General features: G+C 55.5%; 60 protein-coding genes, 1 tRNA gene and 1 pseudogene (2 of these 62 running past the window's edge). 30 read left to right on the top strand and 32 right to left on the bottom strand.

Going from position 1 to position 54216, the window contains the following annotated elements; translation table 11 throughout:
• The 5 genes from Q0O07_RS00300 to Q0O07_RS00320 form a co-directional block, all read right to left on the bottom strand.
• Nucleotides 1–56, bottom strand: partial view of an acyl-CoA dehydrogenase family protein gene (locus Q0O07_RS00300; RefSeq protein ID WP_295489069.1) — the 5' end (the start) only. Its footprint begins 1156 nt before the window's first position; the window shows 56 of its 1212 coding nt (coding positions 1–56); it begins with the start codon at nt 54–56; the stop codon falls past the left edge of the window.
• 197 nt (nt 57–253) lie between these two features.
• Complete coding sequence (locus tag Q0O07_RS00305; RefSeq protein ID WP_295489070.1) at nt 254–1387, bottom strand: GNAT family N-acetyltransferase; 1134 nt, start codon at nt 1385–1387, stop codon at nt 254–256.
• Nucleotides 1387–1851, bottom strand: a complete 465-nt coding sequence (locus tag Q0O07_RS00310; RefSeq protein WP_295489072.1) for a RidA family protein — start codon at nt 1849–1851, stop codon at nt 1387–1389. The genes Q0O07_RS00305 and Q0O07_RS00310 overlap by 1 nt, the downstream gene beginning before the upstream one ends.
• The gene (locus Q0O07_RS00315; RefSeq protein WP_295489074.1) at nt 1848–2504 is read right to left on the bottom strand and encodes an HAD family hydrolase; all 657 of its coding nucleotides are present in this window, start codon (nt 2502–2504) and stop codon (nt 1848–1850) included. Before Q0O07_RS00315 ends, Q0O07_RS00310 begins: the two co-directional genes overlap by 4 nt.
• Nucleotides 2501–2770, bottom strand: a complete 270-nt coding sequence (locus tag Q0O07_RS00320) for a DUF3572 family protein (RefSeq protein WP_295489076.1) — start codon at nt 2768–2770, stop codon at nt 2501–2503. Before Q0O07_RS00320 ends, Q0O07_RS00315 begins: the two co-directional genes overlap by 4 nt.
• A 52-nt stretch (nt 2771–2822) precedes the next feature.
• On the opposite strand from Q0O07_RS00320, the pseudogene Q0O07_RS00325 reads away from it, so the two are divergent.
• Both Q0O07_RS00325 and Q0O07_RS00330 read left to right on the top strand, forming a co-directional pair.
• Nucleotides 2823–3188, top strand: a pseudogene (locus Q0O07_RS00325) (response regulator).
• A gap of 16 nt (nt 3189–3204) precedes the next feature.
• Nucleotides 3205–3678 carry a hypothetical protein gene (locus Q0O07_RS00330; protein ID WP_295489078.1) on the top strand — a complete coding sequence of 158 codons (474 nt, stop codon included), beginning with the start codon at nt 3205–3207 and terminating at the stop codon, nt 3676–3678.
• 30 nt (nt 3679–3708) lie between these two features.
• Here the strand turns inward: Q0O07_RS00330 and rpmG are convergent, their stop codons facing one another.
• On the bottom strand, nt 3709–3876 hold the full coding sequence (gene rpmG / locus Q0O07_RS00335) for a 50S ribosomal protein L33 (RefSeq protein WP_125229418.1): 168 nt from the start codon (nt 3874–3876) through the stop codon (nt 3709–3711).
• Nucleotides 3877–4148: 272 nt separating this feature from the next.
• Here rpmG and Q0O07_RS00340 point away from each other — a divergent pair, with 272 nt between their 5' ends.
• Nucleotides 4149–4613: a DNA starvation/stationary phase protection protein gene (locus tag Q0O07_RS00340; RefSeq protein WP_295489080.1), complete on the top strand. Its 465-nt coding sequence runs from the start codon at nt 4149–4151 to the stop codon at nt 4611–4613.
• A 63-nt stretch (nt 4614–4676) separates the two neighbouring features.
• Here Q0O07_RS00340 and Q0O07_RS00345 read toward each other — a convergent pair whose 3' ends face one another.
• Nucleotides 4677–5483, bottom strand: a complete 807-nt coding sequence (locus Q0O07_RS00345) for a cold-shock protein (RefSeq protein WP_295489081.1) — start codon at nt 5481–5483, stop codon at nt 4677–4679.
• 215 nt (nt 5484–5698) lie between these two features.
• Here Q0O07_RS00345 and Q0O07_RS00350 point away from each other — a divergent pair, with 215 nt between their 5' ends.
• From Q0O07_RS00350 to rpoN, 5 genes are all read left to right on the top strand, one after another.
• Nucleotides 5699–6316 (top strand): ribonuclease D, encoded by a 618-nt coding sequence (locus Q0O07_RS00350; protein ID WP_295489083.1) that lies wholly within the window; start codon nt 5699–5701, stop codon nt 6314–6316.
• A 25-nt stretch (nt 6317–6341) separates the two neighbouring features.
• Nucleotides 6342–6977 (top strand): LPS export ABC transporter periplasmic protein LptC, encoded by a 636-nt coding sequence (gene lptC / locus Q0O07_RS00355; protein ID WP_295489085.1) that lies wholly within the window; start codon nt 6342–6344, stop codon nt 6975–6977.
• A 55-nt stretch (nt 6978–7032) separates the two neighbouring features.
• Nucleotides 7033–7512 (top strand): LptA/OstA family protein, encoded by a 480-nt coding sequence (locus tag Q0O07_RS00360; RefSeq protein ID WP_295489295.1) that lies wholly within the window; start codon nt 7033–7035, stop codon nt 7510–7512.
• A gap of 124 nt (nt 7513–7636) precedes the next feature.
• Complete coding sequence (lptB, locus tag Q0O07_RS00365) at nt 7637–8407, top strand: LPS export ABC transporter ATP-binding protein (RefSeq protein WP_295489086.1); 771 nt, start codon at nt 7637–7639, stop codon at nt 8405–8407.
• A gap of 29 nt (nt 8408–8436) precedes the next feature.
• The gene (gene rpoN, locus Q0O07_RS00370; RefSeq protein WP_295489087.1) at nt 8437–9930 is read left to right on the top strand and encodes an RNA polymerase factor sigma-54; all 1494 of its coding nucleotides are present in this window, start codon (nt 8437–8439) and stop codon (nt 9928–9930) included.
• Here rpoN and Q0O07_RS00375 read toward each other — a convergent pair whose 3' ends face one another.
• Nucleotides 9931–10725 (bottom strand): nucleotidyltransferase family protein, encoded by a 795-nt coding sequence (locus Q0O07_RS00375; protein WP_295489088.1) that lies wholly within the window; start codon nt 10723–10725, stop codon nt 9931–9933.
• Nucleotides 10726–10808: 83 nt separating this feature from the next.
• On the opposite strand from Q0O07_RS00375, the gene Q0O07_RS00380 reads away from it, so the two are divergent.
• From Q0O07_RS00380 to Q0O07_RS00395, 4 genes are read left to right on the top strand one after another with little or no spacing between them, the layout of a single operon-like run.
• Nucleotides 10809–11492: an HAD family phosphatase gene (locus Q0O07_RS00380; RefSeq protein WP_295489090.1), complete on the top strand. Its 684-nt coding sequence runs from the start codon at nt 10809–10811 to the stop codon at nt 11490–11492.
• A 5-nt stretch (nt 11493–11497) separates the two neighbouring features.
• Nucleotides 11498–12658, top strand: a complete 1161-nt coding sequence (locus tag Q0O07_RS00385; protein WP_295489091.1) for a hypothetical protein — start codon at nt 11498–11500, stop codon at nt 12656–12658.
• Nucleotides 12651–13985, top strand: a complete 1335-nt coding sequence (locus Q0O07_RS00390) for a lipopolysaccharide biosynthesis protein (RefSeq protein WP_295489093.1) — start codon at nt 12651–12653, stop codon at nt 13983–13985. The genes Q0O07_RS00385 and Q0O07_RS00390 overlap by 8 nt, the downstream gene beginning before the upstream one ends.
• Before the next feature lie 33 nt (nt 13986–14018).
• A complete protein-coding gene (locus Q0O07_RS00395) occupies nt 14019–14780 on the top strand; it encodes an FkbM family methyltransferase (protein WP_295489095.1) in 762 nt (253 codons plus the stop codon).
• A 17-nt stretch (nt 14781–14797) separates the two neighbouring features.
• Here Q0O07_RS00395 and Q0O07_RS00400 read toward each other — a convergent pair whose 3' ends face one another.
• Entirely contained in the window at nt 14798–15679 is an 882-nt protein-coding gene (locus Q0O07_RS00400) for an alpha/beta hydrolase (protein WP_295489096.1), read from the bottom strand.
• Between the two features lie 287 nt (nt 15680–15966).
• On the opposite strand from Q0O07_RS00400, the gene Q0O07_RS00405 reads away from it, so the two are divergent.
• Nucleotides 15967–16404, top strand: coding sequence for a hypothetical protein (locus tag Q0O07_RS00405; protein ID WP_295489097.1), 438 nt, complete (start codon nt 15967–15969; stop codon nt 16402–16404).
• 122 nt (nt 16405–16526) lie between these two features.
• On the top strand, nt 16527–16922 hold the full coding sequence (locus tag Q0O07_RS00410; protein ID WP_295489099.1) for a helix-turn-helix transcriptional regulator: 396 nt from the start codon (nt 16527–16529) through the stop codon (nt 16920–16922).
• A 129-nt stretch (nt 16923–17051) separates the two neighbouring features.
• On the opposite strand, the gene rpsI is transcribed toward Q0O07_RS00410, so the two are convergent.
• The 3 genes from rpsI to Q0O07_RS00425 all read right to left on the bottom strand — a co-directional run bounded on the left by rpsI (nt 17052) and on the right by Q0O07_RS00425 (nt 19224).
• Complete coding sequence (gene rpsI / locus Q0O07_RS00415; protein ID WP_295489100.1) at nt 17052–17543, bottom strand: 30S ribosomal protein S9; 492 nt, start codon at nt 17541–17543, stop codon at nt 17052–17054.
• Nucleotides 17543–18022 carry a 50S ribosomal protein L13 gene (gene rplM, locus Q0O07_RS00420; protein ID WP_295489102.1) on the bottom strand — a complete coding sequence of 160 codons (480 nt, stop codon included), beginning with the start codon at nt 18020–18022 and terminating at the stop codon, nt 17543–17545. The genes rpsI and rplM overlap by 1 nt, the downstream gene beginning before the upstream one ends.
• 143 nt (nt 18023–18165) lie before the next feature.
• A complete protein-coding gene (locus Q0O07_RS00425) occupies nt 18166–19224 on the bottom strand; it encodes a COX15/CtaA family protein (protein WP_295489104.1) in 1059 nt (352 codons plus the stop codon).
• Between the two features lie 124 nt (nt 19225–19348).
• On the opposite strand from Q0O07_RS00425, the gene Q0O07_RS00430 reads away from it, so the two are divergent.
• Genes Q0O07_RS00430 through dxs form a run of 3 tightly spaced genes read left to right on the top strand, consistent with a single transcriptional unit; the run spans nt 19349 to nt 22212 of the window.
• Nucleotides 19349–19714, top strand: a complete 366-nt coding sequence (locus Q0O07_RS00430; protein WP_295489106.1) for a MerC domain-containing protein — start codon at nt 19349–19351, stop codon at nt 19712–19714.
• A 53-nt stretch (nt 19715–19767) separates the two neighbouring features.
• The gene (locus Q0O07_RS00435; RefSeq protein WP_295489297.1) at nt 19768–20226 is read left to right on the top strand and encodes a Fur family transcriptional regulator; all 459 of its coding nucleotides are present in this window, start codon (nt 19768–19770) and stop codon (nt 20224–20226) included.
• Nucleotides 20227–20280: 54 nt separating this feature from the next.
• Nucleotides 20281–22212 carry a 1-deoxy-D-xylulose-5-phosphate synthase gene (dxs, locus tag Q0O07_RS00440; RefSeq protein WP_295489108.1) on the top strand — a complete coding sequence of 644 codons (1932 nt, stop codon included), beginning with the start codon at nt 20281–20283 and terminating at the stop codon, nt 22210–22212.
• Between the two features lie 21 nt (nt 22213–22233).
• Here dxs and Q0O07_RS00445 read toward each other — a convergent pair whose 3' ends face one another.
• The 12 genes from Q0O07_RS00445 to Q0O07_RS00500 form a co-directional block, all read right to left on the bottom strand.
• A complete protein-coding gene (locus tag Q0O07_RS00445; protein ID WP_295489110.1) occupies nt 22234–22647 on the bottom strand; it encodes a DUF3035 domain-containing protein in 414 nt (137 codons plus the stop codon).
• Between the two features lie 24 nt (nt 22648–22671).
• Nucleotides 22672–22929: a DUF3035 domain-containing protein gene (locus Q0O07_RS00450; protein ID WP_295489111.1), complete on the bottom strand. Its 258-nt coding sequence runs from the start codon at nt 22927–22929 to the stop codon at nt 22672–22674.
• Nucleotides 22926–23474, bottom strand: a complete 549-nt coding sequence (gene lspA / locus Q0O07_RS00455; RefSeq protein WP_295489113.1) for a signal peptidase II — start codon at nt 23472–23474, stop codon at nt 22926–22928. Before lspA ends, Q0O07_RS00450 begins: the two co-directional genes overlap by 4 nt.
• Before the next feature lie 196 nt (nt 23475–23670).
• Nucleotides 23671–26511 (bottom strand): isoleucine--tRNA ligase, encoded by a 2841-nt coding sequence (ileS, locus tag Q0O07_RS00460; protein WP_295489114.1) that lies wholly within the window; start codon nt 26509–26511, stop codon nt 23671–23673.
• A 244-nt stretch (nt 26512–26755) separates the two neighbouring features.
• Entirely contained in the window at nt 26756–27688 is a 933-nt protein-coding gene (locus Q0O07_RS00465; RefSeq protein WP_295489116.1) for a bifunctional riboflavin kinase/FAD synthetase, read from the bottom strand.
• Between the two features lie 138 nt (nt 27689–27826).
• Nucleotides 27827–29005, bottom strand: a complete 1179-nt coding sequence (locus Q0O07_RS00470) for a dipeptidase (RefSeq protein WP_295489117.1) — start codon at nt 29003–29005, stop codon at nt 27827–27829.
• Nucleotides 29006–29028: 23 nt separating this feature from the next.
• Complete coding sequence (locus Q0O07_RS00475) at nt 29029–29526, bottom strand: dihydrofolate reductase (protein WP_295489118.1); 498 nt, start codon at nt 29524–29526, stop codon at nt 29029–29031.
• A gap of 23 nt (nt 29527–29549) precedes the next feature.
• On the bottom strand, nt 29550–30620 hold the full coding sequence (locus tag Q0O07_RS00480) for a 5-(carboxyamino)imidazole ribonucleotide synthase (protein WP_295489119.1): 1071 nt from the start codon (nt 30618–30620) through the stop codon (nt 29550–29552).
• Nucleotides 30621–30629: 9 nt separating this feature from the next.
• A complete protein-coding gene (gene purE / locus Q0O07_RS00485; protein ID WP_295489120.1) occupies nt 30630–31118 on the bottom strand; it encodes a 5-(carboxyamino)imidazole ribonucleotide mutase in 489 nt (162 codons plus the stop codon).
• A 111-nt stretch (nt 31119–31229) separates the two neighbouring features.
• The gene (gpmA, locus tag Q0O07_RS00490; RefSeq protein ID WP_295489122.1) at nt 31230–31916 is read right to left on the bottom strand and encodes a 2,3-diphosphoglycerate-dependent phosphoglycerate mutase; all 687 of its coding nucleotides are present in this window, start codon (nt 31914–31916) and stop codon (nt 31230–31232) included.
• A gap of 109 nt (nt 31917–32025) precedes the next feature.
• Nucleotides 32026–33162, bottom strand: a complete 1137-nt coding sequence (locus Q0O07_RS00495) for a M14-type cytosolic carboxypeptidase (protein ID WP_295489123.1) — start codon at nt 33160–33162, stop codon at nt 32026–32028.
• Between the two features lie 140 nt (nt 33163–33302).
• Nucleotides 33303–33902 (bottom strand): DUF4136 domain-containing protein, encoded by a 600-nt coding sequence (locus tag Q0O07_RS00500; protein WP_295489125.1) that lies wholly within the window; start codon nt 33900–33902, stop codon nt 33303–33305.
• A gap of 152 nt (nt 33903–34054) precedes the next feature.
• Between Q0O07_RS00500 and ykgO the strand changes: the two genes are divergently transcribed.
• The 7 genes from ykgO (at nt 34055) to Q0O07_RS00535 (ending at nt 39769) form a co-directional block, all read left to right on the top strand.
• Complete coding sequence (gene ykgO, locus Q0O07_RS00505; protein ID WP_125229386.1) at nt 34055–34180, top strand: type B 50S ribosomal protein L36; 126 nt, start codon at nt 34055–34057, stop codon at nt 34178–34180.
• Nucleotides 34181–34303: 123 nt separating this feature from the next.
• On the top strand, nt 34304–34915 hold the full coding sequence (locus Q0O07_RS00510) for an HAD family phosphatase (protein WP_295489127.1): 612 nt from the start codon (nt 34304–34306) through the stop codon (nt 34913–34915).
• 164 nt (nt 34916–35079) lie between these two features.
• Nucleotides 35080–36288 carry an ADP-forming succinate--CoA ligase subunit beta gene (gene sucC, locus Q0O07_RS00515; RefSeq protein ID WP_295489128.1) on the top strand — a complete coding sequence of 403 codons (1209 nt, stop codon included), beginning with the start codon at nt 35080–35082 and terminating at the stop codon, nt 36286–36288.
• Nucleotides 36289–36292: 4 nt separating this feature from the next.
• On the top strand, nt 36293–37021 hold the full coding sequence (locus tag Q0O07_RS00520) for a bifunctional 2-polyprenyl-6-hydroxyphenol methylase/3-demethylubiquinol 3-O-methyltransferase UbiG (RefSeq protein ID WP_295489130.1): 729 nt from the start codon (nt 36293–36295) through the stop codon (nt 37019–37021).
• 84 nt (nt 37022–37105) lie between these two features.
• Nucleotides 37106–37852 carry an electron transfer flavoprotein subunit beta/FixA family protein gene (locus Q0O07_RS00525; protein WP_295489131.1) on the top strand — a complete coding sequence of 249 codons (747 nt, stop codon included), beginning with the start codon at nt 37106–37108 and terminating at the stop codon, nt 37850–37852.
• The gene (locus Q0O07_RS00530; protein ID WP_295489133.1) at nt 37849–38778 is read left to right on the top strand and encodes an electron transfer flavoprotein subunit alpha/FixB family protein; all 930 of its coding nucleotides are present in this window, start codon (nt 37849–37851) and stop codon (nt 38776–38778) included. Before Q0O07_RS00525 ends, Q0O07_RS00530 begins: the two co-directional genes overlap by 4 nt.
• A gap of 40 nt (nt 38779–38818) precedes the next feature.
• Nucleotides 38819–39769 carry an energy transducer TonB gene (locus tag Q0O07_RS00535; protein ID WP_295489135.1) on the top strand — a complete coding sequence of 317 codons (951 nt, stop codon included), beginning with the start codon at nt 38819–38821 and terminating at the stop codon, nt 39767–39769.
• A gap of 149 nt (nt 39770–39918) precedes the next feature.
• On the opposite strand, the gene Q0O07_RS00540 is transcribed toward Q0O07_RS00535, so the two are convergent.
• Entirely contained in the window at nt 39919–41238 is a 1320-nt protein-coding gene (locus Q0O07_RS00540; RefSeq protein ID WP_295489137.1) for a hypothetical protein, read from the bottom strand.
• Entirely contained in the window at nt 41235–42455 is a 1221-nt protein-coding gene (gene nhaA, locus Q0O07_RS00545; RefSeq protein WP_295489139.1) for a Na+/H+ antiporter NhaA, read from the bottom strand. Before nhaA ends, Q0O07_RS00540 begins: the two co-directional genes overlap by 4 nt.
• Before the next feature lie 116 nt (nt 42456–42571).
• On the opposite strand from nhaA, the gene Q0O07_RS00550 reads away from it, so the two are divergent.
• On the top strand, nt 42572–43090 hold the full coding sequence (locus Q0O07_RS00550) for a response regulator transcription factor (protein WP_295489140.1): 519 nt from the start codon (nt 42572–42574) through the stop codon (nt 43088–43090).
• 49 nt (nt 43091–43139) lie between these two features.
• Entirely contained in the window at nt 43140–43403 is a 264-nt protein-coding gene (locus Q0O07_RS00555) for a hypothetical protein (RefSeq protein WP_295489142.1), read from the top strand.
• 24 nt (nt 43404–43427) lie between these two features.
• Here the strand turns inward: Q0O07_RS00555 and Q0O07_RS00560 are convergent, their stop codons facing one another.
• Nucleotides 43428–45503, bottom strand: a complete 2076-nt coding sequence (locus Q0O07_RS00560; protein WP_295489298.1) for a S9 family peptidase — start codon at nt 45501–45503, stop codon at nt 43428–43430.
• A gap of 126 nt (nt 45504–45629) precedes the next feature.
• Here Q0O07_RS00560 and Q0O07_RS00565 point away from each other — a divergent pair, with 126 nt between their 5' ends.
• Together Q0O07_RS00565 and yghU are read left to right on the top strand one after the other, a co-directional pair.
• Nucleotides 45630–47438, top strand: coding sequence for an aminopeptidase P family protein (locus tag Q0O07_RS00565; protein WP_295489144.1), 1809 nt, complete (start codon nt 45630–45632; stop codon nt 47436–47438).
• Between the two features lie 76 nt (nt 47439–47514).
• Entirely contained in the window at nt 47515–48393 is an 879-nt protein-coding gene (gene yghU / locus Q0O07_RS00570) for a glutathione-dependent disulfide-bond oxidoreductase (RefSeq protein WP_295489146.1), read from the top strand.
• An 84-nt stretch (nt 48394–48477) separates the two neighbouring features.
• On the opposite strand, the gene Q0O07_RS00575 is transcribed toward yghU, so the two are convergent.
• Nucleotides 48478–48569, bottom strand: a tRNA-Ser gene (locus Q0O07_RS00575).
• Nucleotides 48570–48814: 245 nt separating this feature from the next.
• Here Q0O07_RS00575 and Q0O07_RS00580 point away from each other — a divergent pair.
• Nucleotides 48815–49546, top strand: a complete 732-nt coding sequence (locus Q0O07_RS00580) for a DUF1134 domain-containing protein (RefSeq protein WP_295489300.1) — start codon at nt 48815–48817, stop codon at nt 49544–49546.
• Here Q0O07_RS00580 and Q0O07_RS00585 read toward each other — a convergent pair.
• The 4 genes from Q0O07_RS00585 to Q0O07_RS00600 are packed head-to-tail and all read right to left on the bottom strand — an operon-like array spanning nt 49543 to nt 53263.
• Nucleotides 49543–50151, bottom strand: a complete 609-nt coding sequence (locus tag Q0O07_RS00585) for a riboflavin synthase (protein ID WP_295489147.1) — start codon at nt 50149–50151, stop codon at nt 49543–49545. The two genes, Q0O07_RS00580 and Q0O07_RS00585, sit on opposite strands and share 4 nt — an antisense overlap.
• A gap of 18 nt (nt 50152–50169) precedes the next feature.
• Nucleotides 50170–51114, bottom strand: a complete 945-nt coding sequence (gene ribD / locus Q0O07_RS00590) for a bifunctional diaminohydroxyphosphoribosylaminopyrimidine deaminase/5-amino-6-(5-phosphoribosylamino)uracil reductase RibD (protein ID WP_295489149.1) — start codon at nt 51112–51114, stop codon at nt 50170–50172.
• Nucleotides 51115–51137: 23 nt separating this feature from the next.
• Nucleotides 51138–51545 (bottom strand): hypothetical protein, encoded by a 408-nt coding sequence (locus Q0O07_RS00595; protein ID WP_295489150.1) that lies wholly within the window; start codon nt 51543–51545, stop codon nt 51138–51140.
• Nucleotides 51546–51604: 59 nt separating this feature from the next.
• The gene (locus tag Q0O07_RS00600) at nt 51605–53263 is read right to left on the bottom strand and encodes an NAD+ synthase (protein ID WP_295489151.1); all 1659 of its coding nucleotides are present in this window, start codon (nt 53261–53263) and stop codon (nt 51605–51607) included.
• Between the two features lie 97 nt (nt 53264–53360).
• On the opposite strand from Q0O07_RS00600, the gene Q0O07_RS00605 reads away from it, so the two are divergent.
• Nucleotides 53361–54216: the 5' portion of a ribose-phosphate pyrophosphokinase gene (locus Q0O07_RS00605; RefSeq protein WP_295489152.1), read on the top strand. The gene runs 80 nt beyond the window's last position; only the first 856 of its 936 coding nucleotides appear in the window; the start codon lies at nt 53361–53363; the stop codon falls past the right edge of the window.

The raw sequence follows: 54216 nt of genomic DNA on the forward strand, positions 1-54216 counted from the left end.
CACGCGTCGCAGTGCTTTTCAAAACGGTCAAGTTCCTGCGGGCTTGGTGTGCTCATGGGCTGATTCCTCTCTCTGCATTTAAGTGCGCGATTAAAAAGCGGATTGCAAGACCTGTGCGCATGCGCAGTAAAATGTTTTGGTGCGCCGCCTTTCAGATGTGGCAAGACGCAAAGGCACAAAGAGGCGTGAAGGCAAAAGCTTTGCGGCTTGTCTCCTTAAGGTCTTACAAGCCGGAAGGGCTTGCCCTGAATCTTCAGCCTTTTTTGAACGGTGCCATTTCGCCCAAAAATTCAATCTCGCGCTCCATCGCCCGTGTTTCGCGCTCCAGAAAATCGGCGACAGCATTTCGGAACCCTTCATTGGCGATATAATGCGCCGAATAGGTCGGCACCGCTTCATAACCGCGCGCCAATTTATGTTCGCCTTGTGCGCCAGCCTCAACGCGGGCGAGGCCGTTGGCGATGGCATAATCAATCGCCTGATAATAACACAGCTCAAAGTGCAGAAATGGCACGTCGCGGGTGCAGCCCCAATAGCGGCCATAGAGGCAATCGGGCCCGACAAAATTGAGTGCGCCAGCAATCGGACGCTCGTCGTCAAAAGCCAAAAACAACACGATGCTGTCACGCATGCTTGTTCCGATGATGTCGAAAAAGGCGCGGGTCAGATAGGGCGTGCCCCATTTGCGCGCACCCGTATCCTGATAGAATATCCAGAACGCATCCCAATGTTCCGGCGTAATATCCGCACCTGAAATTTGCTCTATCCGCACCGCATCTTGCGCGCCTGCACGTTCCTTGCGGATTGCCTTACGCTTGCGTGAAGACAGCGCACCCAGAAAGTCTTCAAAATTCGCATAATCGCGGTTCTGCCAATGAAATTGCGTGCCGACCCGCGTCAGCCATCCCGCCGCGCGAAATTGCGCCAGCTCGGCTTCCTCCAAAAAAGTCGCATGCGCGGACGATAGGCCATTCTGGTCCACAATTGCTTCCGCCGCCCGCAAAATGGGCAGCGCCATCGCTGGGTCGCGTAATAACAATCGCGGCCCCGGCACGGGCGAGAATGGCGCGGCTATTTGTAGCTTGGGATAATATTGCCCGCCCGCCCGATAAAACGCGTCCGACCAATGATGGTCGAACACATATTCGCCCTGACTGTGGGTTTTAAGATAGGCAGGAAGCGCCGCCGCAGGAATGCCATTTGCATCGCGAATCAGCACCGGCGCCGGCGCCCATCCGGTGCCCGGACCAACGCTCCCCGATTGCTCCAACGCGGACAAAAACGCGTGGCCCACAAATGGGTTGCCGCGCGGATTCAACGCATCCCATTGGTCCGCGGGAATGTCGCTGACCTTGCTTAAGAGTTCGGCGGTGACGCCGTCGGCCATTAGGCCGCGCGGACCTTTACCACGCAGTCAATCTCCACCGTTGCATTGCGCGGCAAGACTGGGACCGAGACCGCAGCGCGTGCGTGCTTTCCCGCGTCGCCGAACACCGCTTCCATTAAGTCCGAAGCGCCATTGGCAGCTTCGGGTTGATCCGTGAAATCAGGGGTCGAGGCGACAAATACGCCAAGCTTGACGATCCGTTCGACACGGTCGAGGTCGCCACCGAGGGCCGCCTTCATCTGCGCGATCAGCATGATGCCGCACGCCTTGGCTGCGGCCTTGCCTTCTTCAAGACTGCGCGTGTCGCCGACTTTGCCGGTGACAACCTTGCCATCAACAAAGGGCAGCTGCCCCGAAATGAAAAGCATCCCGTTCGCTTCGACAGCAGGCACATAGGATGCGACCGGCGCAGCAGGTGCCGGAAGAGTAATGCCCAGTTCAGCCAATTTTGCTTCGATCATCATACTACCTTTTCCAATGCAGGCGCTGGCACGTTCGCTACCAGCTTATCCCTAATCCAACTCTCCGCATCCGGCCAACGGTCCAGCCGTGCATGCGCAGACGCCGACGGCTTCACGCGATCCCACAGCAACGGCTCACCAACAAAATGTAGACGCCAGACATCGGGATGTTGTTCGCCGACTGATTCATGCTGATGCGCCAGATCGTCGACAAAAACCGCTACGCTCGGCCGATATTCTTCGAGAATCCGTCCAAGCGCCTCGCCCTTGCCGCCTTGATTGCAATAGACTGGCGCATCGATGCCAACGGCCCGCAGTTGCTCTGTCCGCGGTCCTGCGCGGTGGTCGAGCAGGTTGGTCAGAATGACGACATCGGCATGTTCACGCAGGCGGTTGAGGCTATCTACCGCCCCATCTATAGCCTGTTGCCGGTGCATTTCGGTATCGAAAAAACCATTGAGCAAATCCCAGACCCGCCCGCGTTCAACAACCGTGCCGTCATGCTTGTGGCGCAGCGCTTCACCCCAATCGCCATGGACGAGGTCGAAATGGATATGATGCGCCTCATCGAGCCAATCGCGAAAGGGCACGATCATATGCAACAACACTTCGTCGCAATCTGAAATCAAAAGTGGCCGGGAATCACTGATACTCATGCTTCTAACTCCTGCCGCGCTTGCACCAATAAAGCGGGTGACACCCCGATGACCGCCGCGCAAGCGACAAGGTCGGGCTCATACGCCTCCAAAAACGATAATATCGCGGCCTGCGTGCTGCGTTCCATGATGCTGCTGCGCAAGCCCTCTGGCGTGAGGCCCGTGAGCGACAATAAGCGCTCCGCCCGTGATTCTTCCATCAACGCCCAAGCCAATGCCTGGAACGCCATACCCGATGCGTCTAACTTGTCGTTTGTTTCATGCATGGCTTTCGCTTAAGCCAAGGCACCCACGAACGCAAAGCGGGAAAAGGTCGGTATGCGTAAAAAGGTGATGATCGTCGAGGATAATGAACTCAACCTCAAGCTGTTCACCGACCTTTTGCGCGCGCATCAGTTTACGGTCGAAGGTGTCCGCGATGGACGGCTGGCGCTGGAACGCGCGCTAAGCTTTGCACCTGACCTTGTCATCATGGACATTCAATTGCCGCATGTCAGCGGCATCGACTTGATTGAGGCGATGTAAAAGGACGCCGCGCTGTCGGCCGTCCCCGTGCTAGCCGTCACCGCTTATGCGGGCAAAGGCGACGAAGAACGCATCATAGCCGCGGGCGCAAAAGGCTATCTGTCGAAGCCAGTGTCAGTGATGAAGTTTTTGGAGGCGGTGCGGGGGATTGTGGGTTGAGCGAGAGGATACTTGATTGACCAGTCGAGACGAATTGTATCAGAAGTTTGGGGTCACAGCAGAAGCGGCGCAGCTTTTTGAGACTGATCTCGGATCAATTATGCTTAGCGTTAACGGGCTAAAGCACGACTGGCACATCGCACCTGACAGAAGCGATGCTCAGAAGCTCTACGAAAAGATGGGGAAATTGACGCTAGGTAACCTGCTTCGCCAGACCTGCCAGGATGTTTCGTTTGACGACAACACTTTTTGTATTTTTGATGCCGCTTTGGACGCCAGAAATAAACTTTTTCATGGATTTTTCGAGCGACACAATTTCAAAATACAGACCGATGAAGGTCGAGCCATCATGATGGCTGACCTAGAACAGCTGCACGATAAACTTATCAATGCATGGCGAATAGCTTCAGCCATATCGGCACATCTATTAGTTAAGTTAATTGCAGAGGTGGCTGAAACCGCATCAAAAAGGGCGCCCGAAGCGCCCTGATCGATACCCTATTCAAGCGACAGCGTTGGCTTACTTGATTTTGGCTTCCTTGAACTCGACATGCTTGCGCACGACGGGATCATATTTGCGGAACGTCATCTTTTCGGTGATGTTCCGCGGATTTTTCTTGGTCACATAGAAAAAGCCCGTGTCAGCGGTGCTGAGCAGCTTGATCTTGATTGTGGCTGGCTTCGCCATGGCCCATTCCTTTTGTTCAAAAATTTTGCAAAAAACTGCGCAGTAAAAAAGCCGCGCTGTTCACAGATGGGGGCCAATGCGGATTCGCGGGGCTAAAGTCAAGCCAATAAGCGGGCATTGAGGTCGCAGACCAACCAAATTTGCTCCAAAACGTCACGAGTGCGCGCGAATGATGCAACATTGCGGCATAAGGCGCTGCCCACGCGCCCCATAGTTGGAAATCGACCCCTTCGTTCCCATATATAGTCTTCCCCCAATATAGGAGAACTGCAATGGCAGCTGGTGACAATAGCAAAAAGGCATTAGCCGACGCGTTAAATGGCCTATTGGCCGATTATTACGCGTTATATCTGAAAACCAAGAATTTTCACTGGCATGTCACGGGTCCGCATTTCCGCGAATATCATCTGCTCTTTGAAGAACAAGCGACAGAGCTGATCGCCACGACTGACCTTGTGGCCGAACGCGTGCGCAAATTGGGTCAGGATACGCTGACCTCAATCGGTTCTATCGCGGCAAAGCAGCGGATTAAGGATCATGATTCGACGTCAACCGATGCCACCAAGATGCTGACGGAACTGCACGTTGATAATGAGACGCTGATTGAGGCGTTGAAGGCCGCAAAGGACCTTGCGGACGAAGCAGGGGACAATGCAACCGATGGGTTACTGGACGATTGGACCGACCAAGCCGAGCAACGCGCTTGGTTCTTGGCGGCGACCATCGGCAAGGCATAATTGATAAAAAAAGGCGGGCGAAGCCTATTGCTTCACCCGCCTTTTTGAATATCAGAACAGCGCTTATTCGGAAAGCGGTCCGAGGTTCGTAGCCGAATATTTGCCGCGACGATCGATTTCGATGTCGAAGGCCAAACGGTCGCCCTGAGTCACTTGACCCATGCCCGAACGCTCAAGCGCTGAAATGTGCACAAACACATCTTCGCCGCCATCATCGCGCTGCACAAAACCAAAACCCTTCATGTCGTTGAAGAATTTCACGGTGCCATTAGCTCGTTCGCCAGTCGATTCGCGCTGCGGACCGCGTGGAGCCGAATCGCGGTCACCACCACGGAAGCCACCACGATCATCACCGCGCGGCGCACGGTCACGATCAAAAGCTGGACGGTCGGCACGCGGTGCGCGTTCGCTGACGGCCATTGGCTCACCGTCGATCACGAGATCCGTTGCCGACACCTTGCCACCACGTTCCACAAGTTGGAACTCAAGCGGTTGGCCTTCGGCAAGCCCAGCTAGGCCAGCTTGCTCGACAGCGCTAATGTGCACGAAGACGTCGTCGGGACGCCCATCTACCTGAATGAAACCAAAACCTTTTTGGCCATTGAAAAATTTGACGATTCCCTTGCCAGAACCGATGACTTGAGCGGGCATTGGTGGGCCGCCGGGGCCACGGCGCGGGGCACCAAAGCCACCTCCGCCACCACCGCTGCCGCCGCTGTTACCGCCGCCGCCATATCCACCGCCGCCTGAACGGCCGCCACCAAAATCACTTTGATAGGGGGATGGCGCGCGATAACCATCATAGCTTTCATCACCGAAACCATCTCGTTTGTCCCGGCCCTTGCCAGCACGCTTGCGATCAAAACCCATAACTTCTTGCTTGCCTTCTCATCGCCCTAAACCACTATGTTATGCAGTCGAGGGCGACTGTACTGCACGTCACAAGCGCAACCGTTGGTGACTACGCGAGATCAAGCTATATCGTAATAAAATGTGACGCGATAGCAAATATTGCTGCGGCAATTCGCTACGCAATAGCCGTACTTTCATTTGCCTTGGGCAGCATGGTCGGGCAAGGGGCAAGCATGAGCGTATATTTCCATGAAGAAGACCTTCCCGCTGGCGTATTGGCCGAAGGGCCTGTTGCCGTTGATACTGAAACCATGGGGTTGATCACCCCACGCGACCGGCTTTGCCTGTTGCAGATTTCCGATGGTCGCGGGGACGAACATCTGGTCCGTTTTGGCCGGGACAGCGATTATAAAGCGCCTAATTTGCGCGCCGTTCTTGCCGATCCTGCACGCCTCAAGCTGTTTCATTATGCCCGATTCGATCTGGCCGCGATTTCGCATTATTTGAATGTCGTCGCGACCCCATTATTCTGCACGAAGATCGCCTCACGCCTGACCCGGACATATACGGACCGCCATGGTTTGAAAGAATTGGTGAAGGAAATGCTGTCGACCGACATTTCCAAACAGCAGCAATCCAGCGATTGGGGTGGCCCCGTGCTGTCCGAAGCGCAAAAGGATTATGCCGCAAGCGATGTACGCTATCTCCACCGCCTGCATGCCGAATTTGTGATCCGCCTTGAACGTGAAGGCCGCACCGCCATGGCGCAGGCGTGTTTTGACTTTCTGCCGCACCGTGCAGACCTTGATCTTGCAGGTTGGCCCGAAATCGACATATTCGGGCACAGTTAAGCTTCGATCTCGTTAGGCATCAATCATGTCAGCACAAGCCGATCTTGAACGCACACACAGACAGCGCTGGGCAATGCCGGGCGGACAGCATGATCGCCTAATCCGCGCGCTGCGCATTGTGTTGCCTATCATCATTGGCCTGTTGGTGGCTTTACTGGCATTCAGCCCCTTTACCGGCAAACAGGAATTGAGCTTTGTGCTGAACAAGGATGAAGTTAACCTCTCGCGCGAGCGGCTGCGCGTCGTTGAGGCATTATACCGCGGTGATGACAGCAATGGCCGGCCCTTTTCCGTGCGGGCGGGCAGCGCAGTGCAGAAAACATCCGCTGACCCTGTCTTGGACATGACATCCTTGTCGGGCAGAATCATGTTAAATGACGGGCCAGCGTCCATCGTTGCGCAGCGCGGTGTTTACGACCTGAATAAAGAAACGATGCGTGTGAACGGCCCCTTGGCTGTTCAATCGACGGGATATGATATGGTCGCCAGCAATGTAGAGCTATCGTTGAAAGATCGTTCGATGCAAAGCTTTGGTCCTGTTAGCGGTCGGACGAAAGTTGGCACCTTCCATGCAGGGCGCCTGCGCGCGGACCTCGACACGCGTATTGTGCGTCTGGATGGCGGCGTTCGTTTGCGTATCGACCAGAATGCGATTAAGTAAGCGCGCAATGACTATTCGTTCTCTCTCCTTTGGTCTGTGTGCAGCGATTGCTGGCATGAGCATGCTGTCCACGGCCTCGACGGCGCAAAGCATTCGTAATCATGATAGCAACGCCCCTGTCGATTTTTCGGCTGCTTCTATGGAGTTGCAAGACCGCGCCGACCGAGTGGTATTGTCTGGCGGGGTAACGGCAATACAAGCCGGGCTTACGCTGAAGGCGAATCGCGTGACCGCCGCATATTCGAGCAATGGAGGCGTTGATGTGAACCGCCTGGACGCCACCGGCGGCGTGATGGTAACCAAGGATGATCTGCGCGCAACCAGCAATTCCGCCATTTATGATCTCGACTCCAGCCTGATCACGCTGATCGGCAATGTGAACCTCGTGCAAGGCAGTAATCGCCTCACCGGCGGCCGATTGGTCATTGACCTAAACTCAGGCCGTTCAACCATCAACGGCGGCGGTGCACCAGGCACGACAAATGGCGGAGGCCGAGTCACTGGCTCCTTTAGCGTATCTCAGCGTAAGAATTGAGCTAAGCTAAAGCTGTAAATTCGGCGCAGCATGAACCATGCCAATTGCCAAATGCTTTGCTATTCACTAGCTATTGTCGCGAAAACAAAAGCATCATTGCGGATGAATATTGAATATGGAAAGCATGAAGGCCACCCCACCTGCTGCTGATGCGACTACCGATGCGGCTATGCAATTGGGGCTGGGTGTTGTTTCAATTGCCAAAAGCTACGACAAGCGCGCCGTTTTGACGGATGTTTCGCTGTCCGTGGCAAAGGGCGAAGTGGTTGGCCTGCTTGGACCCAATGGCGCGGGCAAGACGACCTGTTTTTACTCGATCATGGGGCTGGTCAAACCCGATAGCGGCCGCATCACGCTTGATGGCGCGGATATAACCAAGCTGCCAATGTATCGCCGCGCCATTTTGGGGCTTGGCTATCTGCCCCAGGAAACCTCGATTTTTCGGGGGATGACGGTTGAACAGAATATCAGCGCGGTTCTCGAAATGTCGGAACCCGACCCAGAATCGCGCGGCGAGCGGCTGGAAAAACTGCTGGACGAATTTGGCCTGACCCGTTTGCGTAGCGCGCCTGCGATGGCCTTGTCCGGCGGAGAGCGTCGGCGGTGCGAGATCGCCCGTGCACTGGCCGCGAACCCCTCGATCATGCTGCTTGACGAACCTTTTGCCGGCATTGACCCGATTTCGATCTCTGACATTCGCGATCTTGTGAAGGAACTCAAGACACGCGGAATTGGCGTGCTCATCACGGATCATAATGTCCGTGAAACATTGGATATCGTGGACCGTGCCTGCATCATCTATGGCGGGCAGGTCCTGTTTGCCGGATCACCAGAGGCGCTGGTCGCCGATCCCAATGTCCGCCGCCTCTATCTGGGCGAGAGCTTTGCAATGTGATGTGGAGGAAATGACGGAAAATTAACGTCATGGCATTAGCTCCGCGCCTCGACCTCCGCCAAAGCCAGTCGCTGGTCATGACGCCGCAGCTGCAGCAAGCGATTAAGCTGTTGGCGCTTTCGTCGCTCGAAATCGAAGCCTTCATCGCCGAAGAGATTGAACGCAACCCGGTGCTTGACGCGGGCGGCGGCGATTCCTTTTCCGACACGCCAGTTGATACATTCCCGCAAGCCACAATTGCCGAGAGCAACGAACGCGGCAGTGACGAGATATTAGGCAATGACAGCCACGCTGCCTCCGACGCGCTGGACGTCGATTTCGGGGCGGAAACCTTCTATCATGATGCGCCATCCGACAGCGTGGGCGGCACAGACGGGATGCTGGGCCTGTCGGGCAGCGCGCTGTCCAGCGGTAGCTTTGACGGCGACGGCCCAGATTTTGACAGCTTTGCAGCTCGCGACGGTAATTTACGCGAACATTTAATGGCGCAGGCGGGTGCGGGCCTTTCGGGTCGCCAGCTTTTTCTGGTGCAACAGATTATCGAACATATTGAACCCACTGGTTATGTGGGTGAAGATTTGCTGGCCATGGCGCAAAGGCTTAATGTGCCCTTGGCCGAAGCAGAAGCTGCGCTGACCGAGCTTCAGCGCTTTGACCCCACGGGGGTTGGTGCACGCAATCTTGCCGAGTGCCTTGCGCTGCAGGCCAAGGATGCGGACCGCTATGACCCATGCATGGCAAGGCTGATCGGCAATCTCGATTTGGTCGCCAAGGGCGCGTTTGACCAATTGAAACGCATGTGCCGCGTCGATGATGAAGATCTGCGCGATATGTTGATAGAACTGCGCGGCTATGATCCAAAGCCAGGGTGCCGTTTTGAAAGCGAAGACAGCATGGCGGTCACACCGGACATCTATGTGACACCTCGCGGCGATGGTTGGTCGATTGAATTGAACAGCGCTAACCTACCGCGGTTGCTTATCAACCGAAGCTATGTGGCTGAACTTGGACAGGATAAGGCCACTAAGGCTTGGCTCAGCGATTGCATGGCCGATGCCAATTGGCTGATCAAGGCCATGGACCAACGGCAGCGCACGATCGTCAAGGTCGCGACCGAAATCGTGAAGCAGCAAGAAGGGTTTTTCCGGCGCGGCGTTGCCCATTTGCGGCCCTTGACGCTGCGCCAGGTCGCAGACGCCATTGAAATGCATGAATCTACCGTCAGCCGGGTAACGAGCAACAAATATCTGCATTGCGGACGCGGGCTGTTTGACCTCAAATATTTCTTTTCATCCGGTGTTCAGTCCGCCGATGGCGAAGGCGCATCTGCCGAAGCGATCAAAAGCCATATCAAATCGCTGATTGAGGCCGAGGGCGATAAAATCCTGTCCGACGATATGTTGGTCGAACTGCTAACGGCAAAGGGCTTTGACATTGCCCGCCGGACGGTCGCCAAATATCGTGAGGCGATGGGTATTGGTTCGTCGGTGCAGCGTCGTCGGCAAAAGAAAATGGGCCGTTAATCAAGCCACATCAATATTGCCGCTCCGCGCCGCGCGTTCAGTCAGTATTTTTTCTGCCAGCGCATGATCGCTCAACTTGTCGACATCTATGGCGGCAACGGGATCGGACATGGGAACCAACTGTGCGTCTAGGCCAAGCCGCTTCCCAGCATTCTCCATCGCTTGGTGCAAGCCAATGGTGCGGGTAAGCGCACGTATCGCCAAAAGTAGACCAAAATGCAGGAACAGCCGCCACGCCTTTTTGCGGTCCTGCTCGGCATTGGCCCATAATTTAAGCGCGAACGATGACTTCTGGGTCATCAGCGCAAACAGATTGGCGCCGGACCAAGCGCCGTCGGAAAAGCGAAGCCAGGTGCGCTGCGCATCCGGAAATTGCCTAAGCATGGTTTGGCGTTCCACCATCGCAACCGCGACGTCGCCATCCGCATAGCGCACAAATTCGTCGATCATCTTCACGGTCAACAAGGGATGGTCCGCCGTGGTCACCAATAAGGGCGATGAAAACCCCAAGATCTCAGCCTGCGCTTGAATGCTCAAGGAAATGCTTTTCTGGCTTTCCACCAAAATGGCGCCCCCGGCTGCGTCAACGGCAGAGCGCAGATATTCTACGTCTTGCGATAATATGACGATCTTACCGATGTGGGGTGACATATGCAGCGTGCGGACAACATGACAAATCATCGGTTCGCCGCGAACCGGGACTAAGGCCTTGCGTTCAAGGCCGAAATGCTGTGCAAGCATATCGGGGCCGGGCCGCTGTCCGGCAAGGACGATGCAGGTCCATTGCGCTTGCAAGTCGCTTCTCCTAAACGCGAAAAAATCAGAAGGGTTCGTCGATTTGTCTGACGGCACCTTGAGGCGAGGCTTGGCCATCAAATATGAATATTGCAATATATGATCTCGACAAGACCATAACGCGCCGTCCGACCTTTACCCGTTTTCTGCTCTATTACGCACAGCAGACAGCGCCCTTTCGGCTCGCTGGGCTACCCTTATGGATTATCGCCTTGATCGGGTACCGCATTGGATTATATGGCCGCAAGCCATTGAAACAATTTGGTATAAGTATGTTCATGGGACTTAATTTAGATGCGGCAATCCTGGCTAAAGTGGTGGCCGATTTTGTGTCCAAGGCCGTTTTAACCGATATCCAACCCGGCGCCGCCAAATCTATTGAAAATGACCGAAGCCAAAACCAAAAACTGGTGGTCGCTACGGCTGCACCGGCGTTTTACGCCCATCAAATTGCTTCGCGCCTCAGCTTTGACGCGGTTGTTGCGACACAGCATGTAACGCGACCAGACGGCAGAATCTGCCACTGCATCGATGGCGAAAATTGCTATGGCCCGGAAAAGTTGAAAATGGTCAGAACATGGTTCGACGTGCAGGGATTAAAGCGCGAAGACTGCCATATTTCGGTATATTCCGACCACGCCAGCGATGCACCGTTAATGGATTGGGCAGATACGGCATATCTGGTCAACCCAACTAAAAAGCTACGCCGGCTGGCGGCGCAAAAAAATTGGCAAATACGCGACTTTTCGACCGATAAAGGGCATTAAAGCGCGTGCAAAAAATCTGTTTCCTTTTCAACCATGACCAAACGCACCAGATTGCGCATAGTTTGCCAATTGCGTTGCAGATGGCCAAAAGCGGCGTTGCCGATGTAACGCTGGCTGTTACCAGCATTTTGGTTGAGGCCGAAATCCGCAGATTAAGCGGCGCGGCGCTTCAGGGCGTAAAAATCGTCCCATTACACACCAAATCTGCTGTGTCGCAATTACTCGTCCGTGCATTTGACCGTTTGGTCCCAGCGCGCAAGCTGCTCGTCTACCGCGATAATCTTGAATTCTTCCGACAATTCGACGCGTTGGTCGTATCGGAAAAATCAAGCCTGATCCTGAAAACCCGATATGGATTGGACAACATAAAGTTCATCCATACCCGCCATGGAGCTGGCGACCGGGCGATCGGGTTCAATGCGGAAAGTGCGCAATTCGATCTCATTTTAGTATCGGGCGAAAAGATCCGCGATCGCCTTGTCCGCGACGCGGGGGTGCCGCCGGAAAAAATCCGTATCACCGGATATGCGAAGTTCGATATTGCCGTCCCAGCGTCAGCGCCGCTGTTTCCGCAATCTCATCGCCGGACCATTCTATACAACCCCCACCCTTCGCCGCATCTTTCTAGCTGGTTCAAATTCGGTGCAGAGCTGTTGGAGCAGTTCTACCAGAGTGATCGCTATAATCTTATATTTGCGCCGCATGTGATGCTGTTTGCGCGGCCATGGACGATCACAATCGATAGGCTGTCGATCGCGTCCGCCAAAAAGCCCGCTGCCCGATATAATGATGCACCGCATATGTTGATGGATTTGGGTAGCCCGGCCTGCACAGACATGACCTATACCAACGCAGCGGACCTGTATCTGGGCGATGTGAGCAGTCAGGTCTATGAATTTCTCAACCGCCCGCGCCCGTGCCTGTTTTTGGATGCCCATGATACGCCATGGCAAGGGAACCCTAACTACCGCCACTGGGCAACTGGACCTGTGAAGACAGACGCAAGCGACATTATCGGCGCTGTCGATGCAGCGTTTGCATCGCAGGCTTCCTATAGCGATGCGCAACGTGCCCTGTTGGAGGACAGCTTTTCAGTCACCGCCATACCTGCATCTGTGCGGGCGACGGCAGCTATTATCGATTATCTGGATCAAGCCATTGGGTGAAGAGGCACGCCAATTGCCCCTATCGGCGCAATCACCACTGCACCGGATTGCCGGGAATATGGGCCGATTGCTCTCGGGTAAGGCGGCGGCAGGCATCATCAGCCTTGGCTCGATTGCCATTGCGGCCCGAATCCTTGGGGTCGAACAATATGGTGTGCTCAATCTGGTGCACGGCTTTGCGACGCTGATGGGTGGGACCATCGCCTTTTCCGGCTTTCACGGCATGGTACGCTATGGTGCAGAGGCACTCAACCGTGGCGCAGCTACACAGTTCCGCAACCTCATATTGTTACTTGCACTTATTGAACTCGGCATGGCCGCTGTGGCCATCGGCGTGGCGATGCTGCTGGTTCCATGGGTCGGTGTATCCTTGGGGTGGAGCCCAGAAGCGATTCAATTTGGCGGGCTGTATTGCTTGGCCATTCTCGCCACGGTTCGGGCCACGCCACAAGGCTTGCTTCAGTTGGCCGAACGCTTTGACCTGATCGGTCTGCACCCCGTCATCATGCCACTGATCCGCTTAATAGGGGCGCTTTTCATTTTGTTTAATGGCGGGGGACTGGCTGCATTTTTGTGGGTGTGGCTAGCCGCAGCGATTGCCGAGGGCCTTTCCATGTGGCTCTTGTGCTGGATGGGTACGCGTCATCTGGCAATCGGCGCAGATGGGCGGCTGACGTTAAAGGGCACGCGGCGCGACAATCCGGGTATCGTGCGCTTCATTGCGACAACCAATCTCGACCTTACCTTACGCGATATTGCGCCTAAGGCGACGCCCTTAATCATTGGCTGGATGCTAGGGCCAGCCGCTGCGGGCCTGTATGCCCTTGTGCAAAGGGCAAGTGCCATTCTGATTCAACCCGCACAAATGCTTGGGGAGGCCGCCTATCCGGTCGTAACCCGCCTGTTGATTAGTGGCAATGATCAGGCCGCAGGCAAAGCGGTCCGGCGTTCGGCCATCTTTGCAACAGGCATGGCATTGCTGGCCGCAGCCATTATGTGCCTGTTCGCCGGAAAAGTTCTGGAGCTGCTTGGCGGCGCAAGCTTTGCAGGCGGCGCGTCGTTGCTTATCTTAGTCCTGCTTGGTCGGGCGATGATTGCAGGCATGCCGACTTTATCGGCGGCGCTCACCGCGCAAGGACGACCCTGGGTCAGTGCTCGCGCCAATTTGGCCAGCAATGTGGGCATGTTACCTTTGCTACCGCTGTTGATTTGGTGGTTTGGCCTGAATGGTGCGGGGGTGCACGGAATATTGCAAAGCCTTGTCCTCCTTAGCTTGTTGATATGGAGCTATAATGGATCGCGCCTTGCACCGCGCGTCGGGATGTGATTACGCGGCCACCTACGCGGCAGGGGAACTAAAATGACGAGCGGCGATTTTTTGATCAAGCAACTGAAAAAGGCTGTTTTTGTGCCATATGCCAAATTGCGGGCAACGCTTGGCGGCGAAGGCACTGGTTTTAGCCGCTCCAGCTATGGCGTGCTGATGAAAACAAACTGGCGCGACCGCACCTTCATTTATTGCCGTTTTGCTGTCTATGGGCACGGCCTGTCCGATTATCTGAAAGGCCTCACACAGCCGTTCGTCTTTTTAGATATTGGTGCAAACCAAGGTCTCTACAGCCTGATTGCCGGCCAGAACCCCCATTGCACCCGCGCGATTGCGCTTGAGCCAGTGCCGGACACGTTTGAGCGGCTGCGCCAGAATATCGAGGCCAACAACCTTCAAGATAAAGTCCAAGCGGTGCAAGCCGCCCTGTCAAACCAAGCGGGCACCGCGAAAATCGTCTTTGATGCCGCACATAGCGGGCTTGCGTCGCTACGCAATGATGGCGCCGACGGTTTGGACATCAGTACCATCAACATGGAAGCTTTTGATGTGCTGCTTGGCGCGCCCGAAATGTTAGTCATCAAGGTTGATGTCGAGGGGCATGAAGCCGCGGTCATGGCAGAGTTGGTCAAGTCGCGCTTTCTATCGCGCATCCAGTCAGTGTTTTACGAAGTCGATGCCAAATGGAGCGATGCCGACGGCTTGCGGGCGATTTTGGAAAGCGGCGGCTTTACCCATTTCGTGACCGTGGGTCGCGGGAAGCATTATGACGTGTTGGCTACGCGCCAACCATAAGTCACTGCCTTTATCGGTTAGTGCGCATTTATGAAGTTCACGACATCGGCGACGACGGGTGCCTTTTGGCGGAACGGACGCGCGACGGCCATGATGATATCGGCGTGGTCGACATCGGGGTATATCTGCAACTGCTGCTGCCCACCGAGTGCTTGTATCTTCTCGGATAGGATTTTGCTGTTGCGGGGCTTCACGACGGTATCCTTTTCGCCGGTAAGCAATAACAAAGGCGGCGCATCCGCGCGCGCAAAAGTGATCGGTTGCGTTTCCGTCAGGTCCGGCCATTGCCCCAAGGCAATTTGTGACGATTCGGTCGTCAGCGGTAGGAAATCATAAGGCCCGGCAAGGCCAATGACCCCTTTGATCACATCCGGCTTGAGATTTTTCGCAGCAAGCCATTGCGGGTCAAGCGCCGTCATCATGGCGATATGGGCACCAGCACTATGCCCCATAAGAAAAATGCGTTTGGGGTCGCCATCATGCGTGGCGATGTTGGCATTGACCCAAGCAATAGCCGCTGCCGTATCCTCGACAAATGCAGGAAAGCGCACCTTCGGCGATTTGCGATAATCGGCAATGATCGTGACAAAGCCGCGCGATGCAAAAGCGCGGCCCAAAAAGCCATAGCCCTCCCGCTCGCCATCACGCCACGCGCCGCCATGAAAGAAGATAAGTACCGCAGATGTGCCAGCGGCGTTTTGCTTGGGCAGGTAAATATCAAGCATCTGCCGCGCGTCATCGCCATATGCGATGCCCGTCAGCGGGGCTTGGCTATACTCGGCAGGACCAGGTGCCATCCGGTCTGCAAAATCGAGCTTTTGCGGATCTGTCTTGGCCCAGAACCATAAACCGCAACCAATCAAGGCCAGCGTGAGCGCGATAAGGATATATTTGATCATACGATATATGTGCCTATCAAAACGCCAGTCCACAACGTAAAAAGGTGGCCCCAGAGGACGGAACAAAAGAGGTCTTAGATCGACAAGCTAGCTTGCCCCGAAGTGGATTTAAGAGCATCTCATTCAAGAAGAGATTAATGGGGGTAGAATGTGTCCGAGATCGTCACGGCAGTCCAGAGGGGCAGTCAAATTTACGTTTACGATCATAAAGGTCGCCAGATTTCCAGCGTATTTGCCGGAAGTTAAATTCAGATTTTACGAAATCCCGAGGGGGGGGTGGAGGTTTTGTGAACGAATTGCCAACCAGATATATATCGTCATTTGTCGTGGAGTTCATAAGTGACTTCATGCACTTCTGCGTTGAAAAATATGGATTTTCAACTGAGGAAATTAGCATTATTTGCGTGGTTACAACGGAAAGCACGCGGGAAATCCGTCATGATGGTTATTTGCTCACAACCTATGGAACAGAGGTTCAGGCAATCCCAGATGAGTTCCGATTTCCGGTCAGCGTTCAATTCGTCTGTCGTCGGTTGGGCATGCGGCGAGAAACGACGCGACGAAAACTTGAAGATCTCGCAAATAGAGGTTTTCTAAATAAAATTAAGGGCGGATACACGCTACCAGCTCAAACAAACGCTGCTGATTATACCCAAGAGTTGAGGGATTTTTTGGTGTCAAAAATCTGCAATCTCAGGACGTATATAGAAAAAATTCCAGGGTAAAAACGCTATCGGTGATTCGGGAGCAACTGCATGTCGATGCCCAAATTGGGCAAACTGTGTTGTTGTAAACTTTGCTGCTTATTATTTACCCACCACGACTCGGTGATGTGGGGACATACCTAGTGGCAGATACGGAACTAAAAGAAGCAAGCCTAGTCTTGTCTGCAATTGGGCAGCGCATACAGGCTGCCCGAAAAAAATGCAGAATGTCGGTGGCTAAATTGTCGGCTAAGACTGCAATTTCGAGCCGATTTATTGAAAATATCGAGGCAGGCGAGTTCAGCAAACTCCCTGGGCGATCGCATGTGCTGGGTTTCACCCGATCAATCTGCCGTGAACTAGCATTAGACGCAGAAGAGATTGTTCAGGCGATCAAATCAGCGATGTACCCTGCCCCAATGACGGAATTCGAAATAACCATTGCCCAGCAGATGAAACGTCCGCTGGTAGCGAAGATCGTCAATGGGTTAAAATCTGTTCTGGGCCGTATTGCAATTTTTAAAGAACCCATTCCTTAATTTTCGCGCGCATAATGCTGCGCTTTTTATAGGGTGCTGGACCTTTGATGGTGTGCTGGCAACACAACAAAAAGGGGCTGCGATTTCTCGCAACCCCTTGAACTCCATACGAAAAAGAGACTTTTCGTATCAGCGCTTCGAAAACTGGAAGCTCTTACGCGCCTTGGCCTTGCCGTATTTCTTACGCTCGACCACGCGGCTGTCGCGGGTCAGGAAGCCTTCCGACTTCACGGCGCTACGCAGCAGTGGCTCATATTTCGACAGTGCTTGCGCGATGCCATGCTTTACGGCGCCGGCCTGGCCCGAAAGACCACCGCCCTTGACGGTTGCGATGACGTCATATTGACCGATCCGCTCGGTAACACCGAACGGTTGATTGATCACAAGACGCAGCGAAGGGCGTGCGAAATAGATTTCCTGGTCGCGGCCATTGACGACAATCTTGCCAGTGCCAGGCTTCAACCATACGCGGGCAACCGCGTCCTTGCGGCGGCCAGTTGCATAAGCGCGGCCTTGCGCGTCGATTTCCTGTTCACGAATGACAGCAGCGATCTGTGCAGGTGCTTGAACGTCGGCGCCCAAGGTTTCGAGATCAGCGAGCGAAGTTGCAGTATCAGACATTATGCACCCACCTTATTCTTGCGGTTCATGGAAGCGACGTCGAGCGTCGTTGGCTGTTGACCGGCATGGGGATGCTCGGAGCCATTGTACAAATGCAGCGCGCGCATTTGCGCACGACCCAAAGGACCGCGTGGAACCATGCGCTCAACGGCCTTTTCAAGGACGCGCTCAGGGAATTTGCTGTCCAGCACCTTGCCAGCAGTGATACCCTTGATACCGCCGATGTAACCCGTGTGGCGATAATAAACCTTGTCGGTCAATTTCTTGCCTGTGAACTTCACCTTGTCCGCATTGATGACAACCACATGGTCGCCGCAATCCACATGCGGGGTGTAGCTTGGCTTGGTCTTACCACGCAGGATGTTGGCGATGAGGCTAGCCACGCGGCCAACAACCAAACCTTCTGCGTCAATGAGGATCCACGATTTCTCGACGTCCTGTGGACGGATCGATTTCGTAACTCTGGATAGCGTTTTCATCGCTAATCGCACCTTTCGAAATTTTGTAGATATGTAGAATCATCACTGACCCACATGCGAAGCGGAGCCAATGGCGACAAACGCCCGATTAGTCAAGCAAAAGCAAGGGTCTCACGACGGGTAAAATAATACCGTTGGTTGAATTACACGGTTTCACGTCCCAATATATGCGCACCCCAAACGGTGGACGCGACCAGCAAAGCGCCGACCGCCTGATGCGATACCGCCAACACAATGTTCACGCCGGTCATGACGGTAGCAATGCCTAAGATAATCTGAACGCCAAAGCTGCTGTGGATGGCAATAGAGGCGCTACGGCCGCCTGCTTTTTTGACACGGCGCGCCAGCAGGATCAGGGCAAACACCGCGACCCACGCCCACCAGCGATGAACAAAATGCGTGAGATAGGGGTCGTTCACCAACGCGTAGAAAACGCCTTTGGTGGTATCTACTCCGTCAGGGTACAGCCGGTCATTCATTAAAGGCCAACTGTTGGACACATAGCCCGCGTTCAATCCTGCGACCCATGCGCCAAACAACATCTGGATAAACAGGATTGCAAAAACCGAAGCCGTCAAGGGGGATATTCTCGCTGGCTTCGCCGCTGGGTTTTTGACCAGCGCCTTGAGGTCAAGCGCCGTCCAAACCAGCCCGCCAAGAATGATGAAAGCCGTGAGCAAATGGACCGCAAGGCGGTAATGGCTCACATCGGTACGCGCCGAAAGGCCCGAAGACACCATCCACCAGCCAATGGTACCCTGAAGCCCGCCCAAGGCCAGCAACGCAAGCAAGCGTGGCTTATACCCTGCGGGAATGGCTTGCTTCACCCAGAACCACGCCAGCGGAAGTGCAAAGGCCAAGCCTATGACGCGTCCAAGCAAGCGGTGCACCCATTCCCAGAAATAGATAAATTTGAATTCGGCTATCGTCATGCCGGCCGGACCGTTGATCTGGGTATATTCCGGAATCTGCTTATATTTCTCAAATTCTGACATCCAAGCGGCCTCGCTGAGCGGAGGAAGCGTGCCGGTTATGGGTTTCCATTCGGTGATTGATAATCCCGATTCGGTCAGACGCGTGATCCCGCCGACGACGACCATTGCAAAGACCAAGGCAGCAACGCCCATCAGCCAGTTGATCAAAGCAGCAGGTCGAGCTGATGCGGTTTCGGACGCGGGGTGTGAGGTGAGCGCAGTATCCATGCGCGCCGATATGCCGCTTAATGCGGATTGCCGCAAGCAAAGGAGGTTGCAAAATTTGCTAATCAAGCTGCAATTTAGCGATGTAATGTTGTAACGTGCATCAGATCCGTGTAATGACCATGATATGGCACAGGTATGGCAAAAATGGCGGTGGGACGGGCTTGGCCTGAGCATTGCCGGATTGTGCCTGTTGCATTGCCTGATAACCACGGTTTTGCTGGCCATTCTTGCGTCTGCGGGTGGCGCTTTATTGAACCCTATGATCCATGAGGTCGGGCTGGTCCTCGCCATCCTTCTGGGTGTTTTGGCATTGGGCCAAGGCTTCCGCATGCATGGCTTGTTCCTGCCCGCCTTTGTCGGCGCACTTGGTATCGGCATGATGGGCGGCGCACTGACGCTGCCACATGGCACTATGGAAATCGCTTGGACGGTAATTGGCGTTGTCTTTCTTGGACTTGGCCATTTGCTTAATCATCGGGCCAAAGGCTGAACCCCAATCGCGCGGTGATTGACCCGCCGCATGCCAGCGCCTACATCGCCATCATGGCAGCACATCACCATCATGAGCATGCAGGCGCATCGCTTGCGCAAGCCGCAGAAGCCACGCTTGTCGAGGCTGGCGAACAATGGACCGATATGCGGTCAGATATTTTCGCGGTACTCGCAACCTTTGAAAAGCCGGCGTCGGCTTATGATATAGCGGACCTTGTGTCACAAAGACGCGGCAAACGCGTTGCTCCCAACAGCGTCTATCGCATCTTGGACCTATTTGTGACAACGAACCTCGCGCGCCGCGTGGAAAGCGCAAACGCATATATCGCCAACTCGCACCCGGGATGCTTGCATGATTGCATTTTCCTGATTTGCGATAGCTGCGGCACCGCAACGCATATTGACGATGATGCACTGACCATGAGCGTGCGTGCAGCGGCGGAACATGCTGGCTTTGCGCAAGTTCGCCCCGTCATCGAAGTCCGCGGCAAATGCGCCGATTGTGATTGAAAAATCTGCAATTACCCGTTCGACAGCCAGATAAAACGCCGCTAAGCTTAAAGTATGACTCATTCGCCTGACACGCCGTTACTTGATACGGTTAAAGTGCCCTCGGACCTTCGTAATCTTGCCGCATCGCAGCTTCGTCAGCTTGCCGACGAATTGCGCGCCGAAACTATTTCCGCCGTATCTGTCACGGGCGGCCATTTGGGCGCTGGGCTGGGCGTTGTTGAACTGACTACGGCCATCCATTATGTCTTCAACACACCCGATGACCGGTTGGTCTGGGATGTGGGCCATCAATGCTATCCGCACAAAATTCTCACTGGACGCCGCGACCGCATCCGCACCTTGCGCACTGGCGGGGGGCTCTCGGGCTTCACCAAACGCAGCGAGAGCGAATATGATCCGTTCGGTGCGGCACATAGCTCAACGTCCATTTCCGCAGCCTTGGGCTTTGCCGTCGCCAACAAGATCGCTGGCACGCCCGGCAAGGCGATTGCCGTCATTGGCGATGGGTCCATGTCCGCTGGCATGGCGTATGAGGCGATGAACAACGCGCAAGCCGCGGGCAACCGCTTGATCGTGATCCTGAATGACAATGACATGTCGATCGCGCCGCCCGTCGGCGGACTGTCGGCCTATTTGTCGCGTTTGGTATCGTCAAGCGAGTATCTGGGCCTGCGCAGCCTTGCAAGTAAGGTCGCCAAGCGCCTGTCGCGCCGTATCTACACTGCGGCGTCAAAGGCCGAAGAATTCGCCCGTGGAATGGCGATGGGCGGCACCTTGTTTGAAGAGCTTGGCTTTTATTATGTCGGCCCCATTGACGGCCATAATTTGGACCAACTGATTCCCGTCCTCGAAAATGTCCGCGACAATGCCGACGGTCCGGTCCTGATCCATGTCGTCACGCAAAAGGGTAAGGGCTATGCCCCTGCCGAAGCAGCCGCCGACAAATATCATGGCGTTGTGAAATTCGACGTCATCACCGGCAAGCAGGAGAAAGGCCCCGGTGGCGGGCCACCTTCTTATCAAAATGTGTTTGGTGAAACGCTTGCCAAGCTTGCGGAAACCGACCCCAAAATCTTTGCGATCACCGCCGCCATGCCTGGCGGGACGGGCGTTGACAAATTCTCTGCCGCGCACCCCGAACGCTCCTTTGATGTAGGCATCGCAGAACAGCATGCCGTGACCTTTGCCGCTGGTCTCGCGGCGCAGGGGATGCGCCCATTCTGTGCGATTTACTCGACCTTCCTGCAACGCGCGTATGATCAAGTCGTCCATGACGTCGCGATCCAGAATCTGCCCGTACGTTTTGCTATCGACCGCGCCGGTTTGGTCGGTGCCGACGGCAGCACGCACGCCGGATCGTTCGACATTACCTATTTGGCGACCCTGCCAAATATGGTCGTCATGTCACCAGCCGATGAGGCGGAGTTGGTCCACATGACCTATACCGCCGTCTTGCACGACAGCGGCCCAATCGCGTTCCGTTACCCGCGCGGAAATGGCACGGGCATTGCCTTGCCCGAAGTGCCTCAGCAGCTCGAAATCGGTAAGGGCCGCATTGTCCGTGAAGGCAAAAAGGTCGCGATCCTGTCGCTCGGTACCCGTCTGGCCGAAGCTATCAAGGCGGCGGACACGCTGGACGCTAAGGGTCTGAGCACCACTGTTGCAGATTTGCGCTTTGCCAAGCCGCTTGACGAAAAATTGATCCGCCACCTTATCGCCACGCATGAAGTTGTGGTGACAGTCGAAGAAGCGTCAGTTGGCGGGCTTGGAGCGCATGTGCTCACCTTGGCCAGCGACGCTGGCCTGATGGACGCAGGCCTAAAAATCCGCACTATGCGTCTGCCAGATATTTTCCAAGAGCATGACAGCCCACAGAAGCAATATGACGAAGCGGGCCTCAATGCGCCACAGATCGTCGACACTGTGCTGAAGGCGCTGCGCCACAATAGCACAGGCGTTGAGGAAGCGAGCGTGCGCGCTTAAGGGCGCGCTGCTGTCACCCCATTAACCCGGAATAACCGCCTGCGCGGTTTGGCCATCGCCTTCGGGTGCGGCGATGATGTCGCGTGTGATGCTGCCTTTGTTTACCGTCGTGGTCTGCGGATCACCGACCGATGAACGGATGCCCAATTCGGCAGTACCCGACGTCGTCGAAATCGCACGTTCAGCAGCAGAGCGCGTCGCGGTGCCGCCAAACAAAGTCTCCAGCATCTGCTCTTGCCCAGCCTGAGCAGGGCGAATGGCCGAGGCTACCGTTGGTTCAAGCGCAAAATCAGGCGGAACCACCAAGGGCGCAGCGCGGCCAACCGACGGCGCAGCGGCTTTATTGCCGCCTAATATGTTACCCATCGACCCACATCCCGACAGCAAAGGAAGCGTCATTAGGGCAACGGCGAAAAGGACAGGTTTTGTGTTCATATATTTATCCACTTTCAGGCCGGGTTACGGGCGGGGCGCAGTTGCAGGCGCAGCGCCGCCAAACATGGCGTCCAAAACCTGCTCCTTCGTGTCGCCATCCTGCGGACGCGGGGCGTTAGGGGTCGGCGTTGGCAGGGTGAAGGTCTTAGGGACCTCGATCGGCTTTGACCGGCTAACGGCAAATTCATCGGGACGTTCACGGTCATAGATGCTGGTCGTGCCGCAGCCCGACAGCGCAAGAATAGCAACTGACGCCGCCGCTAAGATAGATATCCGCTTCATGACTTCTCCACTATATCGGCATTGCTTGCAGTTTCCTGAACATCTGGACCGCGACCGCTTTCCTTGTCACCTATCAGGAACGCGCGGGCAAGCAATATCAATACGCCGATGCTAATGCAGGCATCGGCCAGATTGAAAATATAAAAAGGTCGGAAAGCGCCAAAATGCAAATCGGCATAATCCACGACATAGCCATAACGCGTCCGATCAACGATGTTCCCAAGCGCACCGCCCAAGACCAATGACAAAGCCAGTATATCGCCGCGCAGCTTCTCACGCCACATCCATACCCCTACGCCAGCCGCAATCACCGATGTGAGTGCAACCAGAGCCCAGCGTTCGCCATCACTGTCCGCAGTTAGGAAACTCATCGATACACCGCGATTTTCGGCATAGCGCAGGTCGAAAAACGATATGATGTGAATGACGCCACGCTCTTTCAACTGCAGCGGCCCAAGCATTGCATATTTCACGATCTGGTCGAGAATGAACACAAGGCTTGCGACCATGAGGCCCTGAAGGCGGAATTTAGAATTGGGGTTCATGCGTGCGTCCTAACCCACCAAAGCTGCATCGTCACCCTGAACTTGTTTCAGGGTCTTAATATTAAACCGTCCAAAGTAAGATGCTGAAACAGGTTCAGCATGACGGGCTTTAGTCGGTCTTCGTGCCTTCGTGGCTTTGTGCGAGCCCTTCATGCTTTTTGGTTCGCACAAAGGCACAAAGGCACGAAGAAGATCATTACCCACCAACAACATCCGCACACCGACCGCACAATGCACCATCGTCGACAACCTCAGGCAGATGCCGCCAGCAACGACCGCATTTGTGGTTGGTGGTGGGAGCGACAACGGCGCGTTCGCCCTGAGCTACTGACGCAACAATAAACAGTTCTGCCATAAGGGCCTCGCGACCGGCGACAATTGGAGACGGGTACACAACAGCCGCTTCAAGACTCGAGCCAATGATCTTCTCTCTCCGGAGAATTTCAATTTCCTTCAGAATCGCTTCGCGGACTCGCCGAATGGCTTCCCATTCACCCGCAAATGAAGCTCCAACAGCATCAGGTTTGTCAAAAGCGCCGAAATCTAAGGTCGGCACCGCCGGCCAATCCGAAAAATGCACGCTGTGTTCATCGGGGAAGCGCGTTTGCCACACTTCTTCGCTGGTGAAGACCAACACCGGCGCGGCATAGCGCACCAGTGCGTGGAACAAGGTGTCGAGCACGGTGCGATACGCCATCCGCTTGTCACTGGTCGGCGCGTCGCAATAGAGGCAATCTTTGCGGATATCGAAGAAGAAGGCCGACAGGTCTTCGTTGCAAAACTCGGTCAGCAAACGGACATAAGTATTGAAGTCAAAGTCATTGACGGCGACCTTCAACTTCGCATCCATGTCGGCGAGCAGATGGAGCATATACCGCTCCAGTTTCGGCATGTCCGCCACCGCTACCTTTTCGGCATTCGAAAACCCGTCGAGCGCGCCCAGCAGATAGCGGAAGGTGTTGCGCAATTTGCGATATTGGTCGGACACGCCAGCAAGGATTTCCTTGCCGATCCGGTGATCCTCGGTGAAGTCCACGGTCAACGCCCACAGCCGCAAGATGTCCGCGCCATTATCACGCATCAGGTCCAACGGGTTGATCGTGTTGCCCAAGGATTTGGACATTTTCATGCCCTTTTGGTCCATGGTAAAACCATGCGTCAGCACCGCGTTATAGGGCGCACGGCCCCGCGTGCCGCAGCTTTGCAGCAGGCTTGATTGGAACCAGCCGCGATGCTGGTCGCTACCTTCCAAATAAAGATCAGCAGGCCATTGCAAATCAGGCCAGCGTCCGCTTTCGAGCACAAAGGCATGCGTGCAGCCCGAATCGAACCAGACATCCAAAATGTCCGTCACGCGCTCATAATCCGCCAAGGCATAATCGCTGCCCAGATATTCTTGCGCGCGTTCGTCGCTCCAGCCATCGACGCCGTTTTCGCGAATACCCGCGATGATGCGTGCGTTCACGCCTGCGTCGCAGAGATATTGGCCGGACTTGCGATCCACAAAAAGCGTGATCGGCACGCCCCATGCGCGTTGGCGCGACAGCACCCAATCGGGACGGCCTTCGACCATCGCAGTGATGCGGTTCTGGCCCTTTTCGGGCACCCAGCGGGTTTCCGAAATCGCAGTCATCGCTTTTTCACGCAGCGTGCCATCGACGGTGGCTTTGTCCATCGGCACAAACCATTGCGGGGTGCAACGGTAAATGACCTTCGCCTTCGACCGCCAGCTATGCGGATAGCTGTGCTTGTAATCCGCCGACGCCGCGAGCAATCCACCAGCTTCGTGCAAAGCCGCGCAGATCGGGCCATCGGGCGCGTTGAACTTGGGGTTGATGACGCTGCCCTCACCGCCCAGCCAGAGCCAATCGGCGCGATATTTGCCATCGCCTTCGACCGCGAAGACCGGTTCAATGCCATTGGCCTTGCACAGGTCGAAATCATCCTCGCCATGGTCAGGCGCCATATGGACAAGCCCGGTGCCGCTGTCAGTGGTAACGAAATCGCCCGCGAGCATTGGGCGGGGCTTAGCAAAGAAACCGCCGAGTTCGTGCATTGGATGGCGGACGATGGTTCCGGCTAGTTCGGAGCCTTTGCCGGACCAGAATTGTGTTGTTATACCAAACGCTTCGCCTGTAACCAAAAATTGACCAGCTTCTGTAGATGTCGGTTCCGCTGTCTTCGGGTGAATACGCTTGTTAAATTCGCCCGCCAACGCGGATGCCACTAGGATCGAACGACCCTCATATTTAAAGGCTATGTATTCAACATCCGGCCCATAAGCGATCGCCTGATTGACCGGAATCGTCCACGGCGTCGTTGTCCAGATCACCGCATGTGCGTCAACCAACTCCGCAATCGGGCTCTCAACAATCTCAAACGCCACATCGATCTGCGTGGATGTGATGTTCTCATATTCAATCTCAGCCTCGGCCAACGCGGTCTTTTCAACCGGCGACCACATCACGGGCTTCGCGCCGCGATAGAGCTGACCGCTTTCGGCGAACTTCAACAACTCGGCAACAATCGTCGCCTCGGCCTGAAAATCCATCGTCAGATAGGGATTGTCCCAATCGGCATTGATGCCCAGCCGCTTTAATTGCTCGCGCTGCGTATCGACCCAATTTTGCGCATAAGCGCGGCATTCGGCACGAAACTCTTGCTGCGGCACTTCATCCTTGTTGAGCTTTTTCTTGCGATATTGCTCCTCAACCTTCCACTCGATGGGCAGGCCGTGGCAATCCCAGCCGGGCACATAAGGCGCGTCTTTGCCCAACAATGTCTGCGTGCGGACAACCATGTCTTTCAGAATATGGTTCAGCGCATGGCCAATATGCATGTCGCCATTGGCGTAAGGCGGGCCATCATGCAGGATGAACTTTTCGCGCCCACGGCGGCGATTGCGCAACTCGGCGTAGAAATCCTGCTCTTGCCAGCGTGCGAGAATGCCCGGCTCCTTCTGCGGAAGGCCAGCCTTCATAGGGAAATCTGTTTTCGGCAGGAAAACGGTGTCGCGATAGTCGATAGGATCAGTCATGTTAGAAGCGCCTTTAGCGTAAAGATGAGGAGAATTGAAACCTCCTTGTCACTCCACGCGTGTGTCATTCCCGCGAATGCGGGAATCCATGGCATGACATGTCAGCGAAAACTGCGCAGACAGACCATGGACCCCCGATCAAGTCAGGGGTGACAAATGGTATAACTATCAATTATCGCCATGCACGCAGAGTAAATACACCGCATCGGACTACCGCCGCAACGCCGGGCCAAGCTCTTCGATATTATGCGCTCAATATCCGGCGGGCTTCGTCGCAATCCTTCGCCATTTGCTTTATCAGTGCGTCCAGACTGTCAAACTTCGCCTCCCCGCGAATGAAGGCGTGGAATTCGATTTCGATATTCTTGTCATATAAATCTTCAGCAAAGTCGAAGAAATGCGGCTCAAGCAATTCCTTGGGCGGGTCAAAGGTTGGGCGGATGCCCAGATTTGCCGCGCCGTTTAGCACGCGGCCATCGGGCAAACGGCCCTTCACCGCATAAATGCCGTAACGCGGGCGCAGATAATGGCCCATGTCGATATTGGCGGTTGGAAAGCCCAGAAGACGACCGTTTTTGTCGCCATGCTGGACGATACCTTGCACAGTAAAGGGTCGCGTCAACAAGGCGGTGGCGGTTGCGCAGTTGCCATCTTGCAATGCCGTGCGGACGCGGCTTGACGAGATGATGCCCGCGTCATCGACCACTGGGCCCATCGCCGTCGCGGAAAGCCCGTGCACGCCACCAATATCGCGCAGCACATCGATATTGCCGCCGCGCGCTTTGCCAAAGGTGAAGTCTTCGCCGGTAACGACAGCCGAAAACCCAAGCCGTTCGACAAGTAATTTAACGATGAAATCTTCCGCGCTGGTCGCCGCCAGTTCAGCATCAAAATCAAACACCAACATGGCGTCCGCGCCCGCATTTTCGAACAAAAGCTGCCGCTGGTCCAATGTCGTCAACCGGAACCAAGGCGATTGCGGCGCGAAAAAGCGCACGGGGTGCGGATCAAATGTGGCAATGATGGCGGGACGGCCTGCTGCCTTCGCCTGCGCGATGGCCGCGCCCGCGACAGCCTGATGCCCCAGATGAAAGCCGTCGAAATTGCCCAAAGCGACCACAGCGCCGCGCAAGGCATCGGGCATGCGATCTTTGGCGGAAAGGCGGGGGATCATCATGTCAATATTACCCTAGCCCTGAGCCGTCAGTGCGATAGCACTGGCGAAAGTCGAAGGGCGGTATTGCGCAAATGGCCGCCCTTCGACGGACGCAGCCGCTGCGCGACTGCTGCTCAAGGCTGCGGTTAAGGGGGAACATCATTGCGCATTCACCTTCGGCACCAAGCCAGCGCGAATAACGCGCAGCGCATTTTCGCCCATGGCGGCGCGAATTTCGGCTGCGGTAAACCCTTCGTCCAGCAACGCTTGCGTCACCTGAACCAATTGCGATGTGTCGAACCGCACGGTGGTCGCTCCATCATAATCTGAACCTAAGGCGACATGCTCTATGCCCACCAGATCGCGGACATGCTTCATTGCTTTTGCTGCCGCGCGCGGGCTGGTGTCGCACAAGGCGCCGTCCCAATACCCAATGCCAATGATGCCGCCGGTTTTGGCCACACCGCGCACTTCGTCATCGGTCAAGTTGCGGTTGACCTTACAGGTCGCCTGCACGCCGCCATGGCTGGAGACGACCGGACGTGTGGCCATCGCCAACACTTCGGCAACGCCGCTATGCGACAAATGGGCGATGTCGATGATCATGCCCTTGACTTCCATCCGCTTGACAATGTCGCGGCCAAAGGGGGTCAAGCCGCCTTTTTTCAAGCCATGCATCGAACCCGCCAGTTCATTGTCAAAGAAATGGGTCAGGCCAGCCATACGAAAACCAGCGTCATACAAACGGTCGAGATTGCTCGCCTTCCCTTCCAGATTTTGCAGACCTTCAATAGTCAGCATGGCGCCGACGGGGCGCTTCTCTTTCTGCCGCGCGGCCAGCAAAGCATCCAACTGGCCTGCGGTATCAACAGCCTTGATCGCATTATCGGACGCATCAACTGCAGCATCACGCTTTTGGGCATGATATAAGGAACGCTCGGCCAAAGAGCTCCAAGCCTTCACTGGCTGCAACTGCGCAATGGTCAATAAGGTGATGTTGTCGCTGTCGGCACCATTACCATCATAATTCTGGTTCTTTGGTGTCTTTGTCACGGACGAGAACAATTGCAGTGCGACATTGCCGTCTTGCAAACGCGGCAAATCCATATGGCCGCGCGACGCACTGTCGTTTAGGTCGCGGTTCCACATCAATGTGTCGCTGTGCAGGTCAACGATGTTGAGCGTATTGTGCAAAGCCTTGGCCTCATCGCTGACCGCGATCAGTGGCTTGCCATCGATCTGGTTCATTGACCCTTCGACATAGCCAGGTGCAAAGCCGAAAAAGCCGACAGCCGCCACGGCAATCAACGTCGCCGGTATCCAGATTTTCTTGCGCATAATGCCCCCTATCACCCCGACGTTTAGACTGCAGCCCGCCGCAACAATGTTACAAAATCATACGCAGGAGCGCCGCCTTGCGCGGCATGGCTCTCCCGCGCCATTTCTTGCCAGACCGACATGTCAAACGCCGCAACGGTCGCGTCACCATCGGGGCTGGCCGCGATTTCGGTAAGCTCAACGCGGTCGGCCAGCGGCAGGAACAGGTTGTAGATTTCGGCGCCACCGATGACGCAGACATGTGGTCCATTGGCGCGCTTCAATGCCTCCTCGACCGAGTGCACAACTTCGGCGCCCTCTTCTTCCCAATCTTGGTCGCGAGTCAGCACGATATGGCGGCGGCCCTCCAACAGCCCCGGCAGGCTGTCAAAGGTCTTGCGTCCCATAATCATGGGACGCCCCTTGGTCACTTGCTTAAAATGCCGCAGGTCGGCCGGGATATGCCATGGCATGCCGCCATCCTTCCCGATTGTTCCATTACAGGCGCGGGCGAGGACAAGAACGATTTCGGGATGATTCATGCGCCCGTCTTGCCGACTTTTTCTTACCTATACAAGCGGGTGACATGGCCTATTTTTCGGCCCGGTCGCGCTTCGGCCTTGCCATATAGATGCAGATGCGCCGCAGGGTCAGCCAAAATTTGTTCAAAGCGATCGCCATCGCTGCCAATAAGATTTTCCATTTCCACGCGTTGCGCCACTGTTTCGGTGGATCCAAGCGGTAGTCCGCAAATGGCGCGAATATGGTTTTCAAACTGGCTCGTGACTGCGCCCTCAATGGTCCAATGTCCGCTATTGTGCACGCGGGGCGCGATTTCGTTGAACAACGGGCCTTGTCCGCTGGCGAAGAATTCAGCGGTAAAGACGCCGACATAATCCAGCGCCGATGCGACCGCGGCGGCCATATCCCGCGCCGCTTGTTGTTGGCTTTCGACCAATGGTCCGGACGGCAGTGTCGATTTTGCGAGGATACCGCCGATATGCAAATTTTGCGAACTGTCCCAAAAACGGATTTCACCGTCTTGACCGCGGACCAATATCACCGAGAATTCTGCATCAAACGACACCATGGCTTCGGCGATGAGCGGCTGTTCGCCTGTGCGTTCCCACGCACCTGCTACGTCCCCATCGTCGGTGATCCGCGACTGGCCTTTGCCGTCATAGCCCATGCGGATTGTTTTGAGGACGCAAGGGATGCCAACGGCCGCAATTGCAGCCGCCAGGCCGCTTTCGTCCTGCGCAACCGCAAACTCCGCCGTTTTTCCGCCAAGGGCGCGGACAAACTGCTTTTCGACAGCGCGGTCCTGCGCCACTTCAAGCGCCTTAAGCGGCGGGTATACCGAAACAAGCCCAGTGATCGATTCCAGCGGCGTCACGGGCACATTTTCAAATTCAAAAGTCACCACGTCACAGGCCATTGCAAATGCCTTCAGCGCCGCCAGATCATCATATTCCGCGACCGTATAAGCGGCAGCGACATCGCTGGCGACATTGTCCCCCGGCGGCGCGTAAATATGGCAACGATAGCCCAATTGCGCAGCCGCAGTCGCCAGCATGCGGCCAAGCTGACCACCGCCCAATATGCCAATCGTCGATCCCGGGGGTAACGCCGCCATAAATGAACCTTATTCAGGCGTTTCGGCGACCGAAGCCGTCTGTGCCGCGCGCCAAGCGTCCAACCGCTCGGCCAGTGCGGCATCTTCATTCGCCAACATGGCCGCCGCCAAAAGCGCGGCGTTTGTTGCGCCCGCTTTGCCGATGGCCAATGTGCCAACCGGAATGCCAGCGGGCATTTGCACGATGGACAAAAGGCTATCCATGCCATCCAGCGCCTTCGACTGCACGGGTACGCCCAGCACCGGCAGGCGCGTCATGGATGCTGCCATACCCGGCAGATGCGCCGCGCCCCCTGCGCCCGCGATAATGCATTTCAGACCGCGGCTAACGGCAGTTTTGGCATATTCATAAAGACGTTCGGGCGTGCGATGCGCAGACACCACTTTGCATTCATGGGGAATGTGCAGCGCAGCAAGCGTCGCTGAGGCTTCGCGCATCGTTTCCCAGTCCGAACGGCTTCCCATGATGATGCCAATGATCGGCGCTGCGTCGGTCATATGTCACTCCCCTGACAAGTTCGTTGGCAATGGCCTTAGCCTTGTGGTGCAAAAGGCGCAATCCAGCAACGAAGCGTTAACCGTCAACCCGCTTATACGCGCAGCGGCATGTTATGACCGTTCGGACAGATAGTAATATTCACCGTTCAGATGGTCGTCCAATTCATACACGATTGGCTGCCCCGTCGGGATTTCCAAGCCGTTAATGTCCGCATCGGAAATACCCGACAAATGCTTGACGAGCGCGCGCAGGCTATTGCCATGCGCCGAAATCAATACGGTTTTTCCAGCCTGTAACTCCGGCACTATCGCGCTATCCCAATAAGGCAGCACACGGTTAATGGTGTCTTTAAGGCTTTCAGACGCCGGAATATTGATACCGGCATAACGCGGGTCATTGGACAGGTCATATGGCGACCCTACCGCAAGCGGCGGCGGCGGAATGTCGAAGCTGCGGCGCCAGATCTTCACCTGATCCTGGCCATGCTTGGCCGCTGTCTCTGCTTTATCCAGGCCCGTTAGCCCGCCATAATGCCGTTCGTTCAATTGCCAATTTTTGGTTACCGGAACCCATAAACGCCCCATCGCCTCCAACGCCAGATTAAGCGTCTTGATTGCCCGTGTCTGCACGCTGGTAAAGGCAGTGTCGGGCGCGATGCCCTTTTCCTTCATCAACGCGCCTGCCGCCCAAGCCTCCGCCGCACCCTTTTCGGTGACATCCACATCCCACCAGCCGGTAAAACGGTTTTCAAGGTTCCATTGCGATTGGCCGTGACGGATGAGGATAAGTTTTGGCATATATGATTTCCTAAATTATTTGGTCGGGCCCTAACGCAAATTGGTCACATCGCCAAGGTCATGAAACGACTGAAGGGGCTTTTGCGCGCGACCGAGCACACAGCTATATCTACACCATCTCCGCCAAGGTCGCGAGGCATTCGCGGGCCAATAAACGGCAGCGTTCGGGGGACCAGCCTTGGTCGGGGTCGTTGCCATGGACGGTGTCCTTGTAGGGCATTTCCAACGTCATGGAGACGCATTGATGCGAAGGGCCAAAGCGTTCGGCCAGTTGGTTGGTGGACATGGAAAGATTGGCCCTGCCAGGACCAGCTTTGGTATAACCCAGCTCTGTCTGAAAATCGGGGGTGCGCGCCGACAGGCGGTTGATAAAAGCATTATAGCGATCACCCTGATCATCGGTCCATGACGGAATGCCTTCAAACCCAGCCATAAATGCTGCGGGAATGGCTTCATCGCCATGAATGTCCATCGCCCAATGCACGCCTGATTCATCCATCGCGTTACGGATAGCCAACACTTCGGGGCTGCGCTCTGCCGACGGTTCGGCCCATTCGCGGTTCAGGTTTACGCCCAGATAATTGGTGCGCAAATGCCCACGGCAGCTTCCATCCGGATTGCAATTGGGCACAATGTGGAAGCGGCATTTATCGAGCAGTCGCCGGGTATGCGGGTCGCTGAGGTCCGTCAGCATATCAATGGCGCCTTCGATCCAATATTCGGCCTGCGTCTCGCCGGGATGCTGCCGCGCATAGAGCCAGACCTGCGTATCGCCATGGCCCATTTCGAGGCAATCAATCGGCTGGCCTTCGATGCTATGGCCAAGGCAGCGATAGGTCACGCCTTCCAGCGATGCCGTCTCGGCAATCAGATCATGGTGCCGTTCCATGCTATAAGGGGCGAAATAAGCAAAGCATGCAAGGTCGCTTGCGGGGGTGTAACGGATGGTCAATGTGCCGCCATCTTTTGCCTTGTCATAGGTCGTATCGGCGCGTCCCCAATAATCGCGGTCTTCAGAGACGCAAGCCCGGTAATCGGGCCAGCCACCGGGATAGGCGCTGCTTTCCAGTCCGGTAATCCGCAATTCCAGTTCTTCGCCTGCGGTACACGCCACGCGGAAGTGAAACCATTGGGCGAATTCCGAATCCTTGTCCTTGCGGATGCCCAGCGTCGCAACATTGCCATCAATGGCATGAACGATGATGTTACCGCTGTCGAAGGCAGCATTGATATCGGTGATCGGCATAAAATCTTACTTCCCCACTATGTCATTCCCGCGAAAGCGGGAACCCATGGATTAACCGTGCAGCAAGCTGCGCCGGTATGTTAATATGAAAGCTCAGCTAATGGACTCCCGCTTTCGCCGGAATGACAATGTCTGGCTGTTTATGGCACGCGGATAGTCTCACCCGACACGCCGGGGAAGTCCTTAAACAAGGCTTCGGCCAATTTTGATGCAGCGATGCCGGGTTGTGCGGCGGGTGAACCGGCCTTGGCAGATTGCAACGCCGTTCCCTCCCAAATCACCATTTGGTCGCTGCGCCGCAATATGCGGACGGCCAAGCTGGATTGTACCTGTGCCGCTGAACCGCCAGCCAGATTGAAACCAAGGCTAACACCCACTCCCGATCCATAGCTACCCGTCGACCCGCCGACGCCAACCGACACGGGCGCGGGCGCAGGGCGGTCGGGGCGGATCACGGTTGCGCCAAAACGCACTTCGGCGATCACGTGGGAATTTCCGCTATTATCCCGATAGCCGATACGCTGCATTTCGCGTGCAACAGCGGCCAGATAGGGCGATCCGGCAAGTGGCTGGTTCGAAACCGATTCGCCCACAAGCGCGACAGCAAAGCTGCCCGCGCCATAAGGGACGCCTTCGGCGGCGCGGTTAAAGCGGGTGACCTCGACAGGTCCCGTTGGCACGACGCAAGCGGTTAACCCAGTCAGCGCGAGAAGCGACAAAATTCGGGCAATTTTCATCATGCAGATATCCTTAGGCCTGTCATATAGCATATCAAGCGATGTACGGTGGCTGAATCCGCAAAAGGGCCAATCCCGCTTGACTTTCCAGTGCCCGACCCATAGGAGCGCGCCTTCAATTCAAGCTTCTTGCATTTATTAGACGGGTAAATCCGATGAAAGTCGTTAATTCTCTTAAGTCGCTCAAAGGCCGCCATCGCGATAACCGCGTGATTCGTCGCCGTGGCCGCACCTATGTCATCAACAAGACTCAGCCACGCTTCAAGGCGCGTCAGGGTTAATTTGGCCCTGCCTGCGCAATGCGGGCAGTTGGTTCAGGCAGAATGCCGCTCCGAATCTGATTCGTGGGCGGTTTTTTTGCGCCTTAACCTCGATCAAGTCCCTCCGGCGAAGAGGTGCAATGCATGACCAAAATAACCACTGTGGTCTTTGACGTCGGCAAAGTGCTGTTCGAATGGGATCTCAGGCATCTTTTTGCAAAGCTGATTACAGACAGGGATGAGCTGGAATATTTCGTCACAGTCATTGTGACGCCCGAATGGCATTTTCAACATGATGCAGGTCGCGCTTTGGACGATATGGTTGCCGAGCGGATTGCTGAATTTCCAGAATATGCCGCGTGGATTGCGGCCTACGCCCCCCGTTTCAATGAGACCATTCCAGGACCCGTCACGGGGTCACTGGAGATCGTGCAGGAACTCGCCGAACGCGACGTTCCGTTATTTGCGATAACCAATTTCGGCGCTGAGTTTTGGGATATGTTTCGCCCCACCCAGCCGATATTCGACCGTTTTCAGGACATAATCGTGTCGGGAGTCGAAAAATTGGTGAAGCCTGACCCTGCGATCTATGCGCTGGCATTACAGCGCTTCGGGCTCAAGTCGGGCGAAGCGATTTTTATCGACGATAATCATGACAATGTCGTCAGCGCGCGCAAAAACGGTTTTGCTGCGCATCATTTTACAGATGCCGAGTCACTTCGTCGTGAATTGGTTGCCCTGGAGTTATTACTGTAGTTTTTTGCACGCAGAGGCGCGGAGGATGTAGAGTAGAGTCATCAAATCTCCGCGCCCTCTGCGCCTCTGCGTGACCCAAAAAACATCAGCGCAAGCCCTTCCATTCATGGCGCGTCTGTGCTTTAGCAATATAGAAATCTCGCTTTGCAAGGACGTAATCTCCCATGAATATCCATGAATATCAGGCCAAAGAACTGCTCGCAAAATTCGGTGTCGCTGTGCCCGCCGGTATCGCGGCATTGAGCGTAGAAGAGGCCGTTGCCGCCGCGAAGCAGCTTCCCGGCCCTCTTTACGTCGTAAAGTCGCAAATTCACGCTGGTGGACGCGGCAAGGGCAAGTTCAAGGAACTGGGTCCCGATGCGAAGGGCGGCGTCCGTCTGGCCTTTAATCTGGATGAGGTTGAGGCCCATGCAAAAGACATGTTGGGCAACACGCTAGTAACGATCCAGACCGGCCCCGAAGGCAAGCAAGTCAACCGCCTATACATCACCGATGGCGCTGATATTAAGCAGGAATTCTACCTCGCTTTGCTCGTCGACCGTGCAACCAGCCGTATCGCGGTTGTGGCGTCCACCGAAGGCGGCATGAATATCGAAGACGTGGCACATGACAGCCCCGAGAAGATCCACACCATCGTCATCGACCCCGCCACTGGTCTTCAGCCCCATCATGGCCGCAGCGTGGCCAAGGCGCTTGGCCTGACTGGTGACTTGGCCAAGCAAGCGCAGACTGTGCTTGCCGGTCTCTACAGTGCGTTCATTGGTACCGATGCGGAACAGATCGAAATCAACCCGTTGGCGGTTTGCGAAGGCAAGAATGGCGACGCGCTTTTGGTGCTTGATGCCAAAGTCAGTTTTGACGGCAATGCGATGTTCCGGCACAAGGACCTCGCCGAACTGCGCGATTTGACCGAGGAAGACCCTGCAGAGGTTGAAGCATCGGAATATGATCTGGCCTATATTAAACTCGACGGCAATATCGGCTGCATGGTCAATGGCGCGGGCCTTGCCATGGCAACGATGGACATCATCAAGCTGAACGGTGAATTTCCTGCCAACTTCTTGGACGTCGGCGGCGGCGCATCGAAGGAAAAGGTCACGGCCGCGTTCAAGATCATATTGAAGGACCCTGCCGTAAAGGGAATCCTCGTGAACATTTTCGGTGGCATCATGAAATGCGACATCATCGCCGATGGTATTGTTGCTGCGGCCAAGGAAGTGAACCTGTCGGTGCCGCTCGTGGTGCGCCTGGAAGGCACCAATGTGCAGCAGGGCAAGGACATCCTCGCCAATAGCGGCCTGCCCATCGTGTCCGCCAATGACTTGGGCGATGCAGCGGAGAAAATTGTCGCGGAGGTGCGCAAGGCAGCTTAGCGCATTGGCCGATAACACCGCACCGAACGTCTATCGCTCCGGTTTTTTTCAGCGTCAGAATTCGACATCTGCACGGTCCGCCAGCCGGATCGTGCCATTTATCACAGATCTGATCGCGCCGAAATCGGTGCTTGACGTCGGGTGCGGTTCGGGCGCGTGGTCACGGGCATTTCTTGAAAACGATGTGCCGTCCTTGCGCGCCATCGACGGTGACTATGCCCGTTCATCCTTGCTGATCGATGACGCGCATTTTACGTCGGTTAATCTCGCCAATTTTGACGGCAACCTTGGCACGTTTGATCTCGTCGCCTGCATTGAAGTAGCGGAGCATTTGGATGTAGATCGCGCGGCTGGCTTCGTGCAGTTGCTTTGCAAGCATAGCCCAGCGGTCTTGTTTTCTGCGGCAACACCGGGTCAGGGCGGCACGCATCATGTTAACGAGCAGCCCTTGTCCTATTGGACCGAGCATTTTGCGCAGTGCGGTTATCGCCTTTTCGACATTATCCGTCCGGTATTTTGGTACGACGACACGGTGCAGTGGTGGCATCGGCAGAATATGGTCATTTTTGCTAATGAAAATAATGCAGGCCTGATAGATATTTTTGAACAAAAGCACACTGTTACTCCGGCATTGATTGATGTAATTCACCCCGATGCGTTCATAGCCAAAACAGTGTTATCGGCGGTTGTGGACAATGCGCTAAATCGCGTCCGTCGCCGCTTTGGCGCTTGACGTTCACGTAAACGTTAAGCATATGCGCATCATATTAAGCAGGTATCCAATTGTCTTTTTGAGTCGGTATGGAAGGATGAGCACATGAAGATCATCGTCCCCGTGAAGCGGGTCATCGATTATAACGTAAAGCCTCGGGTTAAGCCTGATGGTTCGGGTGTAGATTTGGCGAATGTCAAAATGAGCATGAACCCGTTTGACGAGATTGCGGTCGAAGAAGCGCTGCGTTTGCGGGAAAAGGGCGTTGCGACCGAGGTTATCGCGGTGTCGATTGGGCCGGACAAGGCGCAAGAAACATTGCGCACGGCCTTGGCCATGGGCGCGGATCGCGCAATCTTGGTCGTCGCTGAAGATGTTGAGCCTTTGGGCGTTGCCAAGATCCTTGCAAAGATCATGGACGAAGAACAGCCCGGCCTTGTCATATTGGGCAAACAAGCGATTGACGATGATAGCAACCAGACAGGGCAAATGCTCGCTGCGTTGACCGGTCGTCCGCAGGGCACCTTTGCCAACACTGTGAACGTATCGGGCGACGACGTGCATGTCGCACGCGAAGTCGATGGCGGTTTGCAGACTGTGGCGTTGAAGATGCCAGCGATCATCACGACGGATTTGCGTTTGAACGAACCACGTTATGCGTCGCTGCCCAACATCATGAAGGCAAAGTCCAAGCCACTCGCGCAGAAAACACCCGCCGATTATGGCGTCGATGTTAGCCCACGCCTTAAGACGTTGAAGGTAATCGAGCCACCTGTGCGCAGCGCCGGTATCAAGGTTGCCGACGTCGATGCGTTAGTTGCAAAGCTTAAGGAAATGGGAGTGGCCGCATGAAGACCCTCGTTTATGCCGAACATGACAATGCATCGTTGAAGGATGCAACATTGGCCGTCGTCACCGCTGCATCGCAGATTGGCGAAGTGCATATCCTCGTTGCAGGCTCTGGCTGCGGCGCGGTTGCCGAAGCGGCTGCCAAGATTGCGGGTGTGACCACCGTGCATGTTGCCGATGACGCAGCTTATGCACAACAGCTTGCAGAAAATGTCGCACCACTGGTGGCATCATTGATGGCAAGCCATGACGCGTTTCTGGCGCCCGCCACATCGAATGGTAAGAACATCGCACCGCGCGTTGCGGCTTTGTTGGATGTCATGCAAATCTCGGACATCCTCAGCGTTGAGAGCGCGGACACGTTCACGCGCCCCATCTATGCCGGTAACGCGATTGCCACGGTGCAATCGTCCGATGCCAAGAAGGTTATCACCGTGCGCGGCACAGCCTTTGCCAAGGCAGAAGAAAGCGGCGGTTCGGCAACGATCGCAGCGGTCGCAAGTAGCGGCGATGCAGGCACGTCGACGTTCATCTCGGCAGAGATTGCCAAGCAAGAACGCCCCGAACTCACCTCGGCCAAGATCATCGTCTCGGGCGGCCGTGCGTTGAAGGATGCGGACACCTTTGCCGCCACCATCCTGCCCTTGGCCGACAAACTTGGCGCAGGCGTTGGTGCAAGCCGCGCTGCCGTGGACGCCGGCTTTGTGCCCAATGACTATCAGGTCGGCCAGACGGGTAAGATCGTCGCGCCAGAAGTATATGTCGCGGTTGGCATTTCGGGTGCGATCCAGCATTTGGCCGGCATGAAGGATTCCAAGGTCATCATCGCGATCAACAAGGACGAAGACGCCCCGATATTCCAAGTTGCGGATATCGGTCTTGTCGGCGACCTGTTTACCGTCGTGCCGGAGCTGGTCGGGAAGCTCTAATAGCTTGCAATAAAATGTAAATCTTTAAGGGTGGGCAGAAATGTCCGCCCTTTTTGCTTGTGGCGACGTGCCTGTGCTGTCTAACTTGCTGATTATGGCAAAATCATTCGTCGCATCGCTCATATGTGTCGCCCTCGCCACGCCCGCGGCCGCTGCAGCACCTGCGCCGTTGATTTTGAAGCCCTCGTCAAAATGGCAGGTAAACTACGCCGAACAACAATGCCGCCTCGCACGACAGTTTGGCGAAGGTAAGCAAACGGTCCTTTTGTTCATGGACCGCTATGGACCCGGCGGAGCCTTTCAGCTGACTATTGCGGGTAAGCCAGTCAAAACGTTTGCTGACAAAGGTGAAGCGGCGATCCAGTTTGGACCAAATGAGGCAGAACAGCAGCTGCAGTTCCTAAACGGTAATCTCGGTGAGCAACCAGCAATGGTGTTTGCAAGCAGCGCTCGTATTGCTCCACTGCGCGGGGCAGAATTGTCGCAAGCGAAAGATGAGCAGGGCAATTTAGATCGACCTGTTCCCCCCATCAGCGCCGATCGGGAACAAGCTGTTAAATTCTTGCGCGTTGGTAAGCCGCTCCGCCAACAGGTGATTCTCGAAACGGGTTCGATGGGTGCACCGTTTGCGGCGCTCGACAAGTGCATAACCGATCTGATGACTACATGGGGCATCGATGTCGAAAAGCACATGGCCCTCAGTCAATCGGCACGGCCCACGCAGTCACCGACGGAATGGGTCAAGTCGTCCGACTATCCCATTGCAATGCTGTCTGCAGGACAACCAGCTTTAGTAAATTTTAGGCTTATCATTGGCACTGATGGAGTGCCCACAAACTGCCACATCCAGGCAACAACTCGCCCGAAAGAATTTGACAATGCTGTTTGCAAATCTGTCATGAAACGTGCCCGCTTCTCTCCAGCTTTGGACGCCATGGGACAACCCGTTGCAACATATTACCAAAACAGAGTTCGATTCCAGATTCCTTAGATAGCTTCAAAACCCGCTTGGAAGACTACCCAAATTGCCGCCCAAATTATCGACGGCATCGCAGCCTTCGGTCATGATGACAGTTGGCAATCCGTCTCCGGAGACCTAACCGAAGACAAGCGAACCACCTGACTCCGCAAACATCTTGGCTAAGGCAGCAAGTCCGCTGGCACGGTGGGCTCGCTCAATATTTTCTCCATCCGGCGCCAGCGTTCGGTCGTATCTGGATTGCCGCGTTCGATATAGTCGCGGACCAGATCTTTGCCCCAGCCATAGTTGATCACATAGCTGCGATAATGGTCGGTGAACTTGATCGATTGTTCCGCGCGGGCGGGCGAGAGCAACAGATATTTCTGCGTTAACGCGAGCGCCTGCGCACGTGTGACAGCGCCATCGAGATACATTTCCGCGATGGTCAGGCGCGCGCCCGAGAGCGCTTCGGTCATTTGCTGCATTTGCCAGAAGGCGTCTGCCGATTTGGGGTCAAGGCCAGCCATCGGGTACAGAATATCGCGTTCAAATGCCAAGCGTTCCGCCGCAGGAAAGGCGAGATCAATGCCATAATTGGCGCTACCTTCGGATACAACGCTCGTTGGGCTGTAGAGTGGATTAACTTCATATTCCTTCCACCCATTTTTGCGCGCCATTTGTTCTTCGGCCATCAGGTTCAGCACATGGTGACCGGGATAGCCTTCATGGCAGCCCAAATCGACCGCGCGGCTGATGCGGATAGGAAGGTCGGTATTGATCTGGATCAGGCTTTTATAATTGCCCTTATAATAGTTATAACCTGACCAAGGCTTGCCCGTGACAAACTCCATCACGAATGTCTCGCCCGCTGGCAAATTCATATATTGCGCCGTGCGGCGCTTACATTCGGCAATGGCTGCATCGAAAACGGGCTGCAGCCGGTCTTTGGGAATGACATAACGCTCATTAAAGGAATCGACCCTTGCGGCGAGTGGACCATCGCCGGGAATCAGCGTTTCAAGATTGGCCAATATGGCGTCATAATGTGCCAGAGGCTTCAAGTCCGGTACCGTCGCAAACTGACCTTGTGCTTCATCATTGAACGCAAATTTTCGTCCCTGAAGCATCTGCAACCGTGTATCAGCGGCGACCAGCGTGCCACGTAGCGCAACCGCGCGGCGGCGGTCCGAGCCGGCACGTAAGGATGGCAAAGCCGCATCAATAGCAGCCGTCAGCGCGCGGGCTTCGGCAATCAATTGTGCCAATGATCGCGGATTTGCCTTCGCTGCGTCTTGCAACGCGGGCGGGCCATAATATGCATCAACATATTCCGCTTCATGGGTACCTGCCTCAAGCGTCAACCGAATATAGGCATCAGAGATAGCAGCAATCGACATCGCCGGTGCAGCGACATTTGCAGGGGCGGGGGCCGCTGGCGCAACTGTGGCGCAACCCGATGCAAGCAAAGCGAGCGGAAGGATGATGTGGTTAAGATTCATATGGTGCTTTCAGATGCAATTTTTTGCGGTGCGGCAAAACGCAGGATTAGATATCCAATTATCGCGGACAGCATAGACCCCATCAAAACCCCAATTTTGACATCATCCACCTGATCAGGATCCGTGAAGGCAAGGCCGCCGATAAACAAGCTCATCGTAAAGCCGATACCGCACAGCAAGGCTACACCATAGACTTGCAGCCAGCTTGCCTTTGACGGACGCGCAGCAATGCCAAGTTTGACCGCGATCCAGACGCTGGTAAATATTCCAAGCTGCTTGCCCAAAAACAGGCCCATAGCGATACCAAGCGGCAGCGGTGCAGCCAATGCAGCAAGGCTGATCCCCGCCAACGAAACACCTGCATTGGCGAACCCAAAAATTGGTACGATAAGGAAGGCAACTGGCTTTACCAGCGCGTGTTCAAGCCGGTGGAGTGCCGAATCTTCCGCGTCAGGTGCGGCGAGCGTTCGGCGGAAGGGAATGGCAAATGCCGCCATCACGCCCGCAATGGTGGCATGCACGCCGGATAATAATGTCGCATACCATAAAAGGACCGCGAGGATGAGATATGGCCAAAGGGCATTTACCCGAAAACGGTTCAGCAGCATCATTGCGACCCAAATGCCGCCCGCAGCAGCCAACGCGACGATGTTCAACTCGGCTGTATAAAATAAAGCGATGATCGCCACCGCACCCATGTCGTCCACAATGGCAACGGTCGTCAGGAACAGTTTCAGCGAAGCAGGCGCCCGACTGCCCAAAAGCGCAAGCACGCCAATGGCAAAGGCAATGTCGGTAGCAGCCGGTATAGCCCAGCCACGCTGCAATGCAGGATCGCCACCCGCGACCGCAAGATACACAATCGCCGGAACAACCATCCCCGCCGCAGCGGCAAGCGTTGGAAGCGTGCGGTCGGCCCAAGTGGACAAATGCCCATCGACAAATTCGCGCTTAATCTCCAGCCCGACGAGCAAAAAGAAAATCGCCATCAGACCGTCATTTATCCAAAGATGGACGGTCATCGGGCCAAGCTTTGGTGTTAACTCCGGCCCGATTACCCAATGTAGAAAATGATTATAGTTTTCAGCAATTGCCGAATTGGCAATAATCATGGCCAATGCGGCGGCCGCCATTAGCAAAATACCGCCCGCGGCTTCACTCGATAAAAATGCTCGCAAAGCAGAATTTTTGGCGGGTTGTTTTGCAGTTCCAATCATCGCCAATCCTTATGGCGACTCGCCTCAACGATAGCAAGTGAAGGCAAAAAATAGAGCAATTGCCTTGCCTTAACTGCTTATCTCGGTTTATAACCTTCGTTAAGGGGGCTGGGGCCATGGCCGAAATAATGTCCAAAAAGTCTTTTGTCGAAGAAAGCATTTCGATGAGCGCACAGTCGCCTCTTCACTTGACCGAAGGTCAAAAGGCGTGCCTCCGGCTGGTAGCGCAGCTTCACACTTCTAAGGAAATAGGCCGGACATTGGGCATATCGCCATTCACTGTTGATCAACGGCTTGACGCGGCAAGGCGCAAATTAAATGCCGCCACTCGCATAGACGCTGCCAAGATATTCGACGCAATGGAACGCAACGATATATACGAGCCATTCGTATACGAAACGTCGATGCTTGAATCCACCGACGATGCCGTTAGCCAAAACGCTCTTCCCGACGGACTGGGACGGAGATTTGCGAAAATAATTTCGTTCATTTCCGTGCCGCCCATCGGGGGGGAGAGACATGAATTATCCAAAAGGAAAATTCTGGTTCTTGCGCTGAATTTGGCATTTTTCAGCACGTTGGTGATGGCTTTTGTTGTTGTGGTTTTAACGGGTACGTTTCGACTGTTTCAATAACCTGTTCCCTCGTCGGCTGAAAATGCCTTGAACATGAGGAAACTTCGACATGGTACATATTGAGCATGAAACAGCCAAGCAATTGGCATTGGACATTACCTCCACACATCTCGCCATTGATAAGGCTCTGGCTGACCTCGCCACACTTACATATTCCGTTATTGACGCGTGCCGTCATTCGGATGCGTCCTTGGCGCAATCACAGGCGGCCATTGAAGGCGTAGCGAATGGCCTCACAAAAATGGTCGATGCGCGCAAAGGGTTTATGCATGCCCACCGCAAGATTGCCCATCGCCACAGCAAGAAAAATTAACCGTATTTTGAAACTGTTCATTTGCTACTCCGCTTTGCCCATCTGCCACACAATAAACGCCGCCTCTTCTGCATTTTCGCGCAAGCGTTCGAACCGTCCGGACTTGCCGCCATGGCCAGCGCCCATATTGGTTTTGAGCAAAAGCACATTGTCGTCGGTTTTCATGTCGCGCAGCTTTGCGACCATCTTGGCGGGTTCCCAATAGGTGACGCGCGGGTCGTTGAGGCCTGCGGTCCATAGCATCGGCGGATAAGCCTGCGCCTTCACATTGTCATAAGGCGAGTAGCTGCGGATATAATCAAACGCCGCCTTATCTGTGATCGGGTTGCCCCATTCGGGCCATTCGCCCGGCGTCAATGGCAAGTCTTTATCCAACATGGTGTTGAGCACATCAACAAAGGCGACATGGCTAACCACCGCGCCGAACAATTCGGGTGCCTGATTGACGACAGCGCCCATGAGTTCGCCGCCAGCCGAACCGCCGCTTGCGGTCACCTTGCCCTTGCTGGTGAAGCCCAGATTGATCAAGCCTTTGGCCGCATCGACAAAGTCGTTGAAGGTATTGGTCCGCTTCGTCAGCTTACCATCCAGATACCATTGATAGCCCAAGTCATCCCCGCCCCGAATATGCGCAATGGCATACGCAAAACCACGGTCGACCATCGACAGGCGGTTGGCGCTAAAACCGGGCGGCATGGCATAGCCATAAGCGCCATAAGCATATAGATGCAGCGGCTGACTGCCGTCTTTCTTGAAATCTTTTTTGGTCAGGATCGACACCGGAACCTGTGTGCCATCACGCGCGGTTATCATCACGCGTTCGGTCACATATTGGCTTGGGTCATATCCGCTGGGGATTTCCTGCACCTTCAGCGTTTCCAGCCGACCATCGGCGAGGGTGTAATCAAACACCGTGTCGGGCGTGACCATCGATTCATAGCCCAACCGCAGCTTCGTCACATCATATTCGGGGTTGTCGCCTAAACCAGCGTCATAGCTTGCCTCAGGAAATTTGATCCGCTCAACCTTTTTGGCATCGGCATAATCGCGGATTTCAACCTGATCGAGGCCGTCAATACGGCCTTCGGTCACATAGAAATTCTTGAACAAAGACAGGCCGGTCAAATAATGGCGGTCGGAACCGGCAATCAACGTGGTCCAGTCGCCGGGTGCCTTCATGCTGGCGGTCGCCACGCGGAAGTTTACATGATCATCATTGGTCAGAATGAATAAGGTTCCGTCGCGCACATCGACGCTATATTGCCGCCCCACTTTGCGCGCAGATACCATGATGGGCGTCGCGGTCGGGTTGCTGGCGGGGACCAAGCGCACTTCGCTGGTGACATTGTCGCCCGTGCCAATGACAATCCAATCCTCTTGCGCGGTCAGGCCAACGCCGACGCCAAAGCCGATATCCTCTTCCTTATAGAGAAGCTTGGCCTTGCTCAGGTCATCGCCCAGATGGTGGAACCACGCATTGTCGGTGCGCCAATTTTCGTTGGCTAGTCCATAGACCACGCCCTTGCTATCCGATGACCAGACAATGCCGGACAATGTGCCGGGGATGATGTCGGCCAATTTTTTGCCCGTTTCCAAATTGCGGAAATGCAGGTCAAAGCGTTCCGACCCATTATCATCATAAGCATAAGCCAAAATCTTGCCGTCGGGGCTGATCTCGGCGGCCCCAAGGCGGAAATAGGCTTTGTCCTTGGCCAATTCATTTTCATCAAGGATAAGCTGGTCCGCGCCGCCCGCAACGGGCTTGCGATAATGCTTGCGATATTGCGCGCCCTCTTCGAATTTCGACCAGTAAATATAATCGCCATCCTTTTGCGGCACGCTGCTGTCATCTTCTTTGACGCGGCCCTTCATTTCTTGAAAAATCGTTTCGGTCAGCTTGGCCTGCGGCGCCATTTGTGCTTCGAAATAGGCATTTTCGGCATTGAGATGCGCCAATATCTCGGCATCATCGATCGTTGGATAGCTTGCATCGCGCAGCCAATGATAATCATCGCTAATCGTCACTCCATGATGGGTCGCCTGATGCGGACGCTTAACGGCGACGGGCGGCTTGATTTGCGCGGTGGCTTTTTCGGTCATGGCTTCTTTCTGGGCGAATGCGGGCGAGGATAATGCGCTGGTTGCAAAAATGAGTGGGAGCAGTGCTTTCATGAGACGACTTCCTCGCGTATATGGATAGCATAACCATATGAACGGAAGTCCGACATGTCTACCTATGAAGCCCGCCTCGCTGCCCTGCGCGCACAATTGAAGAAAGAACAGCTCGACGGATTTGTCGTGCCGATCTGCGACGAACATATGTCGGAATATGTCGGCGATTATGCACAACGGCTGGGCTGGCTCACGGGTTTTGGCGGCTCGGCGGGCAGCGCCGTTGTTTTGAGCGAAGAAGCCGCGATCTTCACCGATGGCCGCTACACGTTGCAGGTGCGTGAGCAGGTTGATGGCAAGCATTGGCAATATGTCGGCGTGCCGCAAACGAGCATCGCAGACTGGTTGCAAGAATATGCCCCGACCGGCGCGCGTATCGGCTATGACGCATGGGTCCACACCAAAAATTGGGTCGAAAGCGCGACCAAGGCACTGGCCGCCAAGGGCGCTGAACTGGTTGCGGTCAAGAGCAATCCAATCGACAGGGTGTGGGCTGAACAGCCGCAGAAAAGCGTGGCCAAGCTAATCGTACACGACACCCAATATGCGGGGCAGAGCAGCGCCGAAAAACGTGCCGCTGTGGCCGAGTGGCTGACGGCGCATAAGCTCGACAGCACCGTCATTTCTGCGCTCGATTCGGTGGCGTGGTTGCTGAACATCCGCGGCTCCGACGTGTCGAACACCCCCGTCGCGCTCAGCTTTGTGCTGGCTTATGCCGATGGCACGGCGGACCTTTTTGTCGCGCCTGAAAAGGTTGACGACGCGGTCCGCGCGCATCTGGGCAATGCCGTGCGCCTGCGCGATCCGTCGGAATTTGTGCCCGAACTGCGGTCGATGGAGGGCAAGCGGATTGCCGTTGACCCCGACCGAGCGGTCGCCGCAATCTTTGGCGCGCTGCAAGCTGGCGGCGCCCAAATTATCGAGGCGCGCGACCCGACCATCCTGCCCAAGGCGGTCAAAAACCCTATCGAACAATCCGGCCACCGCGCCGCACAAGCCCGCGATGGCGCCGCGTTAAGCCGGTTCCTGCATTGGATGCGCGAAACCGCGTATAAAGGCGAATTGAACGAGTTATCCGCCGCCGCACGGTTGAAAGCATTCCGCGAAGATACTGGCATGCTCAAGGATCTGTCGTTCGATACCATCTCCGCCACTGGTCCTAATGGCGCGCATTGCCATTATAAGGTCGATGAAAGCACCAACCGCGATATTGAACCCAACAGCATCTATCTCGTCGATAGCGGCGGGCAATATTTGGACGGCACCACCGACGTCACCCGCACCATCTGGGTCGGCCCGGGCAAACCCACCGCCGAGATGAAGGACCGCTTCACCCGCGTTCTGAAGGGCCACATCGCCTTGGCCTGCGCCGTGTTTCCCGAAGGCACCAGAGGGGCGCAATTAGACAGCATGGCACGCGCTTCCCTGTGGCAGGCCGGCCTCGATTACGCCCATGGCACGGGCCATGGCGTCGGCAGCTTCCTTGCGGTCCACGAAGGGCCGCAACGCATCGCCAAATTCGCTGGCGGGCAGGCGGGCAGCGACGAGCCGTTGCAAGCGGGCATGATCCTGTCGAACGAGCCAGGCTATTATAAATCCGGCGAATATGGCATCCGCATCGAAAATCTCGTGCTGGTCGAGGAGCGCTCGATTGCAGGCGCGGAGGGGCGCTATTTCGGGTTTGAGACTTTGACCTTCGCGCCGATTGACAAGAATTTGGTGGACGTGAGCCTACTCAACGCCGACGAACTGCGCTGGTGGAATGAATATCACATTAAGGTATTCGAAATTGTAGGCCCGCAATTGGAGGGCGCTGCACTGGCATGGGCGACGGAGGCCTGTGCGGGGTTGGCGGCAGGCTAACGCGTAACCACCCTTGACGCCCAAGCGCGGGCAAAGCCATACACTGCTCCAACGTCCTAATATTTGAGGAACCCCCATGACGCAGACATTTTCCGAATATACTCCCGCCGACGTCTGGGAATGGAACACCGAAAATGGCGGCCAATTTGCCAATATCAACCGGCCCGTCGCTGGTGCGACCCATGACAAAGAGCGCCCCGTCGGCAAGCACCCGATGCAGCTCTATTCGCTGGCCACGCCCAATGGCGTGAAGGTTACGGTGATGCTTGAGGAGTTGTTGGCGCTGGGACACAGCGGCGCAGAATATGATGCGTGGCTGGTCAACATCCGTGAGGGCAACCAGTTTTCGAGCGGCTTTGTTGAGGCAAACCCCAATTCCAAAATCCCAGCTTTGTTCGACCATTCCACGCCCACGCCGACGCGCGTTTTCGAGTCTGGGTCGATCCTTTGGTATCTGGCAGAGAAATTCGGTGCCTTTCTCCCTACCGAGCATCAGGCGCGGACTGAGACCATCAACTGGCTGATGTGGCAAATGGGCAGCGCGCCCTATCTCGGCGGCGGTTTTGGCCATTTTTACGCATATGCGCCGTTCAAGTTCGAATATGCCATTGACCGTTTTGCCATGGAGGTAAAGCGGCAATTGGACGTCCTAGATCGCAATTTGGCAGAGCGGGAATATATGGCGGGCGATGCTTACACTATCGCCGATATAGCAATTTGGCCGTGGTATGGCGCGTTGGTGAAAGGGTTAATTTACAACGCTGGGGACTTCCTTTCAGTGCATGAATATAAAAATGTCATCCGCTGGACCGACCAAATTGCCGAGCGGCCTGCCGTCAAACGAGGCCGCATGGTCAACCGCGTCATGGGCGACCCCGCGAGCCAGTTGCCTGAACGGCATGACGCAAGCGATTTTGACACCAAAACGCAGGACAAGGTCGCGGCAGCAAGCTGAAAGCTGTCATCTTTAGAAGGTTGCGCGCACCTATCGGCCTTGTCCGAAAACAGTTCGGGCGTTTCCTTTGGCGCGGCCACAGATTGGCGGAGACGGAGGGATTCGAACCCTCGGTACCGAATTATCAGTACGACGGTTTAGCAAACCGTTGGTTTCAGCCACTCACCCACGTCTCCTGTGCGCTTGGCATGGGCGGCCTATAGCGGCCCATGCATTTAGCTGCAATGGTTATTGACACAGACGACGGATAAGAAGAAAAACTGGCGGTGCAGGTTCGATTTGACGCGCATCGGACGTGTAGTGTCGCCTGTTCATCATGCGCTCATCCAGATAGTCCATAGCGCGGCAAGAATAACTTTTGAGGTGGGTCCGGATGTTTTTGGCGAAAATGGGATTAAAGAAACCGATATATTATCTGACGATGCTGCTGGCGGCAGGCGCGCTTGTTGCTTCGCCCGCACAGGCACAGATCAGTAATGTTGATCCGAACGACGCGATTGACGCAGACCTTGGCACCCCGCCCGCTGGCCCAGATGCAAGCACTGAAACTGCGCCAATGGCGCAAGACGAGACAGTCACGCAAGATGGCGTGCCGACCGACGCAATACCCGCAGATGGATCGGACGCCCAAGCCAGCGCTGCACCGGCGCAAGCAGTCGTTCCGATAGGCGATACATATCAAAAGGACGACCTCCTTGGCGCCGCTGAGGGCGTCTTTGGAAAAGGCGCGCAGGGGCTTGGTTTGCTAATTGAGGATATCCTCAAAAAACAAGGTCGCCCCAATGGATATATTGTGGGACGTGAAGGCGGCGGCGCTTTTTTAGTCGGCCTTCGTTATGGGTCCGGTACGTTGAACCACCGCGTGGAAGGCGAAAAGCCGGTCTATTGGACAGGCCCCTCCATTGGTCCTGACGCTGGGGCAAATGCAGGAAGCACCTTCATTTTGGTCTATAATCTGTACGATACAGAAGACATCTATGAACGCTTCCCTGCCGCAGAAGGCGTCGCCTATCTGGTCGGCGGTTTCAACGCCAGCTATCTGCGTCGCGGTGGTGTGGTATTGATCCCGATCCGGGTCGGTGCAGGGCTTCGGCTTGGCGCAAATGTGGGCTATATGCGCTTTTCCAAAAAGCAGCGCTGGCTACCCTTTTAACGCGCGCGGATATCTTCCATCCGTTTGAGATAGCGGGCAAGCACGTCAATTTCCAAATTGACGTGCCGTCCGACGGCAAGTGTATCCAATGTCGTCATCTGCGCCGTGTGCGGAATGATATTCAGCATGAAATGCGCTGAACCATCGGCTTGGTCTGCAATGTCATTAACAGTCAGCGATACGCCGTCAACGGTGATCGAACCTTTTGCCGCGATATAAGCCGCAAGGCCGGATGGAGCCGCAACCGTCACTTTCCAACTGTCCCCAATGGTTTCGCTGGCGACGATTTGGCCAACACCATCGACATGTCCGGTAACAATATGCCCGCCCAGTTCATCGCCAACTTTTAACGCACGTTCGAGGTTCAGTCGGGTGCCTTGTTCCCACATGCCGGCGGCTGTGCACGAAACGGTTTCTGCCGATGCGTCGATCGCGAACCATCCATCACCTTTATCAACGACCGTCAGGCATACACCCGAACAGGCAATCGAGGCCCCAATGGCAACAGTATCCATATCATAAGCGCAGGATATGACGAGGCGCAGGTCACCGCGCTGTTCGGATGTCCGAATGCTGCCGACGTCCGTTATGATACCTGTAAACATAAAAGCTGCACCCTTTTCCTAATTCGCTTTTTCGTAGACTTCGAGACGGTCTTTGCCAAGACTGCGGGCATCCGAAAGCTGCCATATTCCGTGGGCATCCTGAAGTTGGGTTAGCCCGATATCGTTCAAACATGCCTTACCCGCGCCCAGCAATATCGGCGCGCGATACAGCATGAGCCTGTCGACGAGACCTTCACGCAAGAAAGCTGTCGCTGTCGCAGCGCCGCCTTCAATCAGCAAACTGTTGCAGCCCAATTCAGCAATGTCCTGCGGCCTGCGAATACCCTCCCAACCCTGCGGCGCGTCGGCGCTACCCAGCATTATCCTGCGGGGTTGGCATGCACCCAGCCCTGCGAGCCGGACGTTCAATTGCGGTGCATCGGCACGCACGGTCCCTGACCCCACCAATATTGCGTCGGAGCGTGCCCGTTCGACATGGCTATGCGCGCGCGCAACGTCGCCAGTGACCCACCGGCTGCTGCCATCTGCCATGGCGATTTGACCATCTAGCGAGCTTGCGATCTTCAAAGTTACAAAAGGGCGGCGGTGATCTATTCGGCTTATAAAACCAGCTAGGCTTTGCCGCGCTTGGGGTGCCATGACGTCCGTGGTGACCGTGATGCCCGCGGCTTTGAGCGCCTCTATGCCTGCACCAGCCGTGCGTGGATCGGGGTCTTGCAATGCAATGACAACCCTCGCGGGCCCTGCTTCGGTCAATAATTGGGCGCAAGCTGGGCCGCGTTGTGACATATGTGCGCAGGGTTCCAGCGTGACGTAGATGGTACTGCCGCGCGCCGCTTCGCCCGCTTGCGCAAGTGCCATTGCCTCTGCATGTGGACGGCCACCCCGCTGCGTCCATCCGCGCCCTATGACTCGGTCGTCTTTCACGATGATACAAGCTACAGACGGATTTTGGCCGGTTCGCCCAACACCGCGTTCAGCGAGCGACAACGCCGCCGCCATGAACCGAAGGTCACTGGCGATCGTTATTGCCCTGCCCCTTCAGTAGCCGGAGGCGCAGCGGCTTTCGTCGCCTCCTGCGCGCGTTGTGCTTCACGATCTATCTTGTCGACGTCCATCCCGACGGCCCGTCCAAATGCCTTATATGCTTCCTTTTCACGCGCGCGCATTTCGTCTTTCAGCTTCTGGCGCTCGGCAATTGCGGCCTTGCTTTCTTCAAGCGAGCGCGTGGCGGGCCAGCTTTCAATATAAATGATTTCGCGCGGCGGTGGCGTAGCCTTCTCGATGGAATCGAGATAAAATGTGTAGATGATGATCGTCGTCGGCACGCAGGCCGCCAAAAACAGCCAAGGGCTATGACTGCCTGACGTGCGCAGAAATCCGACAAGGTCTCGACCTGCGTTGCGGAGCGATACATCTTTTAAAAACGCCATGGCACTCCAATAAGGCGCACGCGGCGCGATTTCCAGTGCCCACTTACAAGACGCGCAGATTATCCACCGCTGCGGAAGGCATTGGTGATCGGATAACGCCGATCGCGGCCAAAATTGCGTGTCCCAAGCTTTACGCCCGGCGGTGCCTGCCGCCGCTTATATTCGGCGAGATAGAGCAAGCGTTCGATCCGCGTGACCGCGTCCCGGTCAAAGCCAAGCGCGACAACCTCATCCACCGACTTCTCCCCCTCCACCAATGCATGCAGCATCTTATCGAGAATGGGATAATCGGGCAGCGAATCGCTGTCTTTCTGGTCTGGCCGCAATTCCGCACTTGGTGGCTTGGTGATGATGTTTTCCGGGATCAATGGCCCGTCACGCCCAAGGCCAATGCGAGGCTTGTGGCTGTTGCGCCATTCTGAAATGGCAAAGACAGTCATTTTATACGCGTCCTTCAACGGATTATACCCGCCCGCCATGTCGCCATAGATGGTGGCATAACCAACGCTCATCTCGCTCTTGTTGCCGGTCGTTAGCAGCATGTGCCCAAATTTGTTGGACAAGGCCATCAGCGTAAGCCCGCGGACACGCGACTGGATGTTTTCCTCACTAATATCGGCATCGCGGCCGGCAAAACTGTCCGACAACATGCCATCGAATGCCTCGACCGCTGACGAAATAGGGATAGTGTCGATCTTGCACCCGATCATCGCGGCGCATTCGGCTGCGTCATCGAGGCTGGATTGGCTGGTGTAGCGACTGGGCAACATGACACACCAGACGCGATCAGGTCCAAGCGCGTCCGCTGCGATAGCGGCACATAATGCACTGTCGATACCGCCCGACATGCCAAGCACCACGCCCGGAAAGCGATTGGTGTCGACATAATCGCGCAGGCCAACGACCATAGCGCTATAAATATCGGCGGGATGCTCGTCCCACCGCGCCTTGGGGCCATCTGCACATACCCAGCCCCCGTCACTGCGGTGCCAATGCGTCATGCGCAGATGTTCTTCCCAATCGGGCAAGCGCTGCGCAACAGCGCCATCAGCGTTCAGCACGAAGGAGCAGCCGTCAAAGACCAGCTCATCCTGTCCGCCCACCCGGTTCAGGAACATTAATGGCAATCCGGTTTCGCGAACCCGCGCCGCAAAAACTTCTTCCAGCCGCCGGTCATCCTTATCGATTTCATAAGGGCTGCCATTGGTTGAAATCAGCAATTCAGCGCCGCGTTGCTTTAAGTGCAGGCTGACAGGTGCCAACCAGCCATCTTCGCAAATGGGCACACCCAGACGCACACCGCGAAATTCGACAGGCTCTGGCAGCGGACCCGCCGCAAAAATACGCTTTTCATCAAAGGTCCCGTAATTGGGCAGTTCATGCTTATAGCGCACGGCGGCAATCCGCCCGCCGTCCAGCAAGGCAATGCCGTTATAAAGCGTGCCATCATCCGCAAAAATCGAGCCAACCAGCATCGCTGGCCCCCCGTCAGAGGTTGCAGCCGCGAGCTTGGCCAATTCTTCGGCGGCACGTGCCGCAAATGCGGGCTTTAACACCAGATCTTCGGCCGGATAGCCAATCAGTTGCTGTTCGGGAAATACGATCAGATCAGCTTGCCCAGCCTTTACGCGCCATTCCAGCATTGCTGCTGCGTTACCTGCAAGGTCGCCCACGCGCTGATTAAGCTGCGCCATTGCAATATTAAGCTGGTTTGTCATGTCTTCACCCTTATTGTCCACAAACTAGCGGAGCAAGCCGATTGTCAGGCTTGCCTCGCACCGCTAGAGCGTCACAACAGATTGCAGGGACACATATATGAAATTGATGACAGGCAACAGCAACCTGCCACTGGCGCAGGGTATTGCCGATTATATGAAATTGCCGCTGACCAACGCCAGCGTCCGCCGTTTCGCCGACAATGAAATTTTCGTCGAAATTCACGAAAATGTGCGCGGCGAGGATATGTTTGTGATTCAATCCACCAGCCATCCTGCAAATGACAATTTGATGGAACTGCTGATCATGATCGATGCGTTGCGGCGGGCGTCAGCCAAACGGATTACTGCCGTTTTGCCCTATTTCGGCTATGCACGTCAGGACCGGAAACCCGGCCCACGCACGCCCATCTCTGCCAAGCTTGTCGCCAATCTCATTACCGAAGCTGGGGCCGACCGGGTGTTGACCGTTGATTTGCACGCTGGGCAGATTCAGGGCTTTTTTGATATTCCCACTGACAATCTCTATGGCGCACCCGTCATGAGCGCAGACATATTGGAACGACATGGCGACAAAAATATCACTGTCGTATCGCCCGATGTTGGCGGCGTTGTCCGCGCCCGCGCGCTCGCCAAACGCCTCGACGACGCGCCGCTTGCCATCGTCGACAAGCGACGCGAAAAAGCAGGTGTGTCCGAAGTTATGAACATCATCGGTGACGTAAAGGACCGATTCTGCATCCTAATCGACGACATTGCTGACAGCGCCGGTACATTGTGCAACGCCGCCGACGCCTTGAAAGCGGCTGGCGCGTCAGACGTGGTTGCCTATATCACCCATGGCGTATTATCTGGTGAAGCCGTAAATCGGGTCAACGCGTCGTCGTTACGAAAGTTGGTCATCACCGATTCGATTATGGCGTCGGATGCAGCCATTGCGAGCGCGAAAATCCGCC

The sequence above is a fragment of the Sphingorhabdus sp. EL138 genome, assembly GCF_945890115.1.
In the GTDB taxonomy this organism is placed as follows: Bacteria; Pseudomonadota; Alphaproteobacteria; order Sphingomonadales; family Sphingomonadaceae; genus Sphingorhabdus_B.

What these genes read in the sequence shown, in the direction of transcription:
- Q0O07_RS00305 (WP_295489070.1), bottom strand. Translation starts at nt 1,387, where the DNA reads ATGGCCGACGGCGTCACCGCCGAACTCTTAAGCAAGGTCAGCGACATT.
- Q0O07_RS00310 (WP_295489072.1), bottom strand. Translation starts at nt 1,851, where the DNA reads ATGATGATCGAAGCAAAATTGGCTGAACTGGGCATTACTCTTCCGGCA.
- Q0O07_RS00315 (WP_295489074.1), bottom strand. Translation starts at nt 2,504, where the DNA reads ATGAGTATCAGTGATTCCCGGCCACTTTTGATTTCAGATTGCGACGAA.
- Q0O07_RS00320 (WP_295489076.1), bottom strand. Translation starts at nt 2,770, where the DNA reads ATGCATGAAACAAACGACAAGTTAGACGCATCGGGTATGGCGTTCCAG.
- rpmG (WP_125229418.1), bottom strand. Translation starts at nt 3,876, where the DNA reads ATGGCGAAGCCAGCCACAATCAAGATCAAGCTGCTCAGCACCGCTGAC.
- Q0O07_RS00340 (WP_295489080.1), top strand. Translation starts at nt 4,149, where the DNA reads ATGGCAGCTGGTGACAATAGCAAAAAGGCATTAGCCGACGCGTTAAAT.
- Q0O07_RS00345 (WP_295489081.1), bottom strand. Translation starts at nt 5,483, where the DNA reads ATGGGTTTTGATCGCAAGCGTGCTGGCAAGGGCCGGGACAAACGAGAT.
- Q0O07_RS00350 (WP_295489083.1), top strand. Translation starts at nt 5,699, where the DNA reads ATGAGCGTATATTTCCATGAAGAAGACCTTCCCGCTGGCGTATTGGCC.
- lptC (WP_295489085.1), top strand. Translation starts at nt 6,342, where the DNA reads ATGTCAGCACAAGCCGATCTTGAACGCACACACAGACAGCGCTGGGCA.
- Q0O07_RS00360 (WP_295489295.1), top strand. Translation starts at nt 7,033, where the DNA reads ATGAGCATGCTGTCCACGGCCTCGACGGCGCAAAGCATTCGTAATCAT.
- lptB (WP_295489086.1), top strand. Translation starts at nt 7,637, where the DNA reads ATGAAGGCCACCCCACCTGCTGCTGATGCGACTACCGATGCGGCTATG.
- rpoN (WP_295489087.1), top strand. Translation starts at nt 8,437, where the DNA reads ATGGCATTAGCTCCGCGCCTCGACCTCCGCCAAAGCCAGTCGCTGGTC.
- Q0O07_RS00380 (WP_295489090.1), top strand. Translation starts at nt 10,809, where the DNA reads ATGAATATTGCAATATATGATCTCGACAAGACCATAACGCGCCGTCCG.
- Q0O07_RS00395 (WP_295489095.1), top strand. Translation starts at nt 14,019, where the DNA reads ATGACGAGCGGCGATTTTTTGATCAAGCAACTGAAAAAGGCTGTTTTT.
- Q0O07_RS00400 (WP_295489096.1), bottom strand. Translation starts at nt 15,679, where the DNA reads ATGATCAAATATATCCTTATCGCGCTCACGCTGGCCTTGATTGGTTGC.
- rpsI (WP_295489100.1), bottom strand. Translation starts at nt 17,543, where the DNA reads ATGTCTGATACTGCAACTTCGCTCGCTGATCTCGAAACCTTGGGCGCC.
- rplM (WP_295489102.1), bottom strand. Translation starts at nt 18,022, where the DNA reads ATGAAAACGCTATCCAGAGTTACGAAATCGATCCGTCCACAGGACGTC.
- Q0O07_RS00425 (WP_295489104.1), bottom strand. Translation starts at nt 19,224, where the DNA reads ATGGATACTGCGCTCACCTCACACCCCGCGTCCGAAACCGCATCAGCT.
- Q0O07_RS00430 (WP_295489106.1), top strand. Translation starts at nt 19,349, where the DNA reads ATGGCACAGGTATGGCAAAAATGGCGGTGGGACGGGCTTGGCCTGAGC.
- Q0O07_RS00435 (WP_295489297.1), top strand. Translation starts at nt 19,768, where the DNA reads ATGGCAGCACATCACCATCATGAGCATGCAGGCGCATCGCTTGCGCAA.
- dxs (WP_295489108.1), top strand. Translation starts at nt 20,281, where the DNA reads ATGACTCATTCGCCTGACACGCCGTTACTTGATACGGTTAAAGTGCCC.
- Q0O07_RS00445 (WP_295489110.1), bottom strand. Translation starts at nt 22,647, where the DNA reads ATGAACACAAAACCTGTCCTTTTCGCCGTTGCCCTAATGACGCTTCCT.
- Q0O07_RS00450 (WP_295489111.1), bottom strand. Translation starts at nt 22,929, where the DNA reads ATGAAGCGGATATCTATCTTAGCGGCGGCGTCAGTTGCTATTCTTGCG.
- lspA (WP_295489113.1), bottom strand. Translation starts at nt 23,474, where the DNA reads ATGAACCCCAATTCTAAATTCCGCCTTCAGGGCCTCATGGTCGCAAGC.
- ileS (WP_295489114.1), bottom strand. Translation starts at nt 26,511, where the DNA reads ATGACTGATCCTATCGACTATCGCGACACCGTTTTCCTGCCGAAAACA.
- Q0O07_RS00465 (WP_295489116.1), bottom strand. Translation starts at nt 27,688, where the DNA reads ATGATGATCCCCCGCCTTTCCGCCAAAGATCGCATGCCCGATGCCTTG.
- Q0O07_RS00470 (WP_295489117.1), bottom strand. Translation starts at nt 29,005, where the DNA reads ATGCGCAAGAAAATCTGGATACCGGCGACGTTGATTGCCGTGGCGGCT.
- Q0O07_RS00475 (WP_295489118.1), bottom strand. Translation starts at nt 29,526, where the DNA reads ATGAATCATCCCGAAATCGTTCTTGTCCTCGCCCGCGCCTGTAATGGA.
- Q0O07_RS00480 (WP_295489119.1), bottom strand. Translation starts at nt 30,620, where the DNA reads ATGGCGGCGTTACCCCCGGGATCGACGATTGGCATATTGGGCGGTGGT.
- purE (WP_295489120.1), bottom strand. Translation starts at nt 31,118, where the DNA reads ATGACCGACGCAGCGCCGATCATTGGCATCATCATGGGAAGCCGTTCG.
- gpmA (WP_295489122.1), bottom strand. Translation starts at nt 31,916, where the DNA reads ATGCCAAAACTTATCCTCATCCGTCACGGCCAATCGCAATGGAACCTT.
- Q0O07_RS00495 (WP_295489123.1), bottom strand. Translation starts at nt 33,162, where the DNA reads ATGCCGATCACCGATATCAATGCTGCCTTCGACAGCGGTAACATCATC.
- Q0O07_RS00500 (WP_295489125.1), bottom strand. Translation starts at nt 33,902, where the DNA reads ATGATGAAAATTGCCCGAATTTTGTCGCTTCTCGCGCTGACTGGGTTA.
- ykgO (WP_125229386.1), top strand. Translation starts at nt 34,055, where the DNA reads ATGAAAGTCGTTAATTCTCTTAAGTCGCTCAAAGGCCGCCATCGCGAT.
- Q0O07_RS00510 (WP_295489127.1), top strand. Translation starts at nt 34,304, where the DNA reads ATGACCAAAATAACCACTGTGGTCTTTGACGTCGGCAAAGTGCTGTTC.
- sucC (WP_295489128.1), top strand. Translation starts at nt 35,080, where the DNA reads ATGAATATCCATGAATATCAGGCCAAAGAACTGCTCGCAAAATTCGGT.
- Q0O07_RS00525 (WP_295489131.1), top strand. Translation starts at nt 37,106, where the DNA reads ATGAAGATCATCGTCCCCGTGAAGCGGGTCATCGATTATAACGTAAAG.
- Q0O07_RS00530 (WP_295489133.1), top strand. Translation starts at nt 37,849, where the DNA reads ATGAAGACCCTCGTTTATGCCGAACATGACAATGCATCGTTGAAGGAT.
- Q0O07_RS00535 (WP_295489135.1), top strand. Translation starts at nt 38,819, where the DNA reads ATGTCCGCCCTTTTTGCTTGTGGCGACGTGCCTGTGCTGTCTAACTTG.
- Q0O07_RS00540 (WP_295489137.1), bottom strand. Translation starts at nt 41,238, where the DNA reads ATGAATCTTAACCACATCATCCTTCCGCTCGCTTTGCTTGCATCGGGT.
- nhaA (WP_295489139.1), bottom strand. Translation starts at nt 42,455, where the DNA reads ATGATTGGAACTGCAAAACAACCCGCCAAAAATTCTGCTTTGCGAGCA.
- Q0O07_RS00550 (WP_295489140.1), top strand. Translation starts at nt 42,572, where the DNA reads ATGGCCGAAATAATGTCCAAAAAGTCTTTTGTCGAAGAAAGCATTTCG.
- Q0O07_RS00555 (WP_295489142.1), top strand. Translation starts at nt 43,140, where the DNA reads ATGGTACATATTGAGCATGAAACAGCCAAGCAATTGGCATTGGACATT.
- Q0O07_RS00560 (WP_295489298.1), bottom strand. Translation starts at nt 45,503, where the DNA reads ATGACCGAAAAAGCCACCGCGCAAATCAAGCCGCCCGTCGCCGTTAAG.
- Q0O07_RS00565 (WP_295489144.1), top strand. Translation starts at nt 45,630, where the DNA reads ATGTCTACCTATGAAGCCCGCCTCGCTGCCCTGCGCGCACAATTGAAG.
- yghU (WP_295489146.1), top strand. Translation starts at nt 47,515, where the DNA reads ATGACGCAGACATTTTCCGAATATACTCCCGCCGACGTCTGGGAATGG.
- Q0O07_RS00580 (WP_295489300.1), top strand. Translation starts at nt 48,815, where the DNA reads ATGCTGCTGGCGGCAGGCGCGCTTGTTGCTTCGCCCGCACAGGCACAG.
- Q0O07_RS00585 (WP_295489147.1), bottom strand. Translation starts at nt 50,151, where the DNA reads ATGTTTACAGGTATCATAACGGACGTCGGCAGCATTCGGACATCCGAA.
- ribD (WP_295489149.1), bottom strand. Translation starts at nt 51,114, where the DNA reads ATGGCGGCGGCGTTGTCGCTCGCTGAACGCGGTGTTGGGCGAACCGGC.
- Q0O07_RS00595 (WP_295489150.1), bottom strand. Translation starts at nt 51,545, where the DNA reads ATGGCGTTTTTAAAAGATGTATCGCTCCGCAACGCAGGTCGAGACCTT.
- Q0O07_RS00600 (WP_295489151.1), bottom strand. Translation starts at nt 53,263, where the DNA reads ATGACAAACCAGCTTAATATTGCAATGGCGCAGCTTAATCAGCGCGTG.